The sequence below is a fragment of the Comamonas sp. GW821-FHT11H03 genome (assembly GCF_058807955.1).
On record NZ_JBXARF010000011.1, the window covers coordinates 55,650 to 112,477 of the forward strand.

Genomic DNA, 56,828 nt, shown 5'->3' on the forward strand with positions numbered 1-56,828 from the left:
AGTGGTAGCTGCATATCTCAATCAAGATAAAAGTTTTTCTAATGGATCGTGTCAATTATTACTGCTGGTTCGTAGGGATCTACCGATTTATGCTTCAAACCATGGCAGTTAACCAAAAGAGGATCTTATGCAACGACGCAGCATGCTGACAACAGGACTGGCCTTGGGTCTGGGGGCCTGGGGACTGAGCGGCTGTGCTTTTATCTCCAAGCAGCAAGCCGCAGCAGCGAGAACATTGAGCGACGAGTTGGCGGTGCTGGAAAATCAGGCCCAGGGCCGGTTCGGCCTGTATGTGCTGGATACCGTCAGCGGTGCCGAGGCAGGCTGGCGTGGCGATGAGCGCTTTCCCATGTGCAGCACCTTCAAGACCTTGTTGGCCGCACGCATGCTGTATCTGGCACAGCGCGATGAAACGCGTCTGTGGCGCAAGCTCTATTACTCTCCTTCCGAAGTCGTGGCCTGGTCGCCGATCTCCGAAAAGCGCGCGGGTGCCAATGGCGGCATGACGGTGCAGGAGTTGTGTGAAGCGATGGTGCTTGTCAGCGACAACACGGCGGCCAATGTGCTGCTGGAGGCCAGCGGCGGGCCGGCGGCGCTGACCCAATGGCTGCGCGATCTGGGTGACGGCACCACCAGGCTGGACCGCAACGAACCTTCGCTGAACACGGCGCTGGCCGGCGATGAACGCGACACCACGACGCCGCAGGCCATGTTGCAAAGCTTGCAGAAGTTGCTGTTGGGCGATGTGCTGGAGGGCTATGGCCGCGCCCTGCTGCAGCAATGGCTGGTGGACAGCCGCACCGGTGACAAGCGCCTGCGCGCCGGCATGCCCGGCGACTGGAAGGTGGGTGGCAAGACTGGCACCGGCGAGAGGGGCACGGCCTGCGACACCCTTATCGTCTGGCCTACCGAGCAATCTGCGCCGCTGCTGGTGACGGCCTATCTGACCGGCAGCCAGCTCGATGGTGCGGGGCGTGAGGCCGTGCTGGCCAGGGCTGGCGAAGCGGTCAAGCGCTGGTATTACGCGATCTGAGGCACCGCGGCCATTTCGATCCTGGGCAAGGATCTTGCATGTCTGTGCCGGCTTGGGGGAAGCGCTGTTACATGAGCCTCACCGTCGACTCGATTGCGGTCCGCAGCCCGCTCTGCGGGCTTGCCCTTCAGGCCTGGGGTTTGCTGCCTGCCGGGGCATGGGGCCGGCCAATCACAGTCCTGCCTGAACCTCGCGTTTGAACTTGGGCAGGCCCGGCAGCAGTTGCTGCGCATGTGCATTCCCTCGGGCTTTAGCCGGGTGATGGGCAATATATGTGCCGCTTGGTTGGCTGTTGTAAAAACCTGTGTGGCCAATCGTTGTGGCTATTGCCGATCTGGCAAGCCCATGGGCGGGGGCAGAATGTGGGTATTCGCCCATTTTTGCAGCCGCCCCGAAACGATTGCCCGCCCATGCAGCAAGAGCCAGATTTCTTTCACAACCTCAATGAAGAGATGCGCGACGGAAAGCGCTGGCTGGAGCGGACGGTGGTGCTGGCATATGCCGCAGCGGCGGGCCTGAGCGTGGTGGCTTTCACGCTGCTGGCCGAAGCTGCGTTCGGGTTTTTCGAGAGCATCTACCACGGTGTCCATGGCTGGCTGGTACTGATCTGGATGCCCGCCATCACGGCGGCAGCGGTTTGGGCCACGCGCAAATGGGCTCCCGGTGCCAGCGGTTCGGGCATCCCGCAGGTGATTGCCACGCTGGAGCCATCGGTCGATGCTGGTTTGCGCAAGCGCTTTGTGTCGCTGTGGCTGTCGTTTGCCAAGATCGTGCTGTCCAGCGCGGGCTTTCTTGCGGGCCTGTCGATAGGGCGGGAAGGACCGTCTGTGCAGGTGGCTGCAGGTGTCATGCATTCGGCGCGACGCTGGCTGGGCCCCAAGTCCGTCATCAATACCCATGCCTTGTTGGTGGCTGGTGGAGCGGCGGGTATTGCCGCAGCCTTCAACGCCCCGCTGGCAGGCGTGGTGTTTGCCATCGAGGAGCTCTCGCGCAAGCTGGAGTCGCGCTCCAGCGGGCTCATCATTGCGGCCATTGTGCTGGCCGGTCTGATGGGGGTCTCGGTCTTCGGCAACCTGAGCTACTTTGGCCGCATTCGTGTGGCAGAGCTTGGCTGGCGTGACCTGCTGCCTTGTCTTGCCGTGGCGCTGACCTGCGGCGTGCTGGGCGGCTTGTTTGCCAAGCTCATGACCCACTCGCTGACTTCGTCCAGCGAGCGCCTCAACAAGCTCAGGTCACGCTTTCCCATCCGCTTTGCGGCAGCGCTGGCCCTGCTGATTGCCGTCATCGGCGTGGTGACCGGCGGCGCCACCTTTGGTGCTGGCTCCGAAGCCGTCAAGCATATGCTGCAGGGCGAGGCCGATGTGCCCGAGTTCTATGTCACGCTCAAATTCATCGCTACCTGGCTATCGGCCTGGGTGGGCGTGCCCGGCGGTATCTTTGCGCCCTCGCTGTCGATTGGTGCAGGCGTGGGCAATAACGTTGCATCGATTGTTGGAACCACGGATATAGCTCCTGCATTGATAGCGATGGGCATGGCGGCCTTTCTGGCGGCGGTCACCCAGGCGCCGCTGACGGCCTTCATCATCGTGATGGAGATGGTGGACGGCCACTCACTGGTGCTGAGCCTCATGGCATCGGCCATGATTGCCAGCATGATCTCGCGCATGATTGCGCGGCCGCTGTATGAGTCGCTGGCCTTGCACATGCTCCAGGTGGCAAGGGCCTCTTTGCCCAAGGAGCCGGAGCCGGAGCCTGAAGCCGCTGCGGCTCCAGCGGAGTCCACACAGCCAGTGGCGCTGAATGAGTCTTCCGAGCCTGATGCACTGCAAAAGTCGCGTCAAGGCTAGGCGGTCGCTTGAATCCATCAGCGGCGTCTACGCGGAATTGAACTGGCTTGGGCCAACGGTGGTTGTGCTTGTACTTGTGCTCGGGTGAAGTCAGGAGTGCAAGTGATCCTGGGCGCGAGGCGCAGTCGGTGGGTCAGGCCTACAGGCTCTGTGAGTGCTCTTTGAGTCCTCTTTGAGCGTCTTGCTGTGCATGGCCCGCGAGGCTCTACCCTGAGCGAAGAGCCGCACGCAGTCTATTGACGTTGGATGCCGGACGGCAGTGGGAATATTGCTGCCAACCCCATAGCCCAAAAGCCCCAGGCCTGAGCGCCGTCATGACAAAAGCCACCCTCTGGTGGCTTTTGTTTTGTGCGCTTGACGGCAGGCGATAGCTATTAAATAGTGAGCATCTGGCGTATTATATAAAAGGATATTGGATAGGTTTCAATTTGATATCCTTAATTAACGTGTGCAGATAGCTCCTTTAAAGGTAGCGCCATCGGGCCCCGCACATGCTCGGCCAGGGCATCCAGATCCAGCATGCCGCCCGCCACATCGATGCCTTGCGCGAAGATCCGAGTGGATGCTTACCTTGAGTACCTGATGCTTGAGTCTGAGAGGCAAGAGCTGGAGTGTGAGATGCAAAGAGCGAGAAGTTGGGCGACCTCGCCATTGGTGATGTGTGCGACATCCACGACATCTACAGCATTTACGACGTCTACAGCATTTACGACATCTACGACTGGGGTCACTGGCAGCATCGATCTGGCCTATCGTTGCAGCCAGTCATCTTTGTCGACCTCCGAAGCCAAGCGTTAAGCAGGCGTCCTGGATACGACTGCCGCTGGCCGTCGCTGGCTGTCGCAGGCCGTCGCTGGCTGTCGCAGGCCGTCGCGGTTGGCCCATGACCGACACAAGCGTCAGGCCAATGGGCTTGGACAGTCCGTACTACCAGAAGTACGCCAGAAGTACGCCAGAAGTACGCCAGGAGTACGCCAGCTGTATCCAGTGCGACCCAATCTTCAGGCGTTACGCTTGTTTGCGCACTATCACATGCATGGCCCGTTCGCCCTGTCTCACCTCGGCGACCTCATAGCCCAGAGCACGCATGTCCAAGCCTTGCCAGAGGTTTTCACCGGAGCCCATCAACACAGGACGTACAGCGAGGTGAATCTCATCGACCAGTCGCGCCTGCAGGAACTGTCGCACGGTGGCTACGCCGCCGCCAATGCGAATATCGCGATCACCTGCGGCTGCCTTGGCTTGCGCCAGCGCCGATGCAATGCCATCCGTGACGAAGTGAAAATCAGTGCCGCCCTGCATGCGCAGTGTGGGCCGCGCGTGGTGGGTCAGGACAAATGCGGGTACGTGATAAGGCGGCTCATCGCCCCACCAGCCCTTCCAGCTTTCGTCGGGCCAATGGCCGCGCACCGGTCCGAACATATTGCGCCCCAGAATCCACGCACCGATGTTCTCGAAGGAGCGCTCGGCCATCTGATTGTCGACACCTGTTTCGCCGATCTGAGACCCCCCATGCATACGCTGAAAGACCTGGGTGGGGAAGAACCACTCAAGGATCTCAGGCCCACCGACGCCGAGCGGGTTCTGCAGATCCTGGTTGGGGCCGGCGGAGTAACCGTCCAGCGAGATGCCGAAGCAGAGGACTTTGACTTTCATGACGGAACACCTTTCAGTTTAGACAGCGATGATCGAAGGCCTCGATATCAACGTCTGTACTTACCGTTTCCACACGCCTCGGTCACCCGTGGCATTGCTGAGCACAGGGTGTGGGGGCCGAAGCCGCGTCGCACCACTGCTTTGGGTACCCACCTGAATGGACGCGGCTGCTGCGGACTCCGTCGTCCATCTCGCTGCTCAGCTTGATTGCGACTCAAGCCATCCATTTTTCAACCGCACGACCCCACAAAGCCGCAGGCGGTACAGAACTGACAGCCATCTTTTCTGATCATGGCATGTGCTCCGCAGTCGGGACACTTTTGACCGCGGATGGAGGCACTGCTCTCGGGCGGGGATGTCGGCGTGGCCGCCGTGCTGGGCGCTGGCTGGGGCAGGCCGCGGTTGGCGATGATGCTTTGAATCGCATAGGCCAGCAGCGCCACTTCGCTGTCGTGCCAAAGCGGGATGCGGCTGCCGTCGTCGCGCGTCCTGCTGCCGTAGCGCACCGGGCCGCGATCCCAGGCCACCTTGCGCAGATCGGCCAGGGCCTTGTCGAGAAAGCCGCCGCGCGCGGCCAGACTCAGGCTGCGCATGGTGGCCGTGATCCATTGCTGGCTCTCGCCGGTCTGGCCCACGGGCATGAAGAACTCGATGGGACGCTCCACACCGTCGACCACCATGAAGCTGACGACCAGGTAGAGACGCCGTATGCCGTCATGCGTGAAATATTCGATCTTGTCCACCACGGCATTGAGCGGGCCCTCGGGGCGGCGCTCGATCACGGCCGTCAGGCCGCCGGTGCCTGAGCAATTGATGGCAGCCTGCGATTGATTGATAGGCGCTTGAGAGGGATCGGGTGCCGAATCTGTGGAGAGGACCGCACCCAGCGTGTCGTTGGGGCGGTAGGTGGCACAGCCTTTGAGGCCGGCCTCCCAGCACTCCATGTAGAGATGCTTGAAGTCCTCGAACGGATAGTCGGCCGGGATGTTGACAGTCTTGGAAATCGAAGTGTCGATAAAGGGCTGTACGCAGCGCATCATGGCCACATGCTCGCTGGCGCTCAGTTCCAGCGCACTGACAAAGCACTCGGGCAGCGATGCCTCGTCACCGTGCAAGGCCTTGTAGAGGCGGTAGGCGTGATCTTGCACAGTGTAGAACTGCTCGCCGCCGTCGGCCGTGCGCTTTTTGCGCGTATAGGTCCAGGAAAAGGCGGGCTCGATGCCGTTGGACGCATTGTCAGCAAAGGCCAGCGACACGGTGCCCGTGGGGGCGATGGACAGCAGATGGCTGTTGCGAAGGCCATGCTTCTTGATGGCGGCGCGCAGCTCCTTGGGCAGGCGTTTGGCAAAACCGCTTTTCAGATACTGCTTGGCGTTGAACAGCGGGAAGACCCCTTTTTCCTGTGCCAGCTGCACTGATGCGGCATAAGCCGCATCGCGCATGGCGCGGGCTATGGATTCGGCTTGCTGCAGGCCTTCATCGCTGGCGTAACGCAGGCCCAGCAGAATCAACGCGTCGCCCAGTCCTGTGAAGCCCACGCCGATGCGGCGCTTTTGCTGTGCCTCGCGCTGCTGCTCTGGCAGCGGCCAGACGGTGGCGTCCAGCACGTTGTCCAGCATGCGCACCTGAACCGTGACGGCGGCGCGAAAGGCTTCCATGTCGAAGAAAGCCTGGGGTGTGAAGGGTTCGCGCACAAAGCGCGTGAGTATGACGGGGCCCAGATCGCAGCAGCCATAGGGGGGCAGGGGTTGCTCGCCACAGGGATTGGTGGCGGCAATCTGCTCGGCATACCAGAGGTTGTTATCGGCGTTGATGTTGTCGAGAAACAGGATGCCGGGCTCGGCGAAGTCATAGGCCGAGCGCATGATGGCATCCCACAACGTGCGCGCAGGCTGACTGCGATAGACCCAGAGACCATCGTCGCGGCGATGGGCGCCGGCCTGTATCTGTGCCTGGCTGGGACTGGCGACATGCACCAGATCCCATTCGGCATCGTCCCTGACCGCCTGCATGAAGGCGCTGCTCACGCCCACGGAGACATTGAAATTGTTCCAGCGGCCCTTTTGCCGCTTGGCGGTGATGAACTCCAGCACATCGGGGTGGTCAATGCGCAGCACGCCCATCTGGGCTCCGCGGCGCGCACCGGCCGATTCCACCGTGGTGCAGGACGCATCGAAGACATCGATGAAGGAGCAGGGGCCCGATGCAAAGGAGTTGGTGCCGCGCACCAGCGCACCGCGCGGTCGCAGGTTGGAGAAGTCATAACCCACGCCGCCACCGCGGCGCATGGTCTCGGCTGCCTGAGAAAGCGCCGTGTAGATGCCGGGGTTGCCCTGGGTGTCGAAACCATTGGTGGCGTCGGCGACGGGCTGCACAAAGCAGTTGATCAAGGTGGCCTTGGTGTCCAGCCCCGCCGCAGCCATGATGCGGCCAGCACCGATGGCGCCGCGCTGCAGATTGCTCAGGAATTGCTGCTCCCAATGTGTCTGGAGCTCAGGCTTTTCAACTGCTGCCAGGGCGCGTGCCACGCGGGCAAACAGGTCTTGCTCGGTCTGCTCGCCGTCGGCCAGATATTTTTCGGCCAGCACATCCTGGCTGATGGCCTGAGGAGGGAGTGTGTTCATGGCATGCCTTATGCAAATCGGATGTCGACTTTGTAGCTCAGACTGTTGGGTGGTGCTGTGACGCAGCGCAACATCGCCGATGCACCAAGTGGCCAGAGGCCTCCATCGGCAGAGCGGGCCCACCGCAAAATTGTGACAGACCCGCCCAAAATAGACGCAAAAGACCGGGTCGGCGTATGAGAGAGGGCACCGCTCAGGCCGAGCTTCAGATGGTATCGGCCGACGATAGGGCGAAGCAACGATCTATCGAAGGCTAGGCGCGGGCCTGAATCATGTCCCCCTCAAAGCGCGCAGCGGCATTCATGAGCGCCATCACCGATGCGGTGACGATGTTCTCGTGCATGCCTACGCCAAACCGTGAGCCGGGCACCCCAGGCAATGCGGCTTCGATGATGGCAATGGCGCAGGCGTCAGCGCCGTTGCCCAGGCTGCGCTCTTCATAGCTGTCTATGCGCAGCGGCCAATCCAGTGCAGCGACGGCGGCTGCAACAGGGCCGTTGCCGATGCCGCTGCGCAGCCTGGGTTGCCCGTCGGCATCGTGCCAGTGCAGTTCGATACCCTGGCCTTGCGGGTTGTCGAACAGGCGGTGGCTTTCATAACGCAGTGACCGAGATCCGGCTTGGGCATGCAGGTAGGTGGCTTCAAACAGCTCCCAGATTTGTGCGCTGCCGAGTTCGGTTTCGCTGCTGTCGGCCCAGGCCTGGACGATGGCGCTGAACTCGATCTGCATGCGCCGCGGCATGGTGATGCCCCTGTCCTTTTGCAGCAGAAAGGCAATGCCGCCCTTGCCGGACTGACTGTTGACACGCACGATGCTGTCATAGGTACGTCCCAGGTCCTGAGGGTCTACGGGCAAATAGGGTACGCGCCATGGAGCATCGGCTTTCTGCGCCGCAAAGCCTTTGGCAATCGCATCCTGGTGCGAGCCGGAAAATGCCGTGAACACCAGATCGCCCACATAGGGGTGGCGCGGATGGATGGGCAGGCCCGTCGAGGCTTCGGCAATGCGTGCCACGGCAGCGATGTCTGAGAAATCCAGGCCCGGAGCAATGCCCTGGGTGTAGAGGTTCAGGGCCAGCGTCACCAGATCCACATTGCCGCTGCGCTCGCCGTTGCCGAACAGGCAGCCCTCGACACGCTGGGCGCCGGCCAGCAGGGCCTGCTCGGCGCAGGCGACTCCCGTGCCTCTGTCGTTATGGGGGTGTACCGAAAGCGTGATGTGCTCGCGCCGCGCCAGACGCCGGTCCATCCATTCGATCTGGTCGGCAAACACATTGGCGGTAGAAACCTCCACGGTGGTCGGCAGGTTGATGATCATGGGGCGCTTGGGGCCGGCATCCCAGGCGGCAATCGCGGCATTGCACACGGCCAGGGAAACGTCCAGCTCGGCCATGCAAAAGGTCTCCGGGGAGTACTGCAGCACCCACTCGGTTTCGGGGTGCTGCTCGGTCAGGTGCCTGAGGTGGCGCACATGGTGCTCCACCATGGCAATGATCTGCGGCACTTCCATGCCAAAGACGATTTCGCGGAAGGCCGGGGCCACGGCGTTGTACAGGTGCACGATCACGCGGCGCGCGCCGGCCACGCTGCGCACCGTGGTGGCAATCAGGTCCTCGCGCAGCTGGGTGATGACCATGGGCGTGACGTCGTGCGGAATCAGCTGGGCATCGATGAGGTGACGCACGATGTCGAAGTCGGTCTGCGACGCGGAGGGGAAGCCGATTTCAATTTCCTTGAAACCAATGGCGACCAGCTCCTGGAACAGTCGCAGCTTGCGCTCTTGGTTCATGGGCTCGAACAGCGCCTGGTTGCCGTCGCGCAAATCGGTCGAAAGCCACACGGGCGCTTGCGTCAATGTTCGGGCAGGCCATTGGCGGGTGGGCAAGTCCACAACGGGAAATGCGCGGTATTTGGTAGAGGGATCAGCCAGCATAGAGACCTTGGAGTTGAAGAAACAATCACCTGGTCTCCCTGCCCGGATGGGGCTGGCTAAGGTCGGGGTCTGGGAAGACCAGGATGGGACCATGCGCGAACGCGTGCATGCAGACCCCGACCAGATGTCAGAGCCAGTAGGCGTAGCGAAAGCGGGTGGCAGTGTTTCACGGCAAAAATGCTTGTTGATGCAGACAGTGGGGCTACTTTATGTCGTCAACGGTATAGACTTCTATCGATAGATATTCATTTGTTGTAGAGATTTGGACAGATTGAATGGGTTTTGCATCTCCCGAACATGGCGCACATGCCCTGGATCTGCAGCATGCTCAGATCTCGTCACTGCCTGTCACCGGCGTTGAGCAGCGTTATCCGCCCGGCCATGTGGTGCCGCAGCACAGCCACGCGCGCGGCCATCTCATCTACGCCTCGGAAGGCGTGTTGCTGGTCGAGTCCCCCTGCGGCCAATGGCTGGTTCCTCCGACCACGGCAGTGTGGCTGCGCCCGGGCATGCTGCACCGCATCACGGCGACCACGGCGGTGCGGGCCTTTGGTCTGTTCATTGATGAAGCGTGCTCGGCAGGCTTGCCAGCACAGGACTGCGTGCTCCATGTCTCGCCGCTGGTCAGGGAGTTGATGGCGGCGCTCGCCGACTTGCCCCATCAGGCAGCGCATCGCCCGCGCGATGCACTGCTGGGTGCTCTGCTGCTGGAGGAGTTGAGGGCCCTGGCCCCGCTGCCGTATTACTTGCCTTGGCCTGAAGATGTGCTGATGCGACGCATTTGCGAGAGCATGCTGCGTGCACCGGCGCAGCGCACCACGGCGCAGGCCCTGGCCCGGCAACACGCTCTCACGCCCAAGACGCTGCACCGTCGATTCCTGAAAAGCACCGGGATGAGCTGGGGCCGGTGGTATCAGCAGATGCGCTTGATGGCCTCCATCCCCCAGTTGCTGCAGGGCATGGCCATCACGACCGTGGCACTGGAAAGCGGCTATGAAAGCCATAGTGCATATACGGCGGCTTTCCGCAAACAGTTCGGCCGCCCGCCATCGGAATTTGCGGCTGCGGCAGACAGAGCGACGCCACGTTAGCCGGTCTTGCTGCACACAGAGCCGCGGCTTGCGCAGCCGGTGCCTGCCACGCCAACATTTTTGCTCCCAAAAAATAGCTTCCAACGCTTGTTCATCAAGCGCTGAAAGCTATTTTTGATAATGAAGGCAGATTAGAGCTTCTTTACCAGTACCTGGCTCTTGCGGCCCCAGTTGTACTTGGCCTTGCGGGCTTCCGGCAGCCATTCGGGCTCCACGGGCTGAAAGCCGCGCTTGATGAACCAGTGCATGGTTCGCGTGGTCAGCACAAACATGGTTTCGCAGCCCAGAGCGCGTGCGCGCTGCTCGATGCGTTTGAGCAGCTTTTCGCCATCGCCCGTGCCCTGGCTCTTGGGCGAGACGGTGACGGCGGCCATTTCGGCGGTCTTGGCCTCGAGGTAGGGGTGCAGGGCCGCGCAACCGAAGATCACGCCGTCATGCTCGATGACGGTGTAGCTGGCGATATCGCGTTCGATCTCGGTGCGGTCGCGCTTGACCAGCGTGCCGTCGCGCTCGAAGGGCTCGATCAGCTGAATGATGCCGCCCACATCGTCGATCGTGGCCTCGCGCAGTTCTTCGAGCTTTTCGTCAATGACCATGGTGCCTATGCCGTCGTGCACATAGATCTCCAGCAGCAGCGCTCCGTCGGTCGAGAAGGGCAGGATATGGCTGCGCTCCACGCCATGCTCGCAGGCACGCACGCAGTGCTGCAGATAAAAGCCCACGTCGGTAGGCTGCTGTGCGGGCGGGAGCTGGGCCAGCAGGCGGCGCGCGGCGTCCAGCGGCAGCTCGGTATCGATGGGGTTGTTCTCGTCGGCCGGGCCGCTGGGGTCCATGCGCACGCCAGGCACTTCGGTCAGGAACAGCAGCTTGTCGGCCTTGAGCTCGATCGCCACGCGGGTGGCCACTTCTTCCATGCTGAGGTTGAAGGCCTCGCCCGTGGGGGAGAAGCCGAAGGGCGAGACCAGCACCATGGCTTCGGAGTCCAGTGCGCTGCGAATGCCTTCCACGTCGACCTTGCGCACCAGGCCCGAGTGCATGAAGTCCACGCCGTCGACGATGCCCACGGGACGTGCCGTGAGGAAGTTGCCCGAAATGACGCGCACGCGCGCACCGGCCATGGGCGTGTTGGGCAGTCCCTGGCTGAAGGCTGCTTCGATCTCATAGCGCAGCTGACCGGCCGCTTCCTGGGCACAGTCCAGCGCGATGGAGTCGGTGACTCGCATGCCGTTGTAGTAACGCGGCTCCTGGCCCTTGAGGCGCAATTGCTCGTTGACCTGGGGGCGGAAGCCATGCACCAGCACGATCTTGACGCCCATGGCCTGGATCATCGCCAGATCCTGGACGATGGAGCTGAGCTTGCCCGCATCAATGGCTTCACCCGTCAGGCCCACCACAAAGGTCTGGTGTCGGAACTTGTGGATATAGGGGGCCACAGACCGAAACCAGGGAACAAAGGTGAAATTGAAGACGGTGGACATGGCAGCGCGCGAAAACCTCGAAAAGCGGTAAAAAAGGCCTGCGTCGGGGTTTACGCAGGCCTGAGGCGCAAAGTGTAGCGGTTACTCGCGTGCCTTCGCTGGGTGCGGCAGGGTTTTGTGCGCGCTGATCGCACAGTTTGTGGTTTTTGTGGCGCGGTGTTTTCAAAAAATGACAACTTGTATCCGGGCTCAGCTCCTGGGGCAGCGCCCAACGCCATGCGCGGCAGATGCGGACACTGGCTTGCCGGCCGCGACGGGACAGGGCCTAGCCTTAGTCCAAGCCCTGTCGCGCATTGGAGCGCTAGTTCCAGTTGTCGATCTTGGTGTCGTGGGGAGACGGGCTGCCTTTGCCGGTCTCGGCCAACGCTTTGAGACTGAGCAGGAAGACGGCCCATTTCATGCTGCAATGGGCGGTGAACTCGACGGTTTCGCGCCAGTTCCGGTGGCCGAACAACAGGATGGTGTACCCGTCCTGGTGGCTCAGCTCGAAAGTTGCCTCGGTACCTATCCACTCTTGGGGCCCGTCTGTGAAGCGCCAGCGCACGCTGTGCTCTGTGTCCGGCCTGATGAGGTCGAAGCATATTTTCCCGAGCTCCCGACCGGACTGGTCGGTGAAGCGCGCGCTCATCGCGACTTCGGGCCCTGCGCTTGCGCTCATCTCCCTTGTCCACCAGCCGGCTATGCCTGCAGCGGACGAGATCGCCTGGAAAACATCGCCGATAGGCGCTCTGATGCCAATTCTATGAACGATGTCCACCATATCCTCGGTCTCCTCGCGGATTCAGATGGCTCAACGATACCGATAAATCGGCGCTGGCCAAGCAGCATTTCCACCGGCAAGGCTGGGCGCGGCAGGCACAGGCAGCGCAGGCTCAGGGGCGTGAGAACACTTCCACCCGTGCCGGCGGCAGATTGCCCCACACGGTTTCGCGGTCTATGCGCTTCAGGCCTGCGCTTTGCCAGGCGGATGCGCCAAACAGCGAGTAGGTGAACTGGATCACGCGGCCATCGCTGGTCAGCGAGCGGGCCCAGGTATCGGTGATCTTATGCACGGACTGATGGGGCAGTGAGCGAAGCGGCAGGCCGGAGACTACGGCCTTGACCGCTGCACGACCGAGAATCGAGGGCCAGTCACCGGCATCGGCGTGAAAAACGCTGATCTGCGGGAATCGCTTGGACAGGTAGCTGGCGAACGAGGAAGATTTTTCTATGATCACCAGTCTGTCGGGGGCGATGCCGCTGCGCAGCAGTGACTCGGTGATGACTCCTGTTCCTGCTCCAAGCTCTACCACCAGGCCCTCGTTTCCGCCGCACACCAAAGAGGCCATGGTGTTGCCCAATCGCTCCGAACTCGGGCACAGGGCGCCGATCTCGCGGGGAGACCGTATCACTTCGTTCAACAGCATGAAGTTGCACGACATATTTTTCATTCAGAGCTCTCCCAGGTCTGGCCCATTGTGCGGATGAGTTTGAGGTCAGCGCTGCAGGAAATATTGAACGCGCCTCGTCAGATAGATGGAAAAAACGGTAACAACGCCGCTGCCCAGCATGTCCACCAGATAGTGTCCGCCGTTGATGGGCGTGGAGATCAGCATCAGGATGTTCAATGCGAGCACCCAGCGAAAAAGTGCGAGCTGTCTGTAGGCATGGATGAGCAGCAAGGCAATCGTCGTGTGATAGGAGGGGAACGTGACGATGCCTTTCAGATCCCCGAATGCGAACTCGCTCAGGCCTGCCTCCCTGAGCGCCATGAAGTGAGGCAGGTGCACGGCGTTTTCCAGACCTACGGAGTGGTAGAAAAGAGTGCCTGCGGCAGGCAGCAGGCCCGATAGCAGGGCCGTCAGCATCAAGGCAGTGAACGACGACCACCACAGCTCCTCGTTTCGGTCGTCTCTTGCGCAGTGCGAGAGGTAGATGATCGAGAAAAAGATCTGTGGCAGCAGGCTGAAATAGGCCAGCGTGAGCACGGCTCTGATAAGCGGGTGTTGCTGGACAAAGTCATAGAAAGCCAGCCAGTTGAATCCCATAGCCTGATCCAGTCTGGTGAACTGAGCGTCCAGCAGCGGCAGGTTCAGGGTCGCGAATATATAGGTCAGTATCGTGCCGATCAGCGCTGTCACTATCCACAGGGCTGCGTAGAACGACATCTCGGACAAGGCCAGGCTACGCCCGGAATATCCATAGATCCAGCTGATGCTCAGCAGGATCAGAGTCGTCCAGAGCACCGGCTCGGTACCGGAAAATGCAAGTGGATGGGCATGTATCCACAGGGCTTCTCCGAGGGCCACGGCGGCCAGGAAAAGCATGGGCGCGAGCTTTCGGGGACTGATCAGTTGCCAGCCATTGACGGTTCCCTGCATCAAGTTCATCGCAAGCTCCCTGGTGGATCCATTCGATCGTCCGTGAGGCCGGCTGCCGCACCCGCTCCAGACCTGGGCCGGACACGGGCCAGGGCTGTCCTCGCTTGGCGGCATGCCCGGATCGTCCGGGGCATGCAGCAGTGGTGCGGCAGTCCAAGCCCGCCCTAGGCGCTTCCCGCGATCATGGGCAGCACCATGCGCAGCAGTCTGATGATTGCCGGACCCAGAACCACCATCACGATGGCGGGAAAGATGCAGGTCACCAGCGGCAGCAGCATCTTGGTGGGGATCTTGGCGGCCAGCTCCTCGGCACGCATCTGCCGCTTGTGACGCAGATCGTCCGAGAACACGCGGATGGAGTCACCGATGCTGGTGCCGAAGCGGTCCGCTTGCGTGAGCATGGCCGTGAAGGCGTGAATCTCGTCCACTCCGGTGCGGGCGGCCAGGTTGCGCAAGGATTTCTCGCGGGTGCTGCCGGCGCGCATTTCCAGGTTGGTCCAGTGAAGTTCCTGGGCCAGGGCTTCGCTTTTGATCCGGATCTCGGCAGTCACTTTGCCCAGCGCTGCATCCAGTCCCATGCCTGCCTCCACGCAGACCAGCATGAGGTCGGCGGCATCGGGGAAATTCTCGAAGATCTCGCGTTTGCGGCGCGCAGCCATCCAGCGCAGCACCAGATTGGGCAGATAGCAGGCCACAAGCCCGGTGACCAGCGGATAGAGCAGCAGCTGCAGGCTGTCTGTCGTGCCTTGGGCCAGCATCAGCGAATAGACCAGGAACATCATCACCAGAGGCAGCAGCGTCTTCGCGCCAAAATACAGCAAGGGCGCGTTTTCGTGGCGAATGCCTGCATTCAGAAAGCGCAGGCGCAACGGGGTGGCATCACTGCCCGCTGTGGGGGAGGATAGGTGGGCGAACGGCCCCACCAGCTTGACGGCGGTTTCTGTCCATCCGCCGGACAGAGGGGCTGGACTCAGCTCTTGCAGGCGCTGTTCGGTGACCGTGGGCGTGACCCAGAAGAACAGGGCTCCTGCAGCCAGCATGAGGGCAGCGAAAGTGAGCAGGGCGACGATTAACATGGCGGACTCCTTGCGGTTGGGACGCACTCATACCCGTATGCGGACAATGCGGCGCAGCATCAGAACACCGATGACCATGAGTCCGGCCAGCCATTGCAAAATGACGATGCCTATGGGGTCGGTCCACAGCGTGGACATGAATTCCGGGTTCACGAAATTGAGCAGGGCTGTCAGGGCAAAAGGCATCAGCCCCAGGATCCAGGCCGACAGTCGACCTTCGGAGGACAGAACTCGGATCTTGGCGTGAAGCTTGAGCCGTTCGCGGATCAGGCGACTCAGATTGCTCAGCATCTCGGTGAGGTTGCCGCCCGATTCGCGCTGTATCAACACGGCGACGATGAAGTAGCGCAGATCGGTGATCGGTATTCTTTCTCCGAGATTGTTCAAGGCCTGCTGCAGCGAGGTGCCGTAGTTGATCTCGTCGTGCACGAGGCGGAACTCGCCGGCTATGGGCTCGGACAGCTCTTCTCCGGCCATCTGCAGGCCTGCGGAAAATGCGTGGCCGGCGCGCAATGCCCGCGAGATCAGATCCAGTGCTTCGGGGATCTGGCGCTCCAGCAGGCCCAGGCGCTGACTGCGCTTGCGCTGCAGGTAAAGCCATGGCAGGCAGCCCGGGACGGCACCGGCGAGCAGTACCAGCTCCATGGGCAGATGGAACATGCTTGCGGCCAGCGCACCCAGGAAGAACATTATCCCGACGCCGAGCAGCAAACCGGAGACCGTCCATTCCAGGCCCGACTGAACAATCACGCGGTCGAGCTGGTGGGCGCGCGGCATGCTTTGCAGCATGCGCTGCATCCTGGGCATGTCGCTGAGTACACGTTCCTTGACCAGCTTGGTCGGACTGCTGTGATCGTCAGCGGCAGACAAGGCCCTGAGCCGGCGTTCAAGCCGCTTTGCCTCGGGACTCCTGTACTGCTTCCAGACCAGATGAACGCCTTCGAGCAGCAACAGCACGGCGGCAAACACCAGTGCAATGATCACCAGGATCGAGTGGGAAGAAAAAAAGGACAGCATGACAGCACCTTTGGGCCGAGTTCATTGATAGTGACGCTCTGGAGCGAAGATGCTGTCGGGCAGCGCAATGCCGAAGCCTTTGAGCCGGTCAGCGAACTTGGGCCTGACGCCCGTGGCGTGGAAATACCCCTGGACTTCGCCGCTTGCACCGACGCCGGTCTGGGTGAAGGCAAAGATCTCCTGCATGGTGACCACATCGCCCTCCATGCCGGTGATCTCCTGGATGCTGGTGATCTTGCGCTTGCCGTCGGTAAGCCGCAGCACCTGCACGATCACCGTGATGGCCGAGGCAATCTGCTGGCGCGCGGCCTGGTGCGGCAGATTGAGGCCCGCCATGCCGACCATGTTCTCCAGACGTGCCAGCGAGTCGCGCGCAGTGTTGGCGTGGATGGTCGTCAGCGAGCCTTCGTGGCCGGTATTCATGGCCTGCAGCATGTCTACCGCTTCGGCGCCCCGGACTTCGCCGATGATGATGCGGTCCGGGCGCATGCGCAGGGCGTTGCGCACCAAAGAACGCTGCGTGATTTCACCGCGGCCCTCTATATTGGGAGGACGTGTTTCCATCCGCACCACATGCGGCTGCTGCAGCTGCAGCTCGGCGGCATCCTCGATGGTGACCACACGTTCCACGGCAGGAATGTAGCCCGAGAGAATATTGAGCAGCGTTGTCTTGCCGGCACCCGTACCCCCGGAGATGATCATGTTCACCTTGGCCTTGGCCAAGGCTTCCAGGGTCAGGGCCATCCCTGGTGTCAGACTCTTGAGGTCCTGGATCAGGTTCTCCATGCGCAGCGGGATGCGTGCAAAGCGCCGGATCGACATCATGGGGCCATCGAGCGCCACGGGAGGGATGACGGCGTTGACGCGCGATCCGTCGGGCAGGCGGGCATCGACCATGGGACTGGACTCATCGATGCGCCGGCCGATGCGCGAGACGATCTTGTCGATGATGCGCAGCAGATGCTTGTCGTCCGTGAAGACCACGGGCGTGAGTTCCAGGCGACCAAGGCGCTCCACATAGATCTGATCGTGGCGGTTGACCAGGATGTCGGAGATCGCAGGGTCGGTCATGAGCAGCTCGAGAGGGCCGAAGCCCAGCATCTCGTGCTGGATGTCGCGTATCAGCAGCCTTCTCTCCAGATCGTTGACGACCGCAGAGTCCTCCTCCAGCAGGCGCTCGGTCATGCTGGCAATCTCCTGTTGCAGCGTCTGCGTGGGCAGCGACTCCAGCGCTGCCAGGTCGAAGCGCTCCAGCAGCTTGGCATGAATGCGCGCCCTGAGCGCCAGATAGGCAGCGGAGTGCCCGTAGTGCGGTGCGGCAGGCGCAGAGGCAGGCGCTTGCGGCGCGGCGACCTCGGGCGTGTCCGCCGCTTCGGGAACAACCTGCAGCGCCGGCTTGGAGGCGCGTGTCGCTGATGTGGCCAAGAAATCTCTGAGTGACATGACGGTCTCCTTGTGCGCTAGAGGGGGCTCATGCCCGGCGGAAGAGCCGGTTCAAAAAGCCGTTGCTGTCTTCCCGGGCCTGAGGCGACAGCGCATCGGCCCAGGAGTCCAGTTCGCGGACCACGGCGCTGTTGCGGCAGGACTCGGCCAGCGGCACTCCCGCATTGATGGTTGCCTGCACTTCCGGCGCGGCGTCGGGAATGCTGCGCCATTGCTGCTCCAGCCCCAGTGCCTTGCGCACTTCGGGCAGGCCGATTTCACTGCGCCGTTCGACCCGGTTCAGTACCGGATACAGGCGGCTTTCGGGATAGCCCAGATCGCGGAACATGTGCAGCAGCTTCTGTGCATTGCGCACGGCTGGCACATTGGGCAGCAACACGGGAACGATCAGCTGGGCCCTGTCAAGCACCCGCAGAGCCAGCGGATCAAGCACACGCCCCATGTCGATCAGCACAAAGTCATAGTGCATGCCGGCGAGCTGCAGGATGGCATCCACATGCGCCGGCTCCACCTCCATGGCATGCATGGCGTTTTCGGGGGCCGCCAGCACATGCAGATGAGGGGTGACCTTGACGGTGCTGGCCGTGAGAAAGGACGCATCGAGTCGATGGATGTCACGGGCCACATCTGCCAGGGTCGAGGCGGGCTTGGCTTCATGCAGATAGGCCAGGGTGTCGCCGAACTGCAGATTGAGGTCGATCAGCAACACCGAGTGCCTGCGCGCCAGCATCCAGCCGAGATTGGTGGTCAGAAAGGTGGCTCCGCTGCCGCCCTTGCAGGGCAGCAAGGCCATGATCTGGCCCTGATGGCGGTCCGCCGTGTGATGCTGCAGCTTGGCGGCGATACGGTGCACGGCGTCCAGCAGAGCCTGATGCGGAGCCGGTGAAGTCAGCACTTCGCGAACGCCGGCGCGCATGGACTGCAGCAGAAACTCGGGTGTCTGCTGGGCACACAGCAAGATGACGGCAATGTGCGGCTGATGCGTGGTCACATACTCCACCGGCGCGAGGTCGGCCGGCTCGCAGCACATGCCGTCCACAATCATCAGATCGGGCCGGTGCTGCTCTGCAATCGAAGGCATGCGTGTCTTGCCGCCTTCGAAGGTCTGGACCTGGTGCGATTGCTCCTGCAGCATGCGGGCCATCTCCTGAAGATGGGTGGTGTTGGGAGAGATGATGGCGATTTTCATGATGTGGTCACCCCTGGTTAGCTTGAGCAGGCCGTGCTGCTGTTGATGTCCTGGCGCATGACTTCCCGGGGCAGCGTGCTGGCGAAGCCGGGCATGGGAATGGCCGTTTGCAGCCCCTGGCCTACGATGGGCGATATCCATTGGAATTTCAGCCCCGTGATCGCGACGGTTACGCTTTGGCAGCTTGCCGTGGTGCAGCCGGAGGGGGCCCAGCTGACATTGATGGTGTTCACCTGGGGCAGCAGGGCCTGCATGCGCGCAAGCACCTTGGCCTGCTGGGCGGTGTCGTCGCAGACCGCGGCATACCGTGCCCCGGCCCGCGCAGCTTCGTTGGCCGCTACCCAGGTGAACAGCATGCGGCTGAAATCCAGGATGCCGAACAGAAACATCAGGAAGATCAGCAGAGCCAGGGCAAACTCGATGATGGTTGCTCCGCGCTCGCTGCGGGAGTGACGTGTGGTTTTCATGTCTGTGTCCTCATCGTGGCGGCGATATTGCTCAGCGTCAGGCCGCCGTTGGCATCGCCCAGTTGCAAGCCGAAGACGCTGGCGGTCATGGAGCGAAAGCGGTAGCCGGTGACGGTCACGGTGACCGTGTTGATCAGCGGATAGGTTCCGCTGGTCTGCCAGGAGCAGCTCACGGAGCCGGTGTTCAGACCGGGGGCAAGAGGTGTGGTTCCCGCCGTGGTCTGGCCGTACACCACCAGGTTCTGTGCCTGGCCGCAGCCGGTGTTGGGCAGCTGCACCGAGAGATAGCGCACCGCATCGCGCACTGATTTGGCGACCGTGTTGTATTCGTAGAGCGCTCGGCCGAATTCGACCACCAGCATGCTCAGAAGGATTAGCAGGGGCAGGATCAGAGCCAGTTCCACCAGCTCCACTCCCTGTTGCCTATGGTGCTTGGGCATGGCGTTCACCTCACGAGGACGGGAACCAGCGGGCCGGCGGAGCCGCCTGCGAGTCCGCTGGTGGTGCAGGGGCTGCCACTGGCACTGGCATTGCCCAGGTACTCGAGCTTGACGTCATCGACCGGGATCGCCATGGGCTCGAGCATGAGCATGCAGGCGAAATCGACCACCTTGCGGCCGGTATCGACGATGGGCACCGTCACGATGCGGCGGTCTGCGCCATAGGTCTTGAGCTGCGCTGATGTGGCGACCGAGGAAAAGCCGCCGCCCTGCTGGCCGCACTGTGCCGGGTTGTTGCCACAGGGCGTGAACGCCAGACGCTGGGCGAGAAAGTTGGGCGTGCTGCCCGAGCTGCCGTTGTAGGCGCTGCGGCCGGCGCTCCAGGTGCTGGTGTTGTAGATATAGCCGGTGTAGTCTGGCCGGCCCACGCTGGGGCCGCTGGAGTTCTTGTAGATGCCGAATCTATAGTTCCAGATCTCGACGACGGAGGCCTGAACGCCGGGTGTCCCCAGGGTGTCGCCCAGCTTGCTGCCGCAATGGCCGTTGAGTTCGTCGGCAGTCTCGGAGGCACTGTTGGAGCCGTCCAGATTGGCCCAGCCGAAGGTGCTGCCGCCGTTGGACTTGGCCAGCAAGGTGAGCCAGTCTCCCACGGCATAGCCGTAGTCGGGTTTGGTTGCCCCGGGCGTTTTTGCTTGCAGAGCCGCCGGAATCGGGCAGGCGCTCTGCGCACTGGCCCGTGTGGCCACCGCATTAGCGCCCACATTGGCGGTGGCTGGAAAGCTGGTGCTGTTGCCGGAGAAGGCCCCCAGCGCCTTCAGCAGCCATATGCCGATATTGGATTGGGTGTGCGTGCACTGCGAATAGACGGCAGCGGTCGCGCTGGTGGTGCTCAGATAGCTGGCGTCGCGAAAGCTGACATCGGCGGCGGTGATCTGGCCCTGGCCGCTCCAGTTGGCCGATTGCAGGTTCACGCCGTTGAGGTTGCCGGCAGCAGCACCAGCGCTCACGGCGCGGCTGATGGCATCCGGCTGCTTGTTGAGTTCGCGCGCCGCGGCCAGCGCGCAGCTGTCAAGTGCCGTCTGCAGCTCTGTCCTGACGATGAACAGGCGCCCGAAATCCAGCGCGATGCCCATGAATCCCAGCAGCAGCAAAAGAGCCAGTGCTGCCGTGACGATGATGGCGCCATGCTGCTGGCGCCGTGAACTGCGCCGGCTGCGGCTTCCGGCAGGCCGCACCAGGGTCGGGGCAAGAATGCGGGTGCTCATGATGGACTCTCATAGGGCGGCAGAACCGGTGAAAGGAATGCGGGTCAGAGGCGGTCGGCGCCGCAGCAGGACTGCTGCGCCGACCCCTTTGACGTCGCTGCTAGGAGCAGGTGCCCGTCAGGCAGTTCGAGACTCGTGTGATGAAGTCCGCAAACTTGCCGCCAGCCAGGCCCTGAATTGCCAGTACCAGTGCGATGGAGACCACGGCAATGATCAGCGCGTACTCGACGACCTGCGCACCTTCATCGTCCCTGAGTAAGTGCTGCAGGTGATTGCCCCATTGGGTGATGGAGTGCATGACCTTCTCCTGTAAAGAAGTAAGTCCAGGACCGCATGAGGGCCTGGGTTACGAGCAGGTCCCTGTCCCCGTCAGGCAATTCGAGACGCGGGTGATAAAGGAGGTAAAGCTAGTGCCCGTGGTCAGTGCCCGGAGCGCGACGACCAGCGCGATGGAGACCACGGCAATGATCAGTGCGTACTCGACGACTTGCGCACCTTCATCGTCACGAGCAAAAGACAGCAGGGAATGGCCAAATTGTTGAGCGATATGGGACATGATGAACCTCACAATGTTGATGGATGGAATACCGTTTCGAAAGGTCGGCGGCTGTGCCGAGGGCTGGCGTGCAAGGCCGGTGTGCGATCAGGGCTCCTTTCGGAATCAATGGGCTTGATGGTGAAAATCTGGCGGCTGCTCAGGGCGTGCCGCCGCTGTTACCGCCGCTGTTGCCGGAGTTGTTGCTGCTCAGCGAGCCGCCAATATTGATGACGTTGATGGCCTGAGGCGGGCTCTTGTAGCTCTGCTCGTACCGCTCCATGCTGTGGCGCGTGGCGCGGCCGTCCATGCCGGTGGCACCGTCCACGCCGACTCCGGCCGTCTTGCCCGCTTGCGGGTCTATGGTCATCTGCAGGCGGGCGTTGCGTACGGCTTCGCCAAAGCGGGCGTCGTAGTTGGGGGTTGTGCTGCCGCAGCCCGCCAGCAGGGCGGCGAGGGCCACGGGAAATAGGATGCTGCGTTCGGTCATGGCTTGACTCCGGTTCAGGTGGGCGGATTCAGGGGGGCGGGACGGTCGACCGAGGGCTCGACCGGTGCCGGTGCTTGCAGCTCCTGGGGTGCTGCGGCTGGTGCCGGCATCGGTGTGGCTGCGCCGGCAGGCGCGGGTGCAGGTGCAGGTGCTGTCTTCTCTGCGGGCGCGGGCTTGGAGCTCTCCAGTGCGCCGTTCAGATAGCGCTCGGCGCGTGAGGGCACCACATGGTTGTCGGTGGGCACCCTGGGGGCTTCGGCCAGAGCCTGTACCAGGCGCGGAGTGATGATGAACATCAGCTCGGTCTGATCGGTCTGGAACTCGGTGCTACGGGCCAGCGCGCCGAGAACCGGTATTTCCCCCAGCCCCGGAAAGCGTTTGACGGCCTCGGTGATATTGTTTTTGATGAGGCCGGCAATGACCAGGCTTTGCCCGTCATTGAGCTGCACCGTGGTGTCCGCGCGCCTTACCGTGAGCGATGGGATCACGGAGGTGACGCCATTGATGGAGGTGAAGGGCGAACCGGTCTGCGACAGATCCGAGACCTCGGACACCAGCTTGAGGTTGACGCGCGAGTTGCCGAGCACGGTCGGTGTGAACTTGACGCCGATGCCGAACTCCTTTTCCTCCAGCGTCATGACCGGTACACCGTTGGTATTGGTCTGCGCCACAGGAATGAAGATCTTGCCGCCCGAAAGAAAGCTGGCCTGCTGGCCGCTGATGGCCATGATGTTGGGCTCGGCCAGGATGCGCACCAGGCCGTCATCCTTTTGCCCGTCAATGCTGATCGAGCCTTTGCCGATGCGCAAGGCGCTCAACACGCCACTGCCGCCGCTCAGGAAGTTGGAGAGGATGCTGTAGCTGTTCTGGCCGTTGCTGGCGACGCGCTGGCCCGCAAGACTGGAGCCCAGCTTGTCGAGCAAGGTCTTGCTGACCTCGGCAATCTTGACTTCCAGCATCACCTGGTGAGGCGAGGTGGTGCGCAGCAGGTTGACGATCTTCTTGCTGTCGCTATAGGCGCCGGCGAGCGTCACCACATCGTCCAGGCGCAGCGGATTGCTGATCTCTCCGCTCAGGACCAGGGCATTGTCGGCCCCCTGGACGCGGATGCTGCGCTCCTCCGGCATGAGCTCGCTGAGCTTGGCCTGCAGTGGACCTGGGTCCATGGTGACGATCACGTCCTTGATGAAGCAGGCACCTTGGGCGTTCTGCAGGATGACGTTCATGGAGCCGGACTTGCGGCCGCGAAAGAACAGATCCCTGGGGCTGAGCAACTGCACTTCGATATCGCCCATGCCGTTCTGTACCTGCATCTGCGGCTGTGCGTTGGCGGCTGCCTGGCCGGCTCCCGGTGTCTGGCCGCTGACCAGGATGCGCGCCATGGGCGAGTTCAGCGGGATGACCACGGATTTACCCAGCGTGACCGTGGTCGGGTCCTCTGTGTGAATGGCCGTGCAGTTCCTGGCGGGCAGGGTGGTGCGGGGAGCTGCGGGAGCGGCCGCAGCCACAGGGCCGGGCTGGGCAGGTGTGCCCGCAGACTGGGCCAGCACAGGTGCTGAGCTGGCGAGCAGCATGCTAGCTGCCAGATATAGGTGATGGTGTTGCACGGCCGACCTCTCTGAGTGGTTACGGTAGAAGATCAGAAGCAGTTGAGAGTTCGAGCGCCGCCCTGGATCACTTCGACACAGGTGGCTGTCGAAGCCTGGGGTGCGGGCCTGGCTCGCTGCATCACGGGTTTGGCGGGTGCTGCGACCTTGACGGGGGCAGGCACAGGCTCAGGTGTTCCAAACAGCTGGTGCTTGGTGATGCCGACGGTGCTGGTCGGATCCTTGTCGATCTGGTTGCGCAGCACCAGTGAAAGATTGCCCACGCTGCGTGCTAGATCGAGCTTCTCGGCATCACCGGGGCTCAGCTCGAGGGTGACGGCGCTCACCACCTTGGGCTTGGTTTCGTCGCGGTCGGCTTCCTGGGCCACGGCCAGGACCAGCACGTTTTCAAGTACGGTCTTGCTGATCTGGCGCGAATCCTCCATCTTGCCGGCCTGCTCCTGCTGGGCATTGACCACCACATCCACGTAGTTGCCGGGCAGGGCGAAGCCCGCTACACCGACCACATCGTTGACGCGCACCGTCATGGCCCGCTTGCCCGGAGCGATGACGGCTGCCAGTCCGCCCTTGGTTCCGACCGGTGCCAGCTTGCCTTCGAGCACGGCCTCGCCGCGCAGCACGCCGACCTTGACCACTCGGTCCTGCAGCTGCTGCATGTCATGGAAAGAGCCGTCTGGTATGGAGCCCCGTGGCCAGTCCACGGTGTTGAGCATGTTCGGCAAAATCTTGCCGCCCAGTGGAATGTCGGTGGCAGCAACGACCACCTTGTCGGCGTCCAGGCTGCCGCGCTGGGCGACCCAGTTGGCGGCGTAGACTGCGGCCGCCAGACTGGCCAGTACGGCGAGGACAAACAGACCCAAAGCTTTGAGGTTTTTCATGGGAGGCTCCCGCTATGCCGTGATGTAAGTGACTAGACCCAGGTGAACTGCCGAGCGACCAGGAACGCCAGGGTTCCCAGGGCGATGCTGACGCCGTAAGGCAGCTTGCCTACCGAATGCGCCGAGCTGGAGCGGGCATCGGGAGCGATCCCTGCCGCGACATTGATGTAGAGCAGCTGGACGGCCTCGGCAGAGTTGCGCAGCAGCTTGCCGGCCATGCGGTGCCAGAGTGCGTAGCTGATGGCAGCCACACCGCCGGTGATGAAGATAAAGATCATGGCCTGCCAGGTGGCTTCGGGTCCGATAAAGCTGCCGACCATGGCCATCAGCTTGACGTCGCCACCGCCCATGGCATGCACCAGATACAGCGGCAGCATCATGGCCAGACCCAGCGCCATGCCGCCCAGCGCCCAGAAAAAGCCGCCGCTATGGGGGTGGTGGGCCAGCAGGCCATAAAGCAGGGCCAGGGTGATGCCACCAACAGTCAGGCGATTGGGGATGCGCCGTGTGCGCAGATCGCTGATGCTGGCAGCCAGCAGGAGCAGCAGCAGCATCAGTGAGCGCGGCTCGGTGAACAGGCCGGCCATCAGCTCGGATGCTGCGCTGAGTTCGGAAGATGTCATGGTCAAACTCCAGTCCTGTGTTCAGCGAATCCTGTTCGGGCCTCAGAGTTGACGCTGGCTGTTCGCTGCGTTCAGCTCATCTGACTGATGTCTGCAGGATTCGGGCGATGTGTGACTAAATACAATTTTTCTATCAACTTCATTCTTTTGTTTAATTTTGTAGAAATACTATTCCTATAGAAATCGCTTATCAATATCTGATCTCGTAAGATTTTTTCTAATCTGCATGAGGTGCAAATGTGACGTCTTTGTAGGTTGCGTAAGCAGTGGTCTCATACGCTTGCTGACGCAGATCGGCCCACAGTCGGAGCCGGCTACAGAGGGCGCTCGCAAGGCCTTGCCTGGCGCCCGCGCGCACGGCAGCCGGGGATGCGGCAGAGACGCTGACACGAATTGAAGACAGGCCGGGCCCGGTGGAGCCTGGTAGGTGCTGAAATGTGCTGTGGGCGTTACCCATGTTCCGCCACCTGAAGTGCCCGCTGCTGCATGGCGGGGCAGGCCCGGGCGTCGGCATCACGGCTCGGGGGCAAGGCCGTCGTGGGACTGAGTAGCCGCTTTTAGGGATGAGTCCGGGGTAGTCCTTGGCAAGCTGCTGCCCGGCAGGAGGCCGGCATTTCCTCCTGGCCTGCTGGCAGCGGTACTGACGACGGTTTGCTGCGAGCGTTGATCCGGTCTTCAGTCCACACCCGCTCGGTACATTCACAGGGTGGTGATGCTATATAAAATATAGCTTATAGCTCTTTGCCTGAATGGATTTAAAGGTGGAAGTAACTCTATTCCATTGCCTGCAATGCGATACAAGCTTCTATTTTGATAGCTGTTTTGTTAGCTGTCTTGATAGCTGTCTGGAGGCGGAAAACACCGTTGCAGCTTCAGGCCGCCAGCGCAGCTTCAGGCGTTTGCCCTGCGCTGGCTGTGCAGGCCCAGCAGCACCAGCACGACGGCCACCAGCGGCAGCATGCCGATATTGATGCCGTTCCAGCCAGCGCTGTGCAGCAACTGGCCCGATCCGAACGAGGCCACGGCCACCGTGCCGAAGACCAGGAAGTCATTGAGTGCCTGCACCTTGGCGCGCTCCGAAGGGCGGTAACACTCGGTCAGCAGCGCCGTGGCACCGATGAAGCCGAAGTTCCAGCCCACGCCCAGCAAAATCAGCGAGCCCCAGAAGTGGAAGATATCCAGGCCCATCAAGGCCAGCACGCCGGCCGCGCCTATCATCAGCAGGCCCAGAGCGGTCACGGGCCGCTTGCCATAACGCGCAATCAGCTTGCCGGTAAAAAAGCTGGGCACGAACATGGCCAGCACATGCCATTGGATGCCCATGGCGGCTTCGCCCACGCTGTGGCCGCAGCCCACCATGGCCATGGGTGCAGCGGTCATCAAAAACGCCATCAGTCCGTAGCTGACCACACCGGCCGCGCAGGCCACGACGAACTGGGGCGTGCGGGCAATTTCGCCCAGCGGCCTGGCGTCGTCAGCCACGGCTTTTTTGCTCTGAGGCGGCGGCAGACGCAGGCCCATGAGCAGGGGCAGGGCCAGCAAGGCCAGCGCCGCCTGGCTGTAGAAGCTGCCGGCAAACGGGGTGGCAGGCAGAGCGTCGCGCGTCCAGATCACCACCTGCGGGCCGATGATGGCGGCAATCAGGCCGCCGATCATCACGCGCGAAATGGCCTTGGCCTGTTGCGCGGGCTCGCTCACCATATCGGTGGCGGCGAAGCGGTAGCTCTGCACGCAGGCCGCATAAAAGCCGGCCAGCGCCGTGCCGATGCAGAAGGTGACGAAGTCGCTGTGCGCAATGCCTTGCGCGGCGACCACGCCGGAGATCACGCCCAAAATGGCACCCAGCACATAGGCCGCGCGGCGGCCCATGCGGTTCATGATCCAGGCGGCAGGCAGGGTGGACAGTGCCAGCCCGAGCTGGTAGATGCTGACCGGCAAGGTGGACGCCGTAGGGTTGGACGACAGCTGCTGCCCGACCAGTCCGCCCAGTGAGATGATGATGGGCGGAGAGGCTCCTCCCAGGGACTGGGCTGCGACCAGCAGGCCCATATTGCGGCTTTGTTGTGTGTTGTTGTCTGTTTGCATAAATCGCTTCGGCTGTCCATGCTTGTGCGCAGATTTGTCACATCTTGCAGCATTCATATTGGCCGCACATTAAAAGGTCTGCTGCGGGCATGATGCGGATACGAGCCTGGTTATCGAAGTGAATGGAAGTGAGATATGACGTTGAAATGCCTGACTGGCCGGGCTGCGTGCCTGAACATCGCTATGGCGCTCATGAGCTCTACGTCAATGGCGCATGCCGAGACGGCAGACACCTTGCATGAAGCGGTAGTCTGGTCGGCGAGCTATCGCGGCGAGATCGCCGGCAAGGCAGTCAAGCTGGAGTTGTGGCGGCTGGGCGGTGCCGTCGGCGGAAGCTATTGCTATGAACCTTGCAATCGGCCCGGAGCCACGCTGGATCTGGAAGGCTCGGCAAGCGGACAGCTGACCGAGACGCCGATGGCGGGAGTAAGCGATCCCAGGCCGTCGGGCCGCTGGTCGCTGGCGGCTTTGCCGGGCATGGCGCCGCCGCGTCTGCAGGGTCAGTGGCAGTCCATGGACGGCAAAAGGCGCTGGCCGGTCCATCTGCTGCGCCAGCCCCCGGATTTTCCTCATGCGCTGCATTACGAGCTGCGCCTGGTGATGAATCAGAAGCTGCGCTCCCTGGCCGACTGCGGAGAACATATGGAACTGCAGGTGTCTGCCATTCAGGTCTATGAGCAGGGACGCCTGAAGCAAAGCCTGCCGACCGACGCCGTAGGCAGCTGCTGGCTGGTGCAGCCACGCTGGGTGGATGCGAATTTTGATGGCTGGCCGGACCTGACCCAGGCGCTGGTTCTGCCTGCGGGGCCGAATATTGCGCACCGCACCTGGATTTACGACCCGGACACGCAGAAGCTGGTGCTGGGGCCGCAGTCCCTGCAGGACATCAGCTCGCCCGCCTTCGATGGCAAGGCCAGGCGCATCTACAGCGAATGGCGTGCCAGCTGCTGCAGCCATGGCGTGGACATCTACGCCTGGAAGCTAGAAGGGCCGGAGCTGGTCGAGCAGGCCGAAAGCTATATGCTGCCGGTGCGCAAGGGCGGCAAGCTCATGGCCTGCTATCAGATGCCGGGCTATGCGCAAGGCCATGTGCGCTGGCCTGGCGGCCTGTACCAGCGCGGCAGCGACCTGAGACTGGCACAGGAGCCCGCGGCCGACTGGTGCGATGCCGATCCTGCCGCCACCATGGGTCAGAACCAGGTGCAGGTGCTGGCCGAGCCCAGAGCCGGGCAGCCACCCCGGGTCCTCAAGATCTATGGCGCAAGCTACCGCAAGGTCGATACGCCCCAAGGTGCCCGTTACTGCCCCGATATCGCGGTTTTCGATGCCGATGCCCACAAGGTGGTGCGTGTGCTGATGAGCGAGAACGCCGAGCAGGACTGCGAGGCGGAAGATCCCGCTCGGGGCCAGCCCTGAAAACGGCTTGACGCTATGCACGGAAATCGCTTGCTGCTATCTTTTTGAGAAGGTTTGCGTGTTATACAATTTAACCAATTGAGATTCATTCTCAATAAACCTTAGCCACGCACTTCGTTTTAGCCATAGGAGATCGATCGAAAACGAGGTCTACATGGCAACCCCAGTTCGTGGCGGCGCAGGCAAGGCGCCGTCGGCTTCAGCGCTCGCCTCCACGCGGCTCGCTCCATTCGCGCATTGGCTGTCTTCTGCGGCGTGCTGCAGCCCCCGCTCAGCCGTGGGGCTGGCGGTGTTGGTCGTTTTGAGTGCCGGCGCCCAGGCGCAGTCCCAGACGACGGACCCGCAGGAAAAACGCCTGAGCGAAGTCACCGTGTCCGGCAAGCAGGACGGCAGCGCTTTGCCTGCGCTTGCTCCTGGCGCCCAGGTTGCCAAAGGGGCGGCGCTAGGTCTGCTGGGCAATGTGGATGTGATGGATGCTGCTTTCAACATCACCGCCTACTCCGAAGAGCTGATCCGCGACCAGAATGCGGCCACGCTGGCTGCCGTGCTGGAAAACGACTCCTCGGTGCGTTTCACCACCAATACCGGCCATGTCAACGAGAACTATGTGATTCGCGGCTTCGACGTCAACGCCAGCGAAGTGGCTTTCAACGGCCTGTACGGACTGGCGCCCGACAGCCATGTGCCGACCGAGATGATCGAGCGCGTGGAACTGCTCAAGGGCCCGGGGGCGCTGCTTGGCGGCATGGCTCCCAATGGAGCGGTGGGCGGCGTGGTGAATGTGGTCAGCAAGAAGCCGCTGGCCGGTGATCTGACGCGGCTGACCACCACTTTCACCTCGGGTTCGCAGCTGCAGGAGCATGTGGATGTATCGCGGCGCTTCGGCCCCGAGCGCCGCCTGGGCATACGCTTCAACGGCGCGCTGTCCAGCGGGGAAACCGAGGTCGACGACCAGAAGCGCCGCCGCCGTCTGGGCGCGGTGGCGCTCGACTATCAAGGCGACCGCTTCACGCTGGGACTGGATGCCTATCACTACAAGGTGAATCTGGACAATGGCAGTCCGGTAATGGTGAGCTTTGGCAAGATGAAGAATCTGATCGGCGCGCCCGACGCCAGCAACAATCTGTTTCGCGGCGTCAACACCGAAGTGGAGAACAAGTCGGTGGCGCTGCGCGGCAGTTTCGAGCTGAGCGACAGCTGGCAGCTCTACGGCAGCCTGGGCAAGGCCTGGCATGACTATGCAGGTCAGCCCACGGGCACACGCGTGGTGCTCAATGCCGTGGGCGACGGCTCTGCCGTGGGGCAGACCTATAACCTGCAGGGCTATACCAACAGCACGGCGCTGGACGCGGGTTTGCGCGGGCGCTTCAAGACCGGCGATGTGGGCCATCAGCTGGTGTTCTCGTTCAACGAGCTGCAGCAGCAAAGCGGGCGCGCGCTGCCCATCGTGGTCAGCAGCAGCTACACCACCAATATCTACGATCCGGTGCTGCCGGTTCTGGCCGGCCCGCGCAATGCCGTGCGCCAGGAAAACGACAATGTGATCCGCAGCCTTGCCGTGGCCGATACCCTGAGCCTGCTGCAAGACAGGCTGCAGCTGACGCTGGGCGCGCGCCACCAGCGCGTGAATCAGAAGATGAAGGGCTACGACGAGAGCGCCGTCACTCCCATGCTGGGCCTGGTGGCCAAGCCCTGGGGCGAGGATCTGTCCTTCTACGCCAACTACATCGAGGGGTTGAGCCCCGGCCTTGAGGTCGGCTCCACCTATGCCAATGCAGGCGAGACATTCGCGCCCTACAAATCCAAGCAGATGGAGGCGGGCGTGAAGTGGCGCCGCGCAGGCTGGACGAATACGCTGTCGCTGTTCCAGATCGAGAAGCCTTCGACCACCATCGATACGGCGGCCAATACCCTCAAGCTCAATGGCGAGCAGCGCAATCGCGGTGTGGAGTGGAATACCTTTGGTGCCGTGAGCTCCAGTTTGCGCGTGCTGGGCGGGATCACGTACCTGCAGCCCAAGCTGACCAGCACCCAGGGCGGCTCCAACGACGGCCATGATGCATTCGGCGCGGCGCGCTGGGCCGCCAATCTGGCGGCAGACTGGGATGTGCCGGGTGTGGCCGGTCTGGCGCTGAACGCACGCCTGGTGCACACGGGCAAGCAGTGGGTCAACTCGGCCAACACCTTGCGTGCACCGAGCTGGACGCGCTTTGATGTCGGCGCCCGCTACACCACGCGCGTTGCCGACAAGAAAGTGGTCTTGCGCGGTACGGTGGACAACGTCTTTGGTCGCAACTACTGGGCTGGAGCCTTTGCCGACAACTTCCTGACCGTGGGTGCACCGCGCACCGTGCGCATCAGCGCTGCGGTGGACTTCTGAGGCGGAGGACGCATCAATGCATGAAAATCATCGAGGGTTGCCATTGCCATTGCCATCGCCATTCCAGGTGACGGGCCACGGGCCATCGGGCAAAGGACTGCGTTCCTGGCTTGTTCCAGGTCTGCTGGCTGCGGCCAGCGTCGCCAGCGTCGCTATCGGCGGCCCGGCCGGTGCGGCCCGTCCCTTGCCTGCAGACACCGCTCAGGGTGCGGCCAAGGCGGCCTCGTTGCTTTCGGTGCGGGAGCCGCTGTCCGGCAGGCTCGAGCCAGGACAGGTGCTGAGCCTGCAGCTCGAGGCACCGGCCGGTGCCGTGGTGCGCGGCAATCTGCAGGCGTTGGGCGTGGTGCTGGATGTGCAAACGCCTGACGGGCGCCATCTGCGGCGGCTGAGTCAGGGCGCAGGTGTCGATCATGCATTCACCTGGCAAAGCCGAGGCAGCGTGAAGGAGCGTCTGGTGCTGCGCGCCGATAAGGTCCAGCCCCATGCGTCGGCAGCAAGCGGCGTATCGGCGGCGCAGGACGGGCACAGCGATGCTCCGACCTATGCTGCGCCCAGCCCTGGCGCCTACGAGCTGACGATCACCCAGGTGCTGGTGCCGTTGGCGGCAGGCCATGCGCCTGCGGCAGAGATCGAACCACAGCCGCTGCGCAGCCCCAGGCTCAAGGCCTTGCAGGCGCGGCTGGCGCAGGGCGGCGACAGCCGCGGCTTCTGGCAGGAAATGGAACGCGAGGGCACACCGCTGATCGAGCCCTGGGATGCGGAGCACCAGCTGGTGAGCTTTGTCTGGCGCGGCGCCGGGCAGTCCGTGCGGCTGTTCGGCAGTCCCTCGGGCAATCATGAGCCGCTGCAGCGTCTCGGAAGCAGCGATGTCTGGTGGGCCAGTTTTGTCATGCCCAGGGATGCACGGCTCAGCTATGGTTTTGCGCCCGATGTGCCTGCGGTCTCTACCGACGCCATGATTCAGCGCCGAGCTATTCTGTCCACCCTGCAGCGCGATCCGCTCAATCGCCACAGCTGGGGGCGGTCTGCGGATTTGCAGGCGGTGCAGGATCGCTACGACGGGCGCTCCGTGCTGACACTGGCCAAGGCGCCGCCCCAACCCTGGAGCCAGTCCCGCGCCAGCGTGGCAACTGGCCAGTTGCAGCGTCACTGGCTGGGCAACCAGGCGCTGGGCAACGGGCGCGACGTCTGGATCTACAAGCCGCAGGGCTGGGAGCAGGCCGATGCGGCTGGGCGCTCCCTGCTGGTGCTGTTCGACGCCCAGGCCTATCTGCGCCAGGTTCCCACGCCCGCCATCATCGACAACCTGATGGCCGACGGCCTGCTGCCTGCAACGGCCGTCGTGCTGGTGGCCAATGGCGCAGGCGACGCGCGCAGCCGCGAGCTGCCGCCCAACCCGGTGTTTGCCGATTTCATGGGCCGGCAACTCATGCCCTGGCTCAAGGCACAGGGCATAGCGGCAGGGGCCGAGCGCACGGTGATTGCAGGATCGAGCTATGGCGGCCTGGCTTCAAGCTATGTGGCGCTGCGCTATCCGCAGTGGTTTGGCAATGTGCTCAGTCTTTCGGGCTCCTACTGGTGGGCTCCCAAGGGCGAGTCGCCCAACTGGCTGGCCCGTCACTATCAGCAATCGCCGCAGCTGCCGATACGCTTTTACCTGGATGCCGGCATCTACGAGGGAACTCGTGGCGGGCAGGCAGGCATACGCGAAACCAGCCAGGAACTGGGAGATGTGCTGCGTGCCAAGGGCAACAAGGTCGTGCAGCGTGTGCACAGCAGCGGTCATGACTATGTGCACTGGCAGGGGTCGCTGGCCTGCGGGCTGCTGGCGCTGACGGGGCGCGAACCATCGACCGAGAGGCTCAGGGAGCAGGTCGCACAGGCTTGCGGGCTCTGAGTCCGGGAGGTACAAAAAAAAGGGGCCTGAGGCCCCTTTTTTGCTTTGCGCCTGAGGCACTTGCTGGTCAAGCGCTGCAGGCTTTCGATTCAAGCTCTTACCTTACTTGAGCTTGTTGCCGCATTCGCCGCAGAACAGGTCATTGGCAGCCACGGGGGCGCTGCAGGCGGGGCAGCTTGGCGCTGCCTGGGTCTGGCGGGCTTTCTCGGCGGCCTCTGCTTCGGCGCGGACACGGGCTGCTTCACGCTCGGCGGCCTGCTGTTCGGCCTGTGCCTTCAGGCGCTGGGCCTCGGCTTGCTGACGTGCTTCTTCGGCAGCCTGGGCTGCGGCGCGTTCCTCTGCGGCCTGGGCTTGGGCACGCTGGTGTGCGGCCAGTTCCTGGGCTTCGGCAGCAGCATGCTCTTGCGCAGCCCGCTCGGCGGCCTCGGCTTCGGCCTTCAGACGGGCAGTCTCGGCCTCGGCACGCAGGCGTGCTGCCTCGGCTTCGCTTCGCTGGCGGGCTGCAGCCTCTTCAGCGCTTTGACGTGCTTTGTCCGCCGCATCGGCGGCAGCACGCTCGCGCGCCTGCTGTTCGGCAAACGCCTGCTCGGTGGATACCGCTGTGGCGGCAGTCAGAGCTGCGGCAGCCGATGCAGCGGCAGCCGATGCTGCGCCAGCGCTGGCATTGCTGTCGGTGGCGGGCGGGGTTTCGGTGGCGGAGGGCTTGGCCGTGGCTTCCTGCAGGCGCTCGCTGGCAGCCTGCTTGGCGCGCTCGGCCGCAGCCATGGTGCGTTCTGCGGCAGCCATGGTCTGGGCCTTGGCTTCCTCGGCTTTTTTGCGCACATCGCCAATCAGGCTGTCCAGTGCACCCTCGGCCTCGGAAGGGTCCACGCTTTCACGAGCCTGCAGATAGATCAGGTTCATGCCCATGATGGCCACCTGGGCCAGCAGTGCGCCCACCACGCAGTAGAGAACGCCCAGGCCGGCGATGAGGCCGGTGCTGCCGCCACCCATCATGCCCATGGGATTGAAGCCACCGCCGTAACCACGGCCGTAGCCGCCGCCCATGAACATGCCGGCCATGGAGCCGGCATCTCCGGTAATGCTCATGGCCATCCCGGTCAGGGAGACGGTGGCAGGCACCAGTCCGGCAAACAGCATGAAGCAGACCAGGCCCAAAATGACATAGAGCACGACCTCCATCAGAACCACTTCGACCAGGCGCTTGCGCGCGATGCTCAGCACATTGGCCAGCGCAGCCTTGACGGACAGGCCGCTCCATAGCGCAGGGCCCATCAGCGGGCCGACGACCCAGATCATGGCGATCAGCAAGGCGGCAGCGACCAGCACCAGAATCGGGTGGACCACAAAGGCCAGAATGCCGCCGAGCACGGGAATCTTGCAGATGAAGTAGATGACGGCAGCCATCAGGTAGTAAGCCAGCGTGGCAACAAATATCGCCAGACCGACCAGCAGGAATTTGGGAAGGCACAGCAGGCCGGCCGATGCCGCCGCCGAGAAGGAACGTACGGGCTCGTTTTTGGCCTTGTCCATGAGCATGATGCCGACGCCTGAAGAGCCGGCCAGCAGCGCGATGACGGCCGCCAGCATGAAGATCAGGTACATGAAGAAGCCGGCCTTGACCAGCATCCAGGCCGCGCCTGCTATCAGTGCGCCGGTGACCAGCAGCGTCAGAAAGCACAGCAGCAGCGGTCGCCACTGAGTCAGCCCTTCGGCAGCTCTGGCAAGGGTGGCAAAACGTATTTCTCCCAGGGGTTGCTCTCTCATTTTTCGTCCTGTCTTGTGGTTGAGGCTGGCTGGTGTGGCGCGATGAGCCGCTGGCTGGCCGGGTGTCAAAGCTTGCCGCGGATCTCGCCGGCTTCGATGGTGTAGCGCTCCACGCCAGCGGGCAGACCAGTATCGATCTTCTTGATGACAGTCACGGGTTTGCCGCCCTTGGACTGGGTGGTGCCAGTGGCGGTATTCACACGCCCGGCCTTGACATCCTCGTCGGACTGATCGACCACGATGCTGGATGAGCCCCGGTTGTCGGCCAGTTCATTGGCCAGCTCCTTGAGCACATTCATAGCCTGGGTGTATTCCTTGCGGCCCTTGGCGGCCAGCGGCATGTCCACGGTCAATGCGGAGAAGCTGCGCATCTGGTGTGCCTGTCCCGACTGGGCATCGGCAATGCTGACGGTTCTGGTCTGCACCGGGCCGGCCACGGCGCGTTGTTTGGCCGGCAGCTTCTGCATGGCTTGCACGGCCTGGGCCTGCATGCTTTGAGCCTGCTGGGTTTCCTGATCGAGAGCGGCCTGCAGACGCGCAAAGCGCTCGTTCTGCCCGCCCGACACAGCGGTTGCGGGCGCGCCGCCGCCGGGGCCGCAGCTGGGGTCAGCAGAATTGGTGACGCGCGAGAGCATGCAGCTCAGCGATGTGGAGGCATCTTGCAAGGTGGCGCAGCCGCCAAGCACGGTTGCGGCGCAGGCCAGCACTGTGAGTTTGAGTTTTTTCATGGCTTCAATCCAGCAGGTCATCCAGTGATGGAGCGGTGTTCTTCTTGACTGCAGGTGTTCTTGCAGGGGCCGGCATGGGCGGTTTGCCGGGTGCCGGGCTTGCGGGCTGCTGCGTGCTGGCCGCTGGCGCGGGAGCGACGCTGACGGTGTCTGGGGTCGCCGCCACGGGGGCGACTGTCGTGCTGGGCACATTGTCCACGGCAGCCGGGGCGCTTTCGACAGGCGTGGCCTGCGCAGCCGCATTGCCGCCCAGCGGGCCGACCAGGGCATCGGCCTTGGCCTTGTCTTCGGCCGAAATAGCATCCTTGCCGGCCTGGGCCCCACTGGATGCGCTATTGGCGCTATTGCCCGCGCCGGTCAGGCCCTTCATGTTGCTTGCCATCATCACTCCGCCCGCAATGGCTGCAACCAGCAGTGCCAGCGCTGCCCATTTGATCCAGGCATTGCTGCCGCGCACCGGCTCTTGGGGAAAGGCCGGTGTGCGGTCGTTGCGCGGCGCAAATGCGGCGGGCTCCGACTGTGGCGGCCTGGGCGCAGGTGTATCCATGGGCTCGATCAAGGGCGGGGTCAGGCTTGCGCTGTCAACGGCCTGCGAGGCACCTAAAGGCATGGGCGGCGCAGTGGCTGCCGCAGCATGGTCAGCGCCGGGGCGCTCGAACACCATGCCGCATCGTGTGCAGAAGCGGGCCTCGGGCTTGCAGACGGACTGGCATTGGCTGCAGATTTTTTCAGCAGCAGTGATTGCCGCTTCCGGTTCTTGTCTGGCGCCGCAGCTCTTGCAGAACTTGGCAGTGGGGGAGAGCGGATTGCCGCATTGGGAACAATTCATGGTCTGCAATCGAGAAAAGAGTCCGCAGCAATGGCCGCTCGGCGGCATTGCTGCCTTGGCAATGCGTGGAATAGGGGCCGGTTTCTGCGCGTTGGCATGAGCCGGTACGGACCCATGAAAAATGATTTGTATCTTAGCGGCGCATTTGCCGCGGCCTGTTGGATCGCTTTACGGGAATGTAAGTACGCTCGGTTTTGACAGCTTTTTGTCAGACATGGCAATCCTTGAACGGGGTCGGGGTTAATGGAGCTGCGCGCGCAGTTTCAGGGGATTTCTGGCGTAAGTGACTGATTTGAAAAGAAGGCAATCAATCAGGTGCTTTATGCAGGCCGGGATTGCCGAGAAAAGCTCGAATCTCGAAATCTGTTTGATTTTTGCAAATGCTTCAAATGGTTGAGCGTGTTTTGCGCGGTAAAGATTTCAACGAAATACAGGCCCTGCCGAACGTCGGGAGTCAGCAAGGCGGGTAATCACTGCTGCGCAACCAGCGTCAGCAGCTCGATTTGTGGTGCCACGCCAAGGCGTACGGCAAAACCGGCCCACAGTCCTGCGCCGCTGCTGACCAGCAGCTTCATAGTGCCGATTTGATATTCGCCGCGCACGAAACCGTTGTTGACGGGAGCCACCAGCCAGCGGTCCATGCCCAGAATCAGCCCGCCGTGGGTGTGGCCCGATATCTGCAGATTCACGCCCTTGTCCGCGTTGCCCCGCGCGAACTTGGGCTGGTGCGCCAGCAGGATATGAAACTGTGCGCCGGCCTTGCTGGCCTGGGCGGCAACCGCGTCCACATCAGGGGGGATGCCTTCGGCGACCTCGGGGTCGGCGTTGTTGGGCGAGGTGCGGCCGAACACCGGATCGCCAATGCCGGACAGGGCCAGCTTGCTGCCCTTGATGTTCAGCAGCTGCATGCGGTTTTCCAGCAGATTCAGGCCCAGGCGGCGGAACTCGGCCATCCAGGCGTTATAGCCGCTGTAGTACTCGTGGTTGCCCGGTGCCGCCCAGACGCCGTAGCGTGCGCTCAAGGCGGCCAGCGGTGCCACATGGGCACGGCTGGTGGCGACATCGCCGTCCACCATGTCGCCGGGCAGCACGATCAGGTCGGGCGTGGTGTCCAGGGTGCGCTGCACGATGGTGTGCACATAGCTTGCATCGTTGACCGGGCTGGCATGGATATCGGCCAGCACGGCAATGCGCAGGCCCTGCAGGGCGGCGGGCAGGTCTTTGACTGCGATCTGCTGCTCATGCACCCTGGGCGGCTGCAGGGCGTTGAAGACGCCGATGGCGCTCAGGCAGCCGCTCGCCACCACTGCGGCCGTGGTGAGCGCGGGAAGGTGCAGCAGCTGCGCCAGGCCGGTACGGCCCATGAGCCGGGCGATGAGCCACATCAGATCGCGCAGCAGCACGAACAGCGCCAGCATCAGCAGCATGGCCAGCACCCAGCCGCCGGGGACTTGCAGGCGCGCCACCACAGCGTAGGGAAGGGCATTGGTCTGCACGGCCTTGAGCAGCAAGGCCGGCGCGATGCCCGGCAGGCCTGTGATCAAAACCGCCAGCAGGCGGCTCAGACGGGAGGTGCCGTTGAGACTGGAGACAGGCCACCAGAGCCACAGAGCCAGAAGAGGGATGAGGAGAGCAGCAGTCGAAACCATGGGCAGCGGAGAAACCAAAAAACGACTTGCGCAAAACGGGTTCAGGCCGGGCGACTGCCCCAGAGGGCAGGCCGTTGTAGCGTTCTTGTTTGCGTAAGTCTGACAAAAATTGCCGCGAGCATAGCAAGCGTTGGTGTCCCCGCAGTGAACGCGGCAGCCGCCGCCGTCGCCGCCGCCGTGGCTGGTGCAGCGCAGGGCGTTGAAAATGGCGCGGCACGGCTGCTTTTGCCATCACTGCGCAAGACTGGCCAAGGACGGGGATAATCCCAGCCCTTATGTCTTTGAAGATCACCTTCCCCGAGTCGCTCCCCGTATCTGGCCGTCGCCAGGAAATCATGGAGGCCATGGACCGTCACCAGGTCATCATCGTCTGTGGCGAGACGGGCTCGGGCAAGACCACGCAGCTGCCCAAGATCGCACTGGCGCTGGGCCGGGGCAGGCTCAATGCCACGCCCGATGCCAACGGCCAGGTGCGCGGCCATCTGATCGGCCACACCCAGCCGCGCCGCATTGCCGCCAGCTCGGTGGCCAAGCGCATTGCCGAGGAGCTGAACACGCCGCCGGGCGAAGTGGTGGGCTACAAGGTGCGCTTTCAGGACACGCTGCAGAAGAACGCCTCCGTCAAGCTGATGACCGACGGCATCTTGCTGGCCGAGACCCAGACCGATCCGCTGCTCAAGGCCTATGACACGCTGATCATCGACGAGGCGCATGAGCGCAGCCTGAACATCGACTTTTTGCTCGGCTATCTCAGGCAGATCCTGCCCAAGCGCCCCGACCTCAAAGTGGTGGTCACGTCCGCCACCATCGATGCGGACCGCTTTGCCAAGCACTTTGAATCGAAGAGCGGTCCTGCACCCGTGATCATGGTCTCGGGCCGCACCTATCCGGTGGAGATGCGCTATCGCCCGTTCGAGGGTGAAAAAGACAAGGATCTGAACGACGCCATTGCCGATGGCGTCGATGAACTCTGGGCCGGCGGCAAGGGCGGCGATATCCTGATCTTCCTGCCGGGCGAGCGCGAGATTCGCGAAGCCGCCGACCATCTGCGCAAGCATTTGCAGCACTCGCCCACGCTGCGCAGCGCCGAGGTGCTGCCGCTGTTCTCGCGCCTGTCGCAGGCCGAGCAGGACCGTATCTTTGACGGCCATACGGGCAGGCGCATCGTGCTGGCCACCAATGTGGCCGAAACCTCGCTCACGGTTCCGGGCATTCGCTATGTGATCGACGCCGGGACGGCGCGTGTGAAGCGCTACTCCTTCCGCAGCAAGGTGGAGCAGCTGCTGGTCGAGCCGATCTCGCAGGCCGCCGCCAACCAGCGCGCGGGCCGGTGCGGCCGTGTGGCCAACGGCATCTGCATTCGCCTGTATGACGAAGCGAGCTTTGTCAGCCGCGACCGCTTCACCGACCCCGAAATCCTGCGCTCCTCGCTGGCCGGCGTGATCCTGCGCATGAAGTCGCTGGGTCTGGGCGATGTGGTGCATTTCCCCTTCCTTGAAGCGCCTTCGGGCCGCGCCATTGCCGACGGCTACCAGTTGCTGGCCGAGCTGGGTGCGGTGGACGATCACGGCCATCTGCTGCCCATGGGCAAGGAGCTGTCGCGCCTGCCGCTGGACCCGCGCGTGGGCCGCATGATTCTGGAGGCGCGCGAGCGCCGCGCCCTGGCCGAGGTGCTGATCATTGCCTCGGCTCTGAGCGTGCAGGACGTGCGCGACCGGCCCTTGGAGGCGCAACAGCAGGCCGACCAGGCACATGCCAAGTTCGACGACGAGAAAAGCGAATTCAGCGGCTATCTGCGTTTGTGGCAGTGGCTGTCGGACGCGCGCGGCGGCAAGGTCGTGGCCAAGAGCCGCAAGGAGATGGCGGCCCAGCACGCGCCTGCGGCCAAGCCCAATGCGCGCAACCAGGCCTTCCTGCCCGTCAGTCAGCGTGCCAGCGGTGCGCAGCTCGAAGGCACGGTTGAGGAGCGGCTGGCGCTGTTCAACCCCGCCGAGCAGGCGCAACATGCCGACGAGGCTACGCACAAGATCAGCAACCGCCAGTGGGAGCAGCTGCTGCGCCAGAACTTCATCAATATCCGCCGCGTGCGCGAGTGGCGCGATATCCACTCGCAGTTGCTGACCGTGGTCAAGGAGCAGAAATGGCTGCTCAACAACGAGGCGGCGGGCTATGAGGCCGTGCATCTGTCGATGCTGTCGGGGCTGCTCGGCAATATCGGTTACAAGGCCGAGGAGAGCGAGAGCTATCTGGGCGCGCACGGCATCAAGTTCCACCCGCATCCCGGTGCGCACCTGAGCAAGAAGCCCGGCCGCTGGATTGTGGCGGCCGAGCAGGTCGAGACCTCGCGCCTGTACGGCCGCGGCATTGCGGCCATAGAGCCGCAGTGGCTGGAGGAGGTGGGCGGGCACCTGCTCAAGAAGCAGCTGCTGGAGCCGCACTGGAGCAAGAAGCAGGCCGATGTGGTGGCGCTGGAGCGTGCCACGCTCTACGGCCTGGTGGTCTACAACGGCCGCCGCGTGAGCTACGGCCGCGTCGATCCGCACGAGGCGCGCAATCTCTTCATCCGCCAGGCGCTGGTGGAGGGCGAGTGGGAAACCCAATGGCATTTCCTGCCCGCCAACCTCAAGCTCATGCGCAAGGTCGAGGAGCTGGAGCACAAGAGCCGCCGCCAGGACGTGCTGGTCGACGACGAGCTGATCTTTGCCTTCTACGACCAGCATCTGCCCAGGGATGTCTACAGCGGCGCGACCTTCGACAAGTGGTTCCGCGCCGAGAGCAGGAATCAACCTGAGCTGCTGCGCCTGTCCAGGGACGAGCTGATGCGGCACGAGGCCGCAGGCATCACCACGGACAAATTCCCCAAGACCGTGAAGCTCGGCGGTGCCGATTGCAGCGCCAGCTATCTGCACAGCCCCGGCGATGCGCGCGACGGCATCACGGTCACCGTGCCGCTGTTCGTGCTCAACCAGGTGTCGGAGGAGCGCGCCGAGTGGCTGGTGCCGGGCATGCTCAAGGACAAGATCCAGGCGCTGCTCAAGAGCCTGCCCCAGCGCCCGCGCAGCCGCTTTGTGCCGCTGCCCGAGAGCGCGGGGCGGCTGGCCGAGCTGTTCACGCAGAGCGAGCGCTGGGCCCAGGGCGGGCTGATCGACGCCTTGCTCAAGCAGGTGCGTGACGAGACTTCGCTGGATGTCAAGCGCGCCGACTTCAAGCTGGACATGCTCAGCCCGCATCTGTTCATGAACTTCCGCATCACGGACGAGCACGGCCGCCAGCTGGGCCAGGGGCGCAATCTGGGCGCGCTCAAGGCCGAGTGGGGCGCCAAGGCTCGCGGCGCCTTTCAGGCGCTTGCTTCATTAAAGGTAGCTGCTGGCGCAGGTGATACAAGCATTTCAGAGTCAAAAGTATCTGAAAATATTAATGGACAAGCGCAAGCAGCTCCTAAAAATGATAAGGCTGCGGCCGGCAAGCCGGCCCAGCCGCACGATGCGCGCTACAGGGACTGGAGCTTTGGCGAGCTGCCCGAGCTCATGGAAATCAAGAAGGGCGGCACCACGCTGATCGGCTTTCCGGCCCTGATCGACCATGGCGACGCCGTCGGCATCGAGGTCTTTGACGAACCCGAGGCCGCCGCCGCGAAGCACCGCGTGGGTCTGCGCCGGCTGTTCGCGCTGCAGATTCGCGATGCGCTCAAGTATCTGGAGAAGAACATTCCCGACCTGCAGAAGATGGCCGTGGCCTATATGCCGCTGGGCACGCAGGAGGAGCTGCGCGGCCAGATCATCGACGTGGCCATCGACCGCGCCTTCCTGCAGGAGCCGTTGCCGAGCAACGAGACCGACTTCAAGCAGCGCGTGCAGGACGGCCGTGGCCGACTGACGCTGATTGCCAACGAGGTGGCACGCATGTCGGCCACGATCCTTGCCGAGTACGCGGCCGCCGCGCGCAAGATCAAGGACACCAAGAACGCGCCGGAGGCCACCAAGGACGCGAGCGAGCAGCTGCAAAAGCTGATGCCCAAGAACTTCATCGCCGTAGCCCCCTGGGCGCAGCTCGGCCATTACGCGCGCTACCTCAAGGCCATTACCTCGCGTCTGGACAAGTACCGGGCCGATCCGGCGCGCGATGCCGCCAAGCTCAAGGAGCTGCTGCCGCTGGAGCAGCGCTACTGGCGGCTGGTGGCCGAGCGCAAGGGCCAGGTCGATGCCCGCATGCAGGAGTACCGCTGGATGCTGGAGGAGCTGCGCGTGAGCTTTTTTGCCCAGGAGCTGCGCACGCCCTATCCGGTCAGCGCCAAGCGGCTGGACAAGGTCTGGGCGCAGCTGCAGCAGTGATGCTGGCCTGACGGCCTGACGGCCTGACGGCCTGACGGCCTGACGAGTGCGGCCCTGCCTGTCTAGGCGGGCCGGCTTTCGCCCTGCAGCAGCGGATTGCGCGAAAACAGCTCCACCACCCAGTCCACAAAGGCGCGCACCTTGGCGCTGAGGTGGGAGTTGGGCGGATAGACCACGTAGATCGGCAGCAGAGGGTGCTTCCAGTCCTCCAGCACGCGTTGCAGCTGGCCGTTTTCCAGGTACTTGTGAATCTGGAAGCGGCTGAGCTGTCCTATGCCCTGGCCGGCGAGGATGGCGCTGATATAGGCATTGCCTTCGTTGATGCCCAGGTGGGCGGGGCTGGCGATCTCTATCACTTCGCCGCCCTTGTGAAACTCCAGCGGATAGCGCCTGGCCGAGACCGGTGAGAAATAGATCACGTTGCGATGGCCGGACTCCAGATCGCGCGGATGCCGGGGCACGCCGTGGCGCTGCAGATAGTCGGGAGCAGCAACGGTGATGAATTCCAGATTGCCGATGCGGCGCGCCACCAGGGACTGGTCGGCCAGCTCGCCGCCGCGGATCACGCAGTCCACGTTGTCGCTGATCAGGTCCACGGTGCGGTCGCTCACGCCCAGATCGATCTGTATCTCGGGGTAGCGCGACTGGAACTCGCTCAGATGGGGAATGATGAGCAGACGCGCCACCGTCGTTCCCACATCCACGCGCAGGCGCCCGCGCGGCGTGGTGCGCGCCTGGCTGACGCTGGCCTCGAGATCGTCGAAGTCGGCGAGCAGGCGCACGGCGCGGTCGTAATAGGCCGCACCGTCGGCGGTCACGGTCACGCGACGCGTGGTACGGTTGAGCAGCTTCACGCGCAGGCGCTCTTCCAGCGCCTGCACATTCTTGGTCACACTGGCTTTTGGCATTTGCAGCGAATCGGCTGCACGCGTGAAAGTGCCGGCTTCCACGACCCGCGCGAAAATACGCATGGCCTGTATCTGATCCATGGGATCTCCTTGTCCTCGCGAAAACCCGGACTCGCCGAGGATGCGGGATTCTCACACACAGCTCCCCCCGTCATTGTTCGAGAATTGGAAACAGTGTGGCCGCGTTTGCGGGGTTTATGCCGTCAATTGCTGTTGCTACATTTCTGTTCCATCACCCGGTCCTGTCCGGAAAATCCATGTCAAACACCAAACCCACCGCATTGCAGCCGATCTCTCACACCGACACCACGATTTCCGTGGCCGACGGTGTGCAGGCCCATGTGCGCCTGTATGGCGGCAAGCGACGCGGCGAAGTGGTCCCGCTGGTGCTGCATTTCCATGGCGGTGCCTTTGTGGCGGGGGATCTGGACAACGGCTGCACCGTCGGCAGCTCGCTGGCGGCGGCCGGGGCCTGTGTGGTGTCGCTGGCCTATCCGCTGGCACCCGAGCATCCGTTTCCGCGTCCGCTGGAGCTGGGCTATGAGGTGCTGCTGTGGGCCTACAAGCAACGCACCAAGCTGGCCGGAAAGGGCGCTCCGCTCTATCTGGCCGGTGAAGAGGCCGGTGCCAATCTGGCGGCCGGCGTCTGCATGATGGCGCGCGACCAGCAGCAGCCGCCGCTGGCCGGGCAGATTCTGATCTCTCCCATGCTGGACCCCTGCTCGGCCACGCCCTCGCAGCGTGCCGCTCAGGGCGAATCCGTCGAATGCAAATGGGCTTCGGGCTGGTGCCAGTACCTGGGCGAGCCGCATGATGCGGAGCACCCCTATGCGGTGCCGGCTCGGGCCCGCCGTCTGGCGGGGCTGCCGCCGACGCTGATTCTGGTCGGCGAGGCCGACCCCATGCGCGATGAGGCACTGAGCTATGGCGCGCGGCTGGAAGCTGCCGGCCTGAGCGTGTTTCGCCATGTGTTTGCCGAAGCGGGGCAATGGCCGCAGGCGCTGCTGGAGCAGCCGCCCGAGTCCTGCCCTTGCGCCGCGCAGCTGCAGGAGCAGTTGCGCCAGTTTTTCGAAACCACCCGATGTCGGCTCTGAGCTGATCTTGCCCTGCCCAGATCGCTGACCTGATCCGGCCCCCCCGGGCCGGACGCAGCACGGCTGCGCCTTTTTATTCTCTTTCTCATTCGATTCCTGGCCTGAGCGCTGGAAGGGATGAGTCTCGTCTGCCGCCGAAAGAGCCGCTACCGCTTTCAACCCTTGAATCAAAGACATTGCCATGAACGAGCACTCCAAACTCTCCAACCGCCGCCGGTGGGCCGCCGCCGGCGTCGCCACTGCCGTGATCGCCACGACCGCCGTCATGCTGGGCCTGCAGGCGTCACACGCGGAGGCACCGGCTGCGCAAGCCGCAGCGCCGGCCGTGCCGGTCTCGGCAGCCCAGGTCCTGCAGCAGGATGTGACGCTGTGGAACGAATTCTCCGGCCGCCTGGAAGCCGTGCAGCGCGTGGATGTGCAGCCGCGCGTCTCGGGCGCGGTGCAGGCCGTGCATTTCAAGGAGGGAGCGCTGGTCAGGGCTGGTGATCTGCTGTTCACCGTGGACCCGGCTCCCTACGCGGCGGAAGTCGATCGCGCCGAAGCCCAGGTGGTTGCTGCCAAGGCGCGCATGGCCTATACCCAGAGCGAGTCCGAGCGCGCCACGCGTCTGTGGGACGAGCGCGCGATCGCGCAAAAGGAATACGACGAGCGCGTGAATGCCCGGCGCGAGGCCGATGCGAATCTGCGCGCCGCGCAGGCCGCGCTGCAGACCGCCAAGCTGAACCTGGGCTACACCCAGGTCAAGGCGCCGGTGAGCGGGCGCGTGGGCCGCATCGAGGTCACCGTGGGCAATCTCGTGAGCTCGGGGGCCGGAGCGCCGGTGCTGACCACCCTGGTGTCGGTGGACCCGATGTATGCCAGCTTCGACGCTGACGAGCAGATCGTGGCCCAGGCGCTGCAGGGCCTGCAGAGCGCAAGCAAAGGGCACAGCACGCGTGCGCTGATTGAAACCATTCCCGTGCAGATGGGCGTGGGCACCAGCGGCGGCACGCCTTATGCCGGTCATCTGCAGCTCATAGACAACCAGGTTGATGCCAAGAGCGGCACAGTGCGTGTGCGCGCCGTGTTCGGCAATGTGGACGGCACGCTCATGGCCGGCCAGTTCGCGCGCATCCGCATGGGGCAGCCCCAGACCACCCAGGCCGTGCTCATCAACGAGCGTGCCGTGGGCACGGACCAGAGCAAGAAGTTCGTGCTGGTGATTGGTGCCGACAACAAGGCCGAGTACCGGGAGGTGCAACTGGGCGCGCCGGTGGACGGCCTGCGCGTGGTCACTTCGGGCCTCAAGGCCGGTGAGCGCATCGTCGTCAACGGACTGCAGCGTGTGCGCCCCGGCGTGGTGGTCGCGCCTCAGGACGTGCCCATGAATGCCAAGCCCGAGCTGGCCGATGGCCGCAGCGCCGCCAAGCAACCCACGGCCTGAGAACCCTTCATCCTCTGACGCCATGAACCTTTCCCGATTTTTCATCGACCGCCCGATCTTCGCGGGTGTGCTGTCGGTGCTCATCTTTCTCGCTGGCCTGATCGCCATGCGAACGCTGCCGATCTCGGAATACCCCGAGGTTGCTCCCCCCTCGGTGGTGGTACGCGCCCAGTACCCGGGTGCCAATCCCAAGGTGATTGCCGAAACCGTGGCCACGCCGCTGGAGGAATCCATCAACGGCGTGGAAGGCATGCTCTACATGGGCAGCCAGGCCACGACCGACGGCGTGATGACGCTGACCGTGACCTTCGCTCTGGGCACCGACCCCGACAAGGCCCAGCAGCTGGTGCAAAACCGCGTCTCCCAGGCCGAGCCGCGCCTGCCCGAGGAAGTGCGCCGCCTGGGCATCACCACGGTCAAGAGCGCGCCCGACCTGACCATGGTCGTGCACATGGTCTCGCCCAACGGCCGCTATGACATCGACTATCTGCGCAACTATGCCGTGCTCAATGTGAAGGACCGTCTGGCGCGCATCAAGGGCGTGGGCCAGGTGCAGATCTTCGGCGGTGGCGACTATTCCATGCGTGCCTGGCTGGACCCGCAGAAGGTGGCGCAGCGCGGTCTCTCGGCCGCCGACGTGGTGGCCGCCATCCGCGGTCAGAACGTGCAGGCCGCGGCCGGTGTGGTCGGCGCCTCGCCCGGCCTGCCCGGCGTGGACATGCAACTGTCCATCAATGCCCAGGGCCGCTTGCAGACCGAGGAGGAGTTCGGCGACATCATCGTCAAGACCGGTGCCGACGGCGCGGTGACGCGCCTGCGCGACGTGGCAAGGCTGGAGCTGGGCGCGGCCGATTATTCGCTGCGTTCCCTGCTCAACAACGACCCCGCCGTGGGCATGGGCGTGTTCCAGGCCCCGGGCTCCAACGCCCTGGAGATCTCGGCCAATGTGCGCTCCACCATGGCCGAGCTGCAAAAGCACATGCCCGAGGGCGTGGAGTTCCGCATCGCCTATGACCCCACGCAGTTCGTGCGGGCCTCCATCAAGTCCGTGATCCAGACCCTGCTGGAAGCCGTGGCCCTGGTGGTGGTGGTGGTGATCCTGTTCCTGCAGACCTGGCGCGCTTCCATCATTCCGCTGCTGGCCGTGCCGGTTTCGGTGGTGGGCACGTTTGCCGTGCTGCACCTGCTGGGCTTTTCCATCAATGCGCTGAGCCTGTTCGGTCTGGTGCTGGCCATCGGCATCGTGGTGGACGACGCCATCGTGGTGGTGGAGAACGTGGAGCGCAATATCGAGGCCGGGCTGTCGCCGCGCCAGGCCACCTACCGCGCTATGCAGGAGGTGAGCGGGCCCATCATCGCCATCGCTCTGGTGCTGGTGGCCGTGTTTGTGCCGCTGGCCTTCATCAGCGGCCTCACGGGCCAGTTCTATCGCCAGTTCGCGGTGACCATCGCCATCTCGACGGTGATCTCGGCCATCAACTCGCTGACCCTGTCGCCTGCGCTTTCCGCGCTGCTGCTGCGCGGCCACGACGCTCCCAAGGACGCGCTGACACGCGGCATGGAGCGGGTGCTGGGCGGCTTTTTCCGCCGTTTCAACGCCTTGTTCCGCCGCGGCTCCGAGGCCTATAGCGGCGGCGTGCAGCGTGTCATCGGCCGCAAGGCGCTGATGCTGGTGATCTACGCGGTGCTGGTGGGCGCGACCTGGGGTCTGTTCAAGCTGGTGCCCGGCGGCTTTGTGCCGGCCCAGGACAAGCAGTACCTGGTCGGCTTTGCCCAACTGCCCGATGGCGCCACGCTGGACCGCACGGAAGACGTGATCCGCCGCATGGGCGACATCGTCAAGAACAATCCCAATGTGGAGGACGCCATCGCCTTCCCGGGCCTGTCCATCAACGGCTTCACCAACAGCTCCAACTCGGGCATTGTCTTTGTCACGCTCAAGCCCTTTGCCGAGCGCACGCATGCCGACCAGAGCGGCGCTGCCGTGGCGGGTCAGCTCAACCAGGCTTTTGGCAGCATCCAGGAAGCCTTCATCGCCATGTTCCCGCCACCGCCCGTGGCCGGCCTGGGTACGACCGGAGGCTTCAAGCTGCAGATCGAGGACCGCGCCTCGCTGGGCTACGACGCCATGGACGCGGCCGTGAAGGCCTTCATGGCCAAGGCCTACCAGACGCCGGAGCTGGCCGGCCTGTTCACCAGCTGGCAGGTCAACGTGCCCCAGCTCTATGCCGCCATCGATCGCACCAAGGCGCGCCAGCTCGGCGTGCCGGTGACGGACATCTTCGAGACGCTGCAGATCTACCTGGGCAGCCTGTATGCCAACGACTTCAACCAGTTCGGTCGCACCTACAGCGTGCGCGTGCAGGCCGATGCCGCCTACCGGGCGCGCGCCGAGGACGTGGGCCTGCTCAAGGTGCGCTCCACCACGGGCGAGATGGTGCCGCTGTCGGCGCTGATGAAGCTCGAACCCAGTTTCGGGCCAGAACGCGCCATGCGCTACAACGGCTTTCTGGCCGCCGACGTGAATGGCGGGCCCGCGCCCGGCTTCTCCTCTGGCCAGGCCCAGGCAGCCGTCGAGCGCATTGCCGCCGAAACCCTGCCGCCCGGCATTAGCTTCGAGTGGACCGAGCTGACCTACCAGGAAATCCTGGCCGGCAATTCCGCCGTGCTGGTGTTCCCCATCGCCATCCTGCTGGTCTTCCTGGTGCTGGCGGCGCAGTATGAAAGCCTGACCCTGCCGATTGCCATCATCCTCATCGTGCCCATGGGCCTGCTGGCTGCCATGACGGGCGTGTGGCTGAGCGGCGGCGACAACAATGTGTTCACGCAGATCGGGCTCATCGTGCTGGTGGGGTTGTCGGCCAAGAACGCCATCCTGATCGTGGAGTTCGCCCGCGAGCTGGAGTTTGCCGGCCGCACCCCCGTGCAGGCCGCCATCGAGGCCAGCCGCCTGCGCCTGCGCCCCATCCTCATGACCTCGCTGGCCTTTGTCATGGGCGTGCTGCCGCTGGTGCTGTCCACGGGCGCGGGAGCCGAGATGCGCAGCGCCATGGGCGTGGCGGTGTTCGCCGGCATGATCGGTGTGACGGCCTTTGGCCTGTTCCTCACGCCGGTGTTCTATGTGGTGCTGCGCCGTCTGGCCGGCAACCGTGCGCTGCAGCAGCATGGCAGCCATGTGGCGCCGATCAGCGAGCCGGGTCACGGCGCCTCGGCCCTGCCCATGCCTGCTGCGCCGCGCGGCCATGACGAATAAGCCCCAATCAACCATGGATTCCGATATGAAAACGATGCAAGGCATTCGATCCCTGATGCCGTCCCTGAGCGCGCTGACGGCAGCCCTGGTGCTGGCGGGTTGCGCCAGCGCACCGCCCACGGTGGCCCAGCATGCCGGTGTTGCAGTGCCCGCAAGCTTCAGTGCCCAGGCCGCAGCCGCGGGCTGGACGCAGGCCGCCCCGGCCGAGGCCCAGCCGCGCGGTGCCTGGTGGCGGGTATTTGCCGACACCGAACTCAGCGCTCTGGTGGAGCGTGCGGGTGAAGCCAATACCGATGTGCAGACCGCTGCGGCACGCCTGGCCGAAGCCCGCGCTCTGCTGCGCTCGGCCGATGCGCAGCGCCAGCCGCAGATCGGGGCCTCGGGCGGTGCCGCCCGTCAGGCCGGGGTGAACACCGCCAGCGGCATGCAGCCCGCAACCCTGGTCACGGCCGGCTTGAACTTCTCCTACGAAGCGGATCTGTTCGGCCGCCTGTCGCGGGCCAGCGAAGCGGCACGCGAGGATGCCAATGCACGCGAGGCCCTGCTGCAGAGCACGCGCCTGATGGTGCAGGCCGATGTGGCGCAGACTTATCTGCAGCTGCGTTCGCTGCAGACCGAACGCCAGCTGGTCGAGCAGAGTCTGGCGGCCTATCGCGAGACGTTGAGGCTGATCGAGAAGCGCTACCGCGCTGGCGATGCAGCCGAGCTGGACGTGGCGCGCATGCAGACCGAGGTTTCGGCCACCGAGGCCGAGACACTGGCGTTGGAGCGCCAGCAGGCGGCCCTCACGCATGCGCTGGCCGTGCTTGTGGGGGATGTCGCCACGGGCTTCACGCTGGCCTCGCAGCCTGTGCTGGCAACGCTGCCCGTGATTCCGGCAGGCGTGCCCGCGACGGTACTGGCGCGCCGCCCCGATGTGTCGGCAGCCCAGGCATCGGTACTGGCGGCCCAGGCGCGCGTGGGCGTAGCCCAGGCTGCATGGTTTCCGGCCATCACGCTCACGGGCAATGGCGGCTATGCCTCGCCGGAGCTGGGCGATCTGTTCAAGTGGTCGGCACGCTCCTGGGGCATAGGTGCCTTGCTGTCCCTGCCCATCTTCGACGGCGGCCAGCGCGCCGCGCAGGAGGAGGGGGCCCGCGCGCGCCTGGAGGCCGCCGTGGCAGCCCAGCGCGGCCAGGTACTCGCGGCCTTTCGGGATGTGGAGGATCAGCTCAGTGCCTTGCGCCTGCTCTCGGGCCAGGCCCGCGTGCTGGGGCAGGCCGTGCAGTCTTCAGAGCGGGCCACGCACCTCTCGGACGTGCGCTATCGCAACGGTCTGGTGAGCCAGCTGGAGCTGCTGGATGCACGCCGCAACGAGTTGCGCAACCGGCGCCAGGCCTTGCAGGTGCGTACCGCGCAGTACACGGCCACCGTGGCGCTGATCCGTGCGCTGGGCGGAAGCTGGGACAGCGGCGAGACCGTGGCGGCAAGCAGCTGAGGCTGGGCCCTCGGCGCTGCCGCATCACTCAGATTCGGGCCTGTCCTGATCCGAGCCCAGGCGCGGTTTCCTCGTAGCCCGCGTCTGCCGATGGCAGGCCTCATCATGAAATGCGCTTTCAGCGCTGGATCACGAGGCTCGCCATCAATTGGTGAGTCTTCAGGCGGCACGAGACCGGTGGCTCTGGCCTTGTGAAGCGGACTCGGCGATGGAGCTGCACAGCGCATTCTTCAGTGCGCGCACTGCACTATCTACCGTGGTGAGTACGGGCAGCCCCGAGGCTTGCTCGCAAACGGCTCGTGCTCTTGCCATGCTGAACTGCGCCAGCGCGATGCGGGTACATCCCTGGTCTCTCAAGCGACGGGCCTGGGCTGCGATGAGCGCATCGTGGCGTGCCAGGTCTCCCGCATTCATGGCCTGCAAAGCGCCTTCGGCCAGAGCCAGAACGAGGTCTGCATCCGGGCCGAACTCGGGCGGCATCGACTTCAGCGTGGGCGCAAAAGTCGCGATGAGTCCGATCTTTCCGGGCTGTTGCAGGGCTTCGGCCACCATGGCCTCGTTGGGCCGGAGCACAGGGATGTCGGCATGCCGCGCCGCGACCGCAGCGATGCAGGGGCCGAATGCCGAACAGGTAAAGAGAAGAGCCTGGGCGCCCGTGCCCACGGCATAGTCGGCCAGGACCTCGAAGCGCCTGTGCATGGCCGCGTCCAGTCCGTGGCTGCTTCGTGCCAGGTCTGCCGACAGGCTGTCGTCAAGCAGATTCATGCGCACGGCTTGCGGCCAGTCTCGCTCGAATGCGTCGTTGATGGGCCCGACCGAGTGGCTCAGGGCGTGAATGAGGGCAATCCGTGTCATGTGTGGGAGCCTGGAAGTTGATGGAGGTCAGATGCCCTTGGAGGAAGGATTCTCGAAGCCTTCTCGGGTCTCTGCGTTGAGCGGGTAGTTGATGTTGGTCCCTTTCGGTGGAATCGGCGACATGAACCACTTTTTGTAGAGCGTCTCCATTTCGCCTGATTTCATCATCCCAGCCACCACGCGGTCTACCAGAGCCTTGAACTGCGGGTCGTCCTTGCGCAGCATCAGCGACTGATTCTCGGTGCGCAGGCTTTCGCCCGTGATGATGAATTCCTTTGGGTTCTGGGTGTTCGCGATAAGGCCTGCCAGCAGGATGTCGTCGAGAACGAAGGCGGCTGCGCGCCCCGAATTCAGCAGCAGGAAGGAGTCGAGATGGTCTTTCCCGGACAGTTGTGTGACTTCCAGCACCTTGCCGCGGTTGGCTTCACGCAGGAGCCGGAACGAAGTCGTGCCTGCGGTGGTGACAACCGCCTTGCCCTGCAGGTCTGCAATGCTCCTGATACCCGAGCTGGCCTTGACGGCCATGCGCACGTTATAGCGGAAGATGTCCGGCGAGAATGCGACGTCCTTCTGGCGCTCCACGAGGTTGGTGGTGGAGCCGCACTCGATGTCGACCGTCCCGTTCGTCACAAGCGGGATGCGGTTCTGCGAGGTCACGACCTGGTACCTGATATCAATCTTGGGTTGTTTCAACTCGGCCTTGATGGCGTCCACAATCTTCATGCAGATGTCGATGCTGTAGCCGATGGGGGTTGCGGCCTCGGAGATGTAGGAGAACCCGAAGGAGGCCTCGCGGTGCCCCAAGGTGATGGCTCCGCTCTCCCTGATCTTTTTCAAGGTGGGCGACTCCTGTGCGAGGGCGTCCAGAGCGGGAACAAGGGCTGTGGCCAGCATGGCGGCAGCCGCCACGTTTCGAAGATGGAAGCGCATGGTATTCCTGATTCAGAGAGTGGAGAGGGAGGTCTTCAGGCCGCGATCGCGGCATGTCTGGTGATGGCGTCCACGGACTGCGCCAGCAGGCTGGCAATGGTCCTGAGCTCATCGCGGCTGGCGATATAGGGCGGTGCAAGCAGCACATGGTCGCCGTTGACTCCATCCACAGTGCCACCGAACGGATAGCACAGCAGGCCCCTGGTCATGGCGTCTTTCTTGAGCATGGCATGGACCCCGAGCGCAGGGTTGAATGGCCGTTTCCCAGCCTTGTCTGCAACCAGTTCAATGCCCCAGAAGAAGCCACGACCGCGCACGTCCCCGACGTGAGGGTGGTCGGTGAAGGTCTCGCGCAGCAGCGCGCCGAAGAATTCGCCGTCTTCCTGCACCTTGGCGAGCAGGCCGTCGCGGTGGATGACGCGCTGGACGGCAAGTGCTGCAGCACAGGCGACGGGATGCCCGAGGTAGGTATGCCCGTGCTGGAAGAAGCCGCTGCCGCGTGACATGGCGTCAACGATGTGCTTTTTTGCAAGAACTGCGCCGATGGCCTGATAGCCGCCTCCAAGACCCTTTGCGATGGTCATCAGGTCCGGGCTGATGCCTTCCTGCTCGCAGGCATGAAGCGTCCCGGTTCGTCCCATGCCGCACATCACTTCATCGAGGATGAGCAACACGCCATGGCGGTCGCAGACTTCGCGCACGGCCTTGAAGTAACCAGGTACCGGAGTCAATACGCCTGCAGTTGCTCCGCCCACGGTCTCCGCCACGAAGGCGATGACTCGCCCCGGACCTTGGGCGAGGATGGCCGTGTCCAGCTCCTGCGCCAGCCGCTGTCCATATTGTTCGGGGGTTTCCTCGGCACGTTGCTCGCGGTAAGGGTAGCAGGGCGCCACATGCGTGGCAGGCACCAGGATGGGGGCGAAGGGGGCGCGGCGCCACTCGTTGCCCCCGACGGCCAGGGCGCCCAGGGTGTTGCCGTGGTAGCTCTGTCGCCGGGCAATGAAATGGGTGCGCTCAGGCTGTCCGATTTCCACAAAGTACTGTCGTGCCATCTTCAAGGCGGATTCCACCGCCTCGGAACCACCGCTGACCAGATAGACATGGCTCATGCCCTCTGGCGCTGTCCGGATGAGCTCGTCTGCGAGCTCTTCTGCCGCCCGCGAGCTGAAGAAGCTGGTGTGTGCGTATGCGAGCTCGTCGATCTGGGCATGCATCGCTGCAATCACGTCTGGATGCCCGTGCCCCAGTGAGGAAACGGCGGCGCCCCCGGAGGCGTCCAGATAGCTGCGGCCGCTGGTGTCCTGTATTCGCATCCCGCAAGCCGATACGGCAACGGGTGGAGCGGTTCGCAGATGGCGGTGAAAGACATGCGTCATGGGGAAGATTCCGAAAACTGATACGGGTGCTTGGCGGTTTTGCCTTGAAATGGAACTAATGTTCTTTAAAAAGTATTGTTTGGAACAAATGTTTCGTCAAGAGGTGTTTTGTCGGGTTGTATGCTTTGGGAACATTTGTTCCATCAGCGTTCGAGCCAGCCGCCTGGCTAGGACAGCTTTCGATAGAGTCCTCAACAATGACAGTCAAAGACGAGCTGCGAGGCCGCTTCAACTCACTGAGCCCCGCCCTCCAGCGGATTGCGAAATACGTGCTGGACCATCCGAATGAAGTGGTCACCAGTTCGATGCGCACCGTGGGTATCAGCGCGGACGCGCGTCCGGCAACGCTGGTGCGATTTGCGCAGCAGCTGGGATTTGCCGGCTGGCCCGAACTCAAGCAGGCGATGGCACAGGAAATGGGCCTGGGCCGCGAAGCGTACGGCGAGAGGGCTCGCTCTTTGCTGGAGCGCGCCGGTGACCAGGGCCTGGCGGGCGAGATATTTCAGGTTCACAAGGCGAACCTCGAGTTCACCGAGCGACACAGCAGGCGTCGGCTCCACGACGCGGCCGCCTTGCTGGAGACTGCGGCCAATGTTCATGCTGCGGGGTTCCGGGCCTGCTTTCCCGTCGCGTTCTCCTTTGTCTATGTCTATCGGCTATTCAGGAACTCTGTGCATCTCATAGACGGCCAGGGCGGCTCTCTAGAGATGCAGACCCGCTCCATGACTGAAGGGGATGCACTCCTTGTCGTCAGCTTCGCGCCTTATTCCAGGGAGGTGCTGCAGGTGGTGGAAGCAGGAAAGCGTGCAGGCTGCAAGGTGATTGCCGTCACCGATAGCGATGCCTCGCCGCTGTCGCTTCAGGCAGATGCGACACTTCTTTTCTCGACGCAGAGTCCTTCATTCTTCCCGTCAATCACTGCCGGGATGGCATTGACAGAGTCGTTGCTGGAACTGCTGGTCAGCCGTGCGGGCCAGCCCGTCATCGACCGCATCGAGAGCGCGGAGGCACACCTTTTCGAGTCAGGCGCCTATGTGGATGCTGCCAGGAGAGGCCGCTAGCGCTGCCGAGGAGGCCGGCTGTCCGGTTGTCACAGCGTGACGCGGCAAGGCCCTTTGCTTTCCATGACGCAGCGGCTGCAGTTGATGAGTCTCGGAGAAGCGGGGAACGGCAGCGGGCCGGCGGCGGCGCGAAGCTACGCGATGCCTGCAAGGGGTGGCTGTGGCGGCTGTTGACCTGATCGAGATCAAGGCAGGACCTTCGGCTCTGGCGGTGCAGGCGCCAGTGGTGCTAGATTCATTGGCGGTCCATGTGGATCGTCAATGGATGCTTCATGAACATCACTTTTCACGGTGCGGCGCAATCGGTCACGGGCTCCTGCTTTCTGGTTCAGGCCCATGGCTGCCGCTTTCTGATCGATTGCGGCATGGCCCAGGGCGGGCGCGAGGCCGACGAGCACAATCAGCAAGCTTTTGCGTTTGACCCCGCAAGTCTGGATTTCGTCGTTCTGACCCACGCGCATATCGACCACAGCGGTCTGCTGCCCAAGCTCGTGGCCCGGGGCTTCAAGGGGGCAATCTATGCCACCTTGGCCACCAAGGACCTGCTCGAGGTTTTGCTCAAGGACAGTGCCCATATCCAGATGGTGGACGCCGAGCGTGCGGCGCGGCGTCAGCGTGAGGGTAAGGGGCGCGAGCGCGATCTGACCGTGCCGCTGTATTCGCTGGCCCATGTGGCGAGCACGCTGGAGCAGGTCCAGGCCATGCCTTATGGCCACAGCTTCGAGCCCCATCCTGCGGTGACCGTGCGTTTTCAGGATGCCGGGCATATTCTGGGCTCGGCCATTGTGGAGCTGTGGCTGGCAGACGGCCTGGGCGGCACGCGAAAGCTGGTGGCCAGCGGCGATCTGGGCCAGCCGGGGCGGGTGATTTTGCGCGATCCCACGCCGATCACGGACGCCGATCTGCTGCTCATCGAGTCCACCTATGGCGACCGGCTGCACAAGAGCACGGGCGATACCCTGGAGGAACTGGTCGATGTGGTTACGCGCACGGCTCCCCATGGCAATGTGGTCATCCCGGCATTTGCCGTGGGGCGCACCCAGGAGCTGCTCTATCACTTTCTGCAGCTGATCCAGCAGCAGCGCCTGCCGCCGGTCGAGATTTTTGTGGATTCGCCGATGGCGGTGGCGGCTACGGACATCACGCTGCGGCACTTCAGCGTGTTTGACGAGGAGGCCAGGCAGTTGCTGGGCAGCGTCAGAAGACTCAAGGAGTCGCCGCACATTCATTTCATCAGCGATGTGGAGGACTCCATCAAGCTCAACCGCATCAGGAGCGGCGCGGTCATCATCTCGGCCAGCGGCATGTGCGACGCGGGACGGGTGCTGCATCATCTGAAGAACAACCTGTTCAGGCCCGAGTGTGCGGTGGTGATCTGCGGCTTTCAGGCCGAAGGGTCGTTGGGTCGCAGGCTGGTCGACGGTGCCAGGCAGGTGCGCCTGCTTGGAGATGAAGTCGAGGTCCGTGCCGGCATTCATACCCTGGGCGGCTTTTCGGCCCATGCCGATCAGCAAGCTCTGCTGGACTGGGCGGCCGCTTTCACCCGTCCGCCGCAGCAGACCTTTGTGGTGCATGGGGAGCAGCATGCCTCCCTGGCCTTGGCCACGCTGCTGCACGAGCGCCTGCATTTCTCGGTGCAGCTTCCGCAGCCGGGCCAGGTCTTCGAGTTCTAGAGTGTGCCGGGAAGTCTCCGAGATGCGGACTCCTCCTGGCGCGCGGCCTGTTGCATGATGTTCTGGCGGCGATGCCTGATGCCGGTCGAGGCCGGATTCGTGCAGCGGCTTTTCGGCACTGCGCTGGATGAGCTGCTGCCCGGCATGCGTCTGCATGTGCGGCGTCTGGGCGATACCAGGCGCGCGCTGTCCCTGGGCGGCGGGCGCATCTATCTGCCGCGCAGCTTTTTTGAGCATGCTGACCCGCATCGGCCGCTGCGGCTTGCCCACCCTGTGGTGGCTGGCGTCTTCGCCCATGAGCTGCTGCATCAGTGGCAGCGCCTGCAAGGCCGTCCGGTGACGTGGGAGGCGTTCGGCCTGCATCTGCGCGCGGCTTGCCTGCGGCGCGATCCCTACCACTATCAGGCCTGTGCAGATCCGCATCAGATGCTGCAGTGCTTTCTGGACGCAAGCGTGGAGCAGCAGGGGCAGATCTGGCAGGACCATGTTCAGGCCCTGGTGCAGGGCCAGCCGCTGGCTTGCATGTGCCTGATTGCCGAGCATGTGCACCAGGCTCAAGCTGGCCAGACCAGGCCGGGCCGGGCCCGCAAAGATTAGGCAGCCGGGTTGAGCGCGGCTATGAGATCGTGTTCGTCCACATCGCG

At 63.5% G+C, this 56,828-nt stretch carries 46 protein-coding genes and 1 pseudogene (2 of these 47 cut by a window edge); 15 read left to right on the forward strand and 32 right to left on the reverse strand.

Annotated features, from left to right (window positions below):
• Nucleotides 1-14 carry the 5' portion of a LysR family transcriptional regulator gene (locus AC1RTQ_RS21380; protein ID WP_492878704.1) on the reverse strand. 850 nt of this gene lie to the left of the window's left edge, so 14 of the gene's 864 nt are visible here — the first part of the coding sequence; the start codon lies at nt 12-14; its stop codon lies off the left edge, out of view.
• A 113-nt stretch (nt 15-127) separates the two neighbouring features.
• Here AC1RTQ_RS21380 and bla point away from each other — a divergent pair, with 113 nt between their 5' ends.
• The 3 genes from bla (at nt 128) to AC1RTQ_RS21395 (ending at nt 3,767) form a co-directional block, all read left to right on the forward strand.
• Nucleotides 128-1,033, forward strand: a complete 906-nt coding sequence (bla, locus tag AC1RTQ_RS21385) for a class A beta-lactamase (protein WP_492878706.1) — start codon at nt 128-130, stop codon at nt 1,031-1,033.
• Between the two features lie 410 nt (nt 1,034-1,443).
• Nucleotides 1,444-2,880, forward strand: a complete 1,437-nt coding sequence (locus AC1RTQ_RS21390) for a chloride channel protein (RefSeq protein ID WP_492878708.1) — start codon at nt 1,444-1,446, stop codon at nt 2,878-2,880.
• A 635-nt stretch (nt 2,881-3,515) separates the two neighbouring features.
• The gene (locus AC1RTQ_RS21395; protein ID WP_492878710.1) at nt 3,516-3,767 is read left to right on the forward strand and encodes a hypothetical protein; all 252 of its coding nucleotides are present in this window, start codon (nt 3,516-3,518) and stop codon (nt 3,765-3,767) included.
• A gap of 121 nt (nt 3,768-3,888) precedes the next feature.
• Here AC1RTQ_RS21395 and AC1RTQ_RS21400 read toward each other — a convergent pair whose 3' ends face one another.
• From AC1RTQ_RS21400 to AC1RTQ_RS21410, 3 genes are all read right to left on the reverse strand, one after another.
• The gene (locus AC1RTQ_RS21400) at nt 3,889-4,536 is read right to left on the reverse strand and encodes a dihydrofolate reductase family protein (protein ID WP_304349305.1); all 648 of its coding nucleotides are present in this window, start codon (nt 4,534-4,536) and stop codon (nt 3,889-3,891) included.
• A 230-nt stretch (nt 4,537-4,766) separates the two neighbouring features.
• Nucleotides 4,767-7,160, reverse strand: a complete 2,394-nt coding sequence (locus AC1RTQ_RS21405) for an adenosylcobalamin-dependent ribonucleoside-diphosphate reductase (RefSeq protein ID WP_492878712.1) — start codon at nt 7,158-7,160, stop codon at nt 4,767-4,769.
• Between the two features lie 253 nt (nt 7,161-7,413).
• On the reverse strand, nt 7,414-9,093 hold the full coding sequence (locus AC1RTQ_RS21410) for a 2-isopropylmalate synthase (protein ID WP_492878714.1): 1,680 nt from the start codon (nt 9,091-9,093) through the stop codon (nt 7,414-7,416).
• Nucleotides 9,094-9,368: 275 nt separating this feature from the next.
• On the opposite strand from AC1RTQ_RS21410, the gene AC1RTQ_RS21415 reads away from it, so the two are divergent.
• Nucleotides 9,369-10,184: an AraC family transcriptional regulator gene (locus AC1RTQ_RS21415; protein WP_492878716.1), complete on the forward strand. Its 816-nt coding sequence runs from the start codon at nt 9,369-9,371 to the stop codon at nt 10,182-10,184.
• Between the two features lie 131 nt (nt 10,185-10,315).
• On the opposite strand, the gene argA is transcribed toward AC1RTQ_RS21415, so the two are convergent.
• The 18 genes from argA to AC1RTQ_RS21505 all read right to left on the reverse strand — a co-directional run bounded on the left by argA (nt 10,316) and on the right by AC1RTQ_RS21505 (nt 27,137).
• Nucleotides 10,316-11,662: an amino-acid N-acetyltransferase gene (argA, locus tag AC1RTQ_RS21420; protein ID WP_003079639.1), complete on the reverse strand. Its 1,347-nt coding sequence runs from the start codon at nt 11,660-11,662 to the stop codon at nt 10,316-10,318.
• 301 nt (nt 11,663-11,963) lie between these two features.
• Nucleotides 11,964-12,422, reverse strand: a complete 459-nt coding sequence (locus AC1RTQ_RS21425) for an SRPBCC family protein (RefSeq protein WP_492878718.1) — start codon at nt 12,420-12,422, stop codon at nt 11,964-11,966.
• A 112-nt stretch (nt 12,423-12,534) separates the two neighbouring features.
• Entirely contained in the window at nt 12,535-13,092 is a 558-nt protein-coding gene (locus AC1RTQ_RS21430) for a class I SAM-dependent methyltransferase (protein WP_492878720.1), read from the reverse strand.
• A gap of 45 nt (nt 13,093-13,137) precedes the next feature.
• On the reverse strand, nt 13,138-14,031 hold the full coding sequence (locus AC1RTQ_RS21435) for a phosphatase PAP2 family protein (RefSeq protein ID WP_492878723.1): 894 nt from the start codon (nt 14,029-14,031) through the stop codon (nt 13,138-13,140).
• A 155-nt stretch (nt 14,032-14,186) separates the two neighbouring features.
• On the reverse strand, nt 14,187-15,098 hold the full coding sequence (locus AC1RTQ_RS21440) for a type II secretion system F family protein (protein WP_492878725.1): 912 nt from the start codon (nt 15,096-15,098) through the stop codon (nt 14,187-14,189).
• Nucleotides 15,099-15,125: 27 nt separating this feature from the next.
• Nucleotides 15,126-16,115, reverse strand: a complete 990-nt coding sequence (locus AC1RTQ_RS21445; RefSeq protein ID WP_492878727.1) for a type II secretion system F family protein — start codon at nt 16,113-16,115, stop codon at nt 15,126-15,128.
• A gap of 21 nt (nt 16,116-16,136) precedes the next feature.
• On the reverse strand, nt 16,137-17,558 hold the full coding sequence (locus AC1RTQ_RS21450) for a TadA family conjugal transfer-associated ATPase (RefSeq protein ID WP_492878729.1): 1,422 nt from the start codon (nt 17,556-17,558) through the stop codon (nt 16,137-16,139).
• Between the two features lie 28 nt (nt 17,559-17,586).
• Nucleotides 17,587-18,747 (reverse strand): CpaE/TadZ family protein, encoded by a 1,161-nt coding sequence (locus AC1RTQ_RS21455; protein WP_492878731.1) that lies wholly within the window; start codon nt 18,745-18,747, stop codon nt 17,587-17,589.
• A 17-nt stretch (nt 18,748-18,764) separates the two neighbouring features.
• Entirely contained in the window at nt 18,765-19,214 is a 450-nt protein-coding gene (locus AC1RTQ_RS21460) for a TadE/TadG family type IV pilus assembly protein (RefSeq protein ID WP_492878733.1), read from the reverse strand.
• A complete protein-coding gene (locus AC1RTQ_RS21465) occupies nt 19,211-19,654 on the reverse strand; it encodes a TadE/TadG family type IV pilus assembly protein (protein WP_492878735.1) in 444 nt (147 codons plus the stop codon). The genes AC1RTQ_RS21460 and AC1RTQ_RS21465 overlap by 4 nt, the downstream gene beginning before the upstream one ends.
• Before the next feature lie 5 nt (nt 19,655-19,659).
• Nucleotides 19,660-20,919, reverse strand: a complete 1,260-nt coding sequence (locus AC1RTQ_RS21470; protein WP_492878736.1) for a pilus assembly protein TadG-related protein — start codon at nt 20,917-20,919, stop codon at nt 19,660-19,662.
• Nucleotides 20,920-21,019: 100 nt separating this feature from the next.
• Nucleotides 21,020-21,217: a Flp family type IVb pilin gene (locus AC1RTQ_RS21475; protein ID WP_492878738.1), complete on the reverse strand. Its 198-nt coding sequence runs from the start codon at nt 21,215-21,217 to the stop codon at nt 21,020-21,022.
• A 48-nt stretch (nt 21,218-21,265) separates the two neighbouring features.
• On the reverse strand, nt 21,266-21,475 hold the full coding sequence (locus AC1RTQ_RS21480) for a Flp family type IVb pilin (protein ID WP_492878739.1): 210 nt from the start codon (nt 21,473-21,475) through the stop codon (nt 21,266-21,268).
• Between the two features lie 139 nt (nt 21,476-21,614).
• Nucleotides 21,615-21,944 carry a hypothetical protein gene (locus tag AC1RTQ_RS21485; RefSeq protein WP_492878741.1) on the reverse strand — a complete coding sequence of 110 codons (330 nt, stop codon included), beginning with the start codon at nt 21,942-21,944 and terminating at the stop codon, nt 21,615-21,617.
• Nucleotides 21,945-21,958: 14 nt separating this feature from the next.
• Nucleotides 21,959-23,518 carry a type II and III secretion system protein family protein gene (locus tag AC1RTQ_RS21490; protein WP_492878743.1) on the reverse strand — a complete coding sequence of 520 codons (1,560 nt, stop codon included), beginning with the start codon at nt 23,516-23,518 and terminating at the stop codon, nt 21,959-21,961.
• A gap of 65 nt (nt 23,519-23,583) precedes the next feature.
• Nucleotides 23,584-24,429, reverse strand: coding sequence for a Flp pilus assembly protein CpaB (gene cpaB, locus AC1RTQ_RS21495; protein ID WP_302091060.1), 846 nt, complete (start codon nt 24,427-24,429; stop codon nt 23,584-23,586).
• A 32-nt stretch (nt 24,430-24,461) separates the two neighbouring features.
• The gene (locus tag AC1RTQ_RS21500; protein WP_492878745.1) at nt 24,462-25,052 is read right to left on the reverse strand and encodes an A24 family peptidase; all 591 of its coding nucleotides are present in this window, start codon (nt 25,050-25,052) and stop codon (nt 24,462-24,464) included.
• A gap of 891 nt (nt 25,053-25,943) precedes the next feature.
• On the reverse strand, nt 25,944-27,137 hold the full coding sequence (locus AC1RTQ_RS21505; protein ID WP_302091058.1) for an MFS transporter: 1,194 nt from the start codon (nt 27,135-27,137) through the stop codon (nt 25,944-25,946).
• A gap of 192 nt (nt 27,138-27,329) precedes the next feature.
• Between AC1RTQ_RS21505 and AC1RTQ_RS21510 the strand changes: the two genes are divergently transcribed.
• The 3 genes from AC1RTQ_RS21510 to AC1RTQ_RS21520 all read left to right on the forward strand — a co-directional run bounded on the left by AC1RTQ_RS21510 (nt 27,330) and on the right by AC1RTQ_RS21520 (nt 32,830).
• Nucleotides 27,330-28,553, forward strand: a complete 1,224-nt coding sequence (locus AC1RTQ_RS21510; RefSeq protein ID WP_492878748.1) for an XAC2610-related protein — start codon at nt 27,330-27,332, stop codon at nt 28,551-28,553.
• A 154-nt stretch (nt 28,554-28,707) separates the two neighbouring features.
• Entirely contained in the window at nt 28,708-30,933 is a 2,226-nt protein-coding gene (locus AC1RTQ_RS21515; protein ID WP_492878750.1) for a TonB-dependent receptor, read from the forward strand.
• A gap of 16 nt (nt 30,934-30,949) precedes the next feature.
• Nucleotides 30,950-32,830: an enterochelin esterase domain-containing protein gene (locus tag AC1RTQ_RS21520; protein ID WP_492878752.1), complete on the forward strand. Its 1,881-nt coding sequence runs from the start codon at nt 30,950-30,952 to the stop codon at nt 32,828-32,830.
• 102 nt (nt 32,831-32,932) lie between these two features.
• Here the strand turns inward: AC1RTQ_RS21520 and AC1RTQ_RS21525 are convergent, their stop codons facing one another.
• From AC1RTQ_RS21525 to AC1RTQ_RS21545, 5 genes and pseudogenes are all read right to left on the reverse strand, one after another.
• Nucleotides 32,933-34,597, reverse strand: coding sequence for a zinc ribbon domain-containing protein (locus tag AC1RTQ_RS21525; RefSeq protein WP_492878754.1), 1,665 nt, complete (start codon nt 34,595-34,597; stop codon nt 32,933-32,935).
• Between the two features lie 65 nt (nt 34,598-34,662).
• Complete coding sequence (locus tag AC1RTQ_RS21530; RefSeq protein WP_492878756.1) at nt 34,663-35,325, reverse strand: hypothetical protein; 663 nt, start codon at nt 35,323-35,325, stop codon at nt 34,663-34,665.
• Between the two features lie 4 nt (nt 35,326-35,329).
• Entirely contained in the window at nt 35,330-35,872 is a 543-nt protein-coding gene (locus tag AC1RTQ_RS21535; RefSeq protein WP_492878820.1) for a zinc ribbon domain-containing protein, read from the reverse strand.
• Nucleotides 35,873-36,049: 177 nt separating this feature from the next.
• Nucleotides 36,050-36,202 (reverse strand): annotated as a pseudogene (locus tag AC1RTQ_RS21540) (zinc-ribbon domain-containing protein); the annotation flags it as partial.
• A gap of 422 nt (nt 36,203-36,624) precedes the next feature.
• Nucleotides 36,625-37,803 carry a metallophosphoesterase gene (locus AC1RTQ_RS21545; protein WP_492878758.1) on the reverse strand — a complete coding sequence of 393 codons (1,179 nt, stop codon included), beginning with the start codon at nt 37,801-37,803 and terminating at the stop codon, nt 36,625-36,627.
• 275 nt (nt 37,804-38,078) lie between these two features.
• Here AC1RTQ_RS21545 and hrpA point away from each other — a divergent pair, with 275 nt between their 5' ends.
• Nucleotides 38,079-42,134, forward strand: coding sequence for an ATP-dependent RNA helicase HrpA (hrpA, locus tag AC1RTQ_RS21550; RefSeq protein ID WP_492878760.1), 4,056 nt, complete (start codon nt 38,079-38,081; stop codon nt 42,132-42,134).
• A gap of 62 nt (nt 42,135-42,196) precedes the next feature.
• Here the strand turns inward: hrpA and AC1RTQ_RS21555 are convergent, their stop codons facing one another.
• The gene (locus AC1RTQ_RS21555) at nt 42,197-43,123 is read right to left on the reverse strand and encodes a LysR family transcriptional regulator (protein WP_275054729.1); all 927 of its coding nucleotides are present in this window, start codon (nt 43,121-43,123) and stop codon (nt 42,197-42,199) included.
• Between the two features lie 176 nt (nt 43,124-43,299).
• Here AC1RTQ_RS21555 and AC1RTQ_RS21560 point away from each other — a divergent pair, with 176 nt between their 5' ends.
• The 4 genes from AC1RTQ_RS21560 to AC1RTQ_RS21575 all read left to right on the forward strand — a co-directional run bounded on the left by AC1RTQ_RS21560 (nt 43,300) and on the right by AC1RTQ_RS21575 (nt 50,289).
• Nucleotides 43,300-44,136, forward strand: a complete 837-nt coding sequence (locus AC1RTQ_RS21560) for an alpha/beta hydrolase (protein WP_492878763.1) — start codon at nt 43,300-43,302, stop codon at nt 44,134-44,136.
• A gap of 181 nt (nt 44,137-44,317) precedes the next feature.
• Nucleotides 44,318-45,559 carry an efflux RND transporter periplasmic adaptor subunit gene (locus AC1RTQ_RS21565; RefSeq protein WP_492878765.1) on the forward strand — a complete coding sequence of 414 codons (1,242 nt, stop codon included), beginning with the start codon at nt 44,318-44,320 and terminating at the stop codon, nt 45,557-45,559.
• 22 nt (nt 45,560-45,581) lie between these two features.
• Nucleotides 45,582-48,812, forward strand: a complete 3,231-nt coding sequence (locus AC1RTQ_RS21570) for an efflux RND transporter permease subunit (protein WP_409812551.1) — start codon at nt 45,582-45,584, stop codon at nt 48,810-48,812.
• A 13-nt stretch (nt 48,813-48,825) separates the two neighbouring features.
• A complete protein-coding gene (locus AC1RTQ_RS21575) occupies nt 48,826-50,289 on the forward strand; it encodes an efflux transporter outer membrane subunit (protein WP_492878822.1) in 1,464 nt (487 codons plus the stop codon).
• Nucleotides 50,290-50,448: 159 nt separating this feature from the next.
• Here the strand turns inward: AC1RTQ_RS21575 and AC1RTQ_RS21580 are convergent, their stop codons facing one another.
• The 3 genes from AC1RTQ_RS21580 to AC1RTQ_RS21590 all read right to left on the reverse strand — a co-directional run bounded on the left by AC1RTQ_RS21580 (nt 50,449) and on the right by AC1RTQ_RS21590 (nt 53,450).
• Nucleotides 50,449-51,144, reverse strand: coding sequence for an aspartate/glutamate racemase family protein (locus AC1RTQ_RS21580; protein ID WP_492878767.1), 696 nt, complete (start codon nt 51,142-51,144; stop codon nt 50,449-50,451).
• 27 nt (nt 51,145-51,171) lie between these two features.
• Entirely contained in the window at nt 51,172-52,038 is an 867-nt protein-coding gene (locus AC1RTQ_RS21585) for an amino acid ABC transporter substrate-binding protein (RefSeq protein ID WP_492878824.1), read from the reverse strand.
• A 71-nt stretch (nt 52,039-52,109) separates the two neighbouring features.
• The gene (locus AC1RTQ_RS21590; protein ID WP_492878769.1) at nt 52,110-53,450 is read right to left on the reverse strand and encodes an aspartate aminotransferase family protein; all 1,341 of its coding nucleotides are present in this window, start codon (nt 53,448-53,450) and stop codon (nt 52,110-52,112) included.
• A 197-nt stretch (nt 53,451-53,647) separates the two neighbouring features.
• Here AC1RTQ_RS21590 and AC1RTQ_RS21595 point away from each other — a divergent pair, with 197 nt between their 5' ends.
• From AC1RTQ_RS21595 to AC1RTQ_RS21605, 3 genes are all read left to right on the forward strand, one after another.
• A complete protein-coding gene (locus AC1RTQ_RS21595) occupies nt 53,648-54,511 on the forward strand; it encodes a MurR/RpiR family transcriptional regulator (RefSeq protein ID WP_492878771.1) in 864 nt (287 codons plus the stop codon).
• A 272-nt stretch (nt 54,512-54,783) separates the two neighbouring features.
• Nucleotides 54,784-56,184, forward strand: a complete 1,401-nt coding sequence (locus AC1RTQ_RS21600) for an MBL fold metallo-hydrolase RNA specificity domain-containing protein (RefSeq protein WP_492878774.1) — start codon at nt 54,784-54,786, stop codon at nt 56,182-56,184.
• 78 nt (nt 56,185-56,262) lie between these two features.
• On the forward strand, nt 56,263-56,781 hold the full coding sequence (locus AC1RTQ_RS21605; protein ID WP_492878776.1) for a hypothetical protein: 519 nt from the start codon (nt 56,263-56,265) through the stop codon (nt 56,779-56,781).
• Here AC1RTQ_RS21605 and AC1RTQ_RS21610 read toward each other — a convergent pair.
• A protein-coding gene (locus AC1RTQ_RS21610) for a pyridoxamine 5'-phosphate oxidase (protein ID WP_492878826.1) crosses the window boundary here: on the reverse strand, nt 56,778-56,828 show its final stretch. Its footprint extends 462 nt past the window's final position; 51 of the gene's 513 nt are visible here — the last part of the coding sequence; its start codon lies beyond the right edge, outside the window; its stop codon occupies nt 56,778-56,780. The two genes, AC1RTQ_RS21605 and AC1RTQ_RS21610, sit on opposite strands and share 4 nt — an antisense overlap.

What these genes read in the sequence shown, in the direction of transcription:
- bla (WP_492878706.1), top strand. Translation starts at nt 128, where the DNA reads ATGCAACGACGCAGCATGCTGACAACAGGACTGGCCTTGGGTCTGGGG.
- AC1RTQ_RS21390 (WP_492878708.1), top strand. Translation starts at nt 1,444, where the DNA reads ATGCAGCAAGAGCCAGATTTCTTTCACAACCTCAATGAAGAGATGCGC.
- AC1RTQ_RS21400 (WP_304349305.1), bottom strand. Translation starts at nt 4,536, where the DNA reads ATGAAAGTCAAAGTCCTCTGCTTCGGCATCTCGCTGGACGGTTACTCC.
- AC1RTQ_RS21405 (WP_492878712.1), bottom strand. Translation starts at nt 7,160, where the DNA reads ATGAACACACTCCCTCCTCAGGCCATCAGCCAGGATGTGCTGGCCGAA.
- AC1RTQ_RS21410 (WP_492878714.1), bottom strand. Translation starts at nt 9,093, where the DNA reads ATGCTGGCTGATCCCTCTACCAAATACCGCGCATTTCCCGTTGTGGAC.
- AC1RTQ_RS21415 (WP_492878716.1), top strand. Translation starts at nt 9,369, where the DNA reads ATGGGTTTTGCATCTCCCGAACATGGCGCACATGCCCTGGATCTGCAG.
- argA (WP_003079639.1), bottom strand. Translation starts at nt 11,662, where the DNA reads ATGTCCACCGTCTTCAATTTCACCTTTGTTCCCTGGTTTCGGTCTGTG.
- AC1RTQ_RS21425 (WP_492878718.1), bottom strand. Translation starts at nt 12,422, where the DNA reads ATGGTGGACATCGTTCATAGAATTGGCATCAGAGCGCCTATCGGCGAT.
- AC1RTQ_RS21430 (WP_492878720.1), bottom strand. Translation starts at nt 13,092, where the DNA reads ATGAAAAATATGTCGTGCAACTTCATGCTGTTGAACGAAGTGATACGG.
- AC1RTQ_RS21435 (WP_492878723.1), bottom strand. Translation starts at nt 14,031, where the DNA reads ATGAACTTGATGCAGGGAACCGTCAATGGCTGGCAACTGATCAGTCCC.
- AC1RTQ_RS21440 (WP_492878725.1), bottom strand. Translation starts at nt 15,098, where the DNA reads ATGTTAATCGTCGCCCTGCTCACTTTCGCTGCCCTCATGCTGGCTGCA.
- AC1RTQ_RS21445 (WP_492878727.1), bottom strand. Translation starts at nt 16,115, where the DNA reads ATGCTGTCCTTTTTTTCTTCCCACTCGATCCTGGTGATCATTGCACTG.
- AC1RTQ_RS21450 (WP_492878729.1), bottom strand. Translation starts at nt 17,558, where the DNA reads ATGTCACTCAGAGATTTCTTGGCCACATCAGCGACACGCGCCTCCAAG.
- AC1RTQ_RS21455 (WP_492878731.1), bottom strand. Translation starts at nt 18,747, where the DNA reads ATGAAAATCGCCATCATCTCTCCCAACACCACCCATCTTCAGGAGATG.
- AC1RTQ_RS21460 (WP_492878733.1), bottom strand. Translation starts at nt 19,214, where the DNA reads ATGAAAACCACACGTCACTCCCGCAGCGAGCGCGGAGCAACCATCATC.
- AC1RTQ_RS21465 (WP_492878735.1), bottom strand. Translation starts at nt 19,654, where the DNA reads ATGCCCAAGCACCATAGGCAACAGGGAGTGGAGCTGGTGGAACTGGCT.
- AC1RTQ_RS21470 (WP_492878736.1), bottom strand. Translation starts at nt 20,919, where the DNA reads ATGAGCACCCGCATTCTTGCCCCGACCCTGGTGCGGCCTGCCGGAAGC.
- AC1RTQ_RS21475 (WP_492878738.1), bottom strand. Translation starts at nt 21,217, where the DNA reads ATGCACTCCATCACCCAATGGGGCAATCACCTGCAGCACTTACTCAGG.
- AC1RTQ_RS21480 (WP_492878739.1), bottom strand. Translation starts at nt 21,475, where the DNA reads ATGTCCCATATCGCTCAACAATTTGGCCATTCCCTGCTGTCTTTTGCT.
- AC1RTQ_RS21485 (WP_492878741.1), bottom strand. Translation starts at nt 21,944, where the DNA reads ATGACCGAACGCAGCATCCTATTTCCCGTGGCCCTCGCCGCCCTGCTG.
- AC1RTQ_RS21490 (WP_492878743.1), bottom strand. Translation starts at nt 23,518, where the DNA reads ATGCTGCTCGCCAGCTCAGCACCTGTGCTGGCCCAGTCTGCGGGCACA.
- cpaB (WP_302091060.1), bottom strand. Translation starts at nt 24,429, where the DNA reads ATGAAAAACCTCAAAGCTTTGGGTCTGTTTGTCCTCGCCGTACTGGCC.
- AC1RTQ_RS21500 (WP_492878745.1), bottom strand. Translation starts at nt 25,052, where the DNA reads ATGACATCTTCCGAACTCAGCGCAGCATCCGAGCTGATGGCCGGCCTG.
- AC1RTQ_RS21505 (WP_302091058.1), bottom strand. Translation starts at nt 27,137, where the DNA reads ATGCAAACAGACAACAACACACAACAAAGCCGCAATATGGGCCTGCTG.
- AC1RTQ_RS21510 (WP_492878748.1), top strand. Translation starts at nt 27,330, where the DNA reads ATGAGCTCTACGTCAATGGCGCATGCCGAGACGGCAGACACCTTGCAT.
- AC1RTQ_RS21515 (WP_492878750.1), top strand. Translation starts at nt 28,708, where the DNA reads ATGGCAACCCCAGTTCGTGGCGGCGCAGGCAAGGCGCCGTCGGCTTCA.
- AC1RTQ_RS21520 (WP_492878752.1), top strand. Translation starts at nt 30,950, where the DNA reads ATGCATGAAAATCATCGAGGGTTGCCATTGCCATTGCCATCGCCATTC.
- AC1RTQ_RS21525 (WP_492878754.1), bottom strand. Translation starts at nt 34,597, where the DNA reads ATGAGAGAGCAACCCCTGGGAGAAATACGTTTTGCCACCCTTGCCAGA.
- AC1RTQ_RS21530 (WP_492878756.1), bottom strand. Translation starts at nt 35,325, where the DNA reads ATGAAAAAACTCAAACTCACAGTGCTGGCCTGCGCCGCAACCGTGCTT.
- AC1RTQ_RS21535 (WP_492878820.1), bottom strand. Translation starts at nt 35,872, where the DNA reads ATGGATACACCTGCGCCCAGGCCGCCACAGTCGGAGCCCGCCGCATTT.
- AC1RTQ_RS21545 (WP_492878758.1), bottom strand. Translation starts at nt 37,803, where the DNA reads ATGGTTTCGACTGCTGCTCTCCTCATCCCTCTTCTGGCTCTGTGGCTC.
- hrpA (WP_492878760.1), top strand. Translation starts at nt 38,079, where the DNA reads ATGTCTTTGAAGATCACCTTCCCCGAGTCGCTCCCCGTATCTGGCCGT.
- AC1RTQ_RS21555 (WP_275054729.1), bottom strand. Translation starts at nt 43,123, where the DNA reads ATGGATCAGATACAGGCCATGCGTATTTTCGCGCGGGTCGTGGAAGCC.
- AC1RTQ_RS21560 (WP_492878763.1), top strand. Translation starts at nt 43,300, where the DNA reads ATGTCAAACACCAAACCCACCGCATTGCAGCCGATCTCTCACACCGAC.
- AC1RTQ_RS21565 (WP_492878765.1), top strand. Translation starts at nt 44,318, where the DNA reads ATGAACGAGCACTCCAAACTCTCCAACCGCCGCCGGTGGGCCGCCGCC.
- AC1RTQ_RS21570 (WP_409812551.1), top strand. Translation starts at nt 45,582, where the DNA reads ATGAACCTTTCCCGATTTTTCATCGACCGCCCGATCTTCGCGGGTGTG.
- AC1RTQ_RS21575 (WP_492878822.1), top strand. Translation starts at nt 48,826, where the DNA reads ATGGATTCCGATATGAAAACGATGCAAGGCATTCGATCCCTGATGCCG.
- AC1RTQ_RS21580 (WP_492878767.1), bottom strand. Translation starts at nt 51,144, where the DNA reads ATGACACGGATTGCCCTCATTCACGCCCTGAGCCACTCGGTCGGGCCC.
- AC1RTQ_RS21585 (WP_492878824.1), bottom strand. Translation starts at nt 52,038, where the DNA reads ATGCTGGCCACAGCCCTTGTTCCCGCTCTGGACGCCCTCGCACAGGAG.
- AC1RTQ_RS21590 (WP_492878769.1), bottom strand. Translation starts at nt 53,450, where the DNA reads ATGACGCATGTCTTTCACCGCCATCTGCGAACCGCTCCACCCGTTGCC.
- AC1RTQ_RS21595 (WP_492878771.1), top strand. Translation starts at nt 53,648, where the DNA reads ATGACAGTCAAAGACGAGCTGCGAGGCCGCTTCAACTCACTGAGCCCC.
- AC1RTQ_RS21600 (WP_492878774.1), top strand. Translation starts at nt 54,784, where the DNA reads ATGAACATCACTTTTCACGGTGCGGCGCAATCGGTCACGGGCTCCTGC.
- AC1RTQ_RS21605 (WP_492878776.1), top strand. Translation starts at nt 56,263, where the DNA reads ATGCCGGTCGAGGCCGGATTCGTGCAGCGGCTTTTCGGCACTGCGCTG.